This is a genomic window from Microbacterium sp. NPDC079176 (assembly GCF_040686675.1).
Lineage (GTDB): Bacteria > Actinomycetota > Actinomycetes > Actinomycetales > Microbacteriaceae > Microbacterium.
In genome coordinates this window covers 500,955-557,468 of record NZ_JBFBLM010000003.1, presented here as the reverse complement: position 1 = coordinate 557,468, position 56,514 = coordinate 500,955, and the positions used below count along the sequence as shown (strand labels likewise).

General features: G+C 68.2%; 55 protein-coding genes (2 of these 55 running past the window's edge). 28 read left to right on the top strand and 27 right to left on the bottom strand.

Translation table 11 applies throughout. The annotated features are described in order from the left end of the window. From AB0P11_RS10105 to murI, 5 genes are all read right to left on the bottom strand, one after another. A protein-coding gene (locus tag AB0P11_RS10105; RefSeq protein WP_053096956.1) for a cation diffusion facilitator family transporter crosses the window boundary here: on the bottom strand, positions 1 to 826 show its 5' portion. It extends 95 nt beyond the left edge of the window; 826 of the gene's 921 nt are visible here — the first part of the coding sequence; the start codon lies at positions 824 to 826; its stop codon lies beyond the left edge, outside the window. Between the two features lie 85 nt (positions 827 to 911). Further along, the gene (locus AB0P11_RS10100; protein WP_285364260.1) at positions 912 to 1,487 is read right to left on the bottom strand and encodes a dihydrofolate reductase family protein; all 576 of its coding nucleotides are present in this window, start codon (positions 1,485 to 1,487) and stop codon (positions 912 to 914) included. Positions 1,488 to 1,543: 56 nt separating this feature from the next. After that, positions 1,544 to 2,137, bottom strand: coding sequence for an RdgB/HAM1 family non-canonical purine NTP pyrophosphatase (gene rdgB, locus AB0P11_RS10095; RefSeq protein WP_363521642.1), 594 nt, complete (start codon positions 2,135 to 2,137; stop codon positions 1,544 to 1,546). Further along, positions 2,137 to 2,871, bottom strand: a complete 735-nt coding sequence (rph, locus tag AB0P11_RS10090) for a ribonuclease PH (protein WP_363521639.1) — start codon at positions 2,869 to 2,871, stop codon at positions 2,137 to 2,139. The genes rdgB and rph overlap by 1 nt, the downstream gene beginning before the upstream one ends. Positions 2,872 to 2,916: 45 nt before the next feature. Then, positions 2,917 to 3,750 (bottom strand): glutamate racemase, encoded by an 834-nt coding sequence (murI, locus tag AB0P11_RS10085; protein WP_053096961.1) that lies wholly within the window; start codon positions 3,748 to 3,750, stop codon positions 2,917 to 2,919. Positions 3,751 to 3,825: 75 nt separating this feature from the next. On the opposite strand from murI, the gene AB0P11_RS10080 reads away from it, so the two are divergent. Next, positions 3,826 to 5,151 (top strand): nicotinate phosphoribosyltransferase, encoded by a 1,326-nt coding sequence (locus tag AB0P11_RS10080; RefSeq protein WP_363521637.1) that lies wholly within the window; start codon positions 3,826 to 3,828, stop codon positions 5,149 to 5,151. 20 nt (positions 5,152 to 5,171) lie between these two features. Here the strand turns inward: AB0P11_RS10080 and AB0P11_RS10075 are convergent, their stop codons facing one another. Genes AB0P11_RS10075 through AB0P11_RS10065 form a run of 3 tightly spaced genes read right to left on the bottom strand, consistent with a single transcriptional unit; the run spans position 5,172 to position 8,750 of the window. Further along, positions 5,172 to 5,438: a DUF3039 domain-containing protein gene (locus tag AB0P11_RS10075; RefSeq protein WP_053096965.1), complete on the bottom strand. Its 267-nt coding sequence runs from the start codon at positions 5,436 to 5,438 to the stop codon at positions 5,172 to 5,174. A 40-nt stretch (positions 5,439 to 5,478) separates the two neighbouring features. Further along, positions 5,479 to 7,044, bottom strand: a complete 1,566-nt coding sequence (locus AB0P11_RS10070) for a hypothetical protein (RefSeq protein WP_053096967.1) — start codon at positions 7,042 to 7,044, stop codon at positions 5,479 to 5,481. Then, positions 7,020 to 8,750, bottom strand: a complete 1,731-nt coding sequence (locus tag AB0P11_RS10065; RefSeq protein WP_363521634.1) for an ATP-binding cassette domain-containing protein — start codon at positions 8,748 to 8,750, stop codon at positions 7,020 to 7,022. The genes AB0P11_RS10070 and AB0P11_RS10065 overlap by 25 nt, the downstream gene beginning before the upstream one ends. Before the next feature lie 251 nt (positions 8,751 to 9,001). Here AB0P11_RS10065 and AB0P11_RS10060 point away from each other — a divergent pair, with 251 nt between their 5' ends. The 4 genes from AB0P11_RS10060 to AB0P11_RS10045 all read left to right on the top strand — a co-directional run bounded on the left by AB0P11_RS10060 (position 9,002) and on the right by AB0P11_RS10045 (position 12,677). Continuing rightward, positions 9,002 to 9,694, top strand: coding sequence for a phosphocholine cytidylyltransferase family protein (locus AB0P11_RS10060; protein ID WP_053096968.1), 693 nt, complete (start codon positions 9,002 to 9,004; stop codon positions 9,692 to 9,694). Positions 9,695 to 9,774: 80 nt separating this feature from the next. Continuing rightward, complete coding sequence (locus AB0P11_RS10055; RefSeq protein ID WP_056280098.1) at positions 9,775 to 10,749, top strand: hypothetical protein; 975 nt, start codon at positions 9,775 to 9,777, stop codon at positions 10,747 to 10,749. A gap of 99 nt (positions 10,750 to 10,848) precedes the next feature. Continuing rightward, a complete protein-coding gene (locus AB0P11_RS10050) occupies positions 10,849 to 12,447 on the top strand; it encodes an acyl-CoA carboxylase subunit beta (RefSeq protein WP_053096973.1) in 1,599 nt (532 codons plus the stop codon). Next, positions 12,444 to 12,677: an acyl-CoA carboxylase subunit epsilon gene (locus AB0P11_RS10045; RefSeq protein WP_308418038.1), complete on the top strand. Its 234-nt coding sequence runs from the start codon at positions 12,444 to 12,446 to the stop codon at positions 12,675 to 12,677. Before AB0P11_RS10050 ends, AB0P11_RS10045 begins: the two co-directional genes overlap by 4 nt. A 198-nt stretch (positions 12,678 to 12,875) precedes the next feature. Here the strand turns inward: AB0P11_RS10045 and AB0P11_RS10040 are convergent, their stop codons facing one another. The 5 genes from AB0P11_RS10040 to AB0P11_RS10020 all read right to left on the bottom strand — a co-directional run bounded on the left by AB0P11_RS10040 (position 12,876) and on the right by AB0P11_RS10020 (position 18,532). After that, the gene (locus AB0P11_RS10040; protein ID WP_053096975.1) at positions 12,876 to 14,075 is read right to left on the bottom strand and encodes an ROK family transcriptional regulator; all 1,200 of its coding nucleotides are present in this window, start codon (positions 14,073 to 14,075) and stop codon (positions 12,876 to 12,878) included. A 298-nt stretch (positions 14,076 to 14,373) separates the two neighbouring features. After that, complete coding sequence (locus AB0P11_RS10035) at positions 14,374 to 15,384, bottom strand: hypothetical protein (protein ID WP_363521628.1); 1,011 nt, start codon at positions 15,382 to 15,384, stop codon at positions 14,374 to 14,376. Beyond that, positions 15,381 to 16,610, bottom strand: coding sequence for an ATP-binding protein (locus AB0P11_RS10030; protein ID WP_363521625.1), 1,230 nt, complete (start codon positions 16,608 to 16,610; stop codon positions 15,381 to 15,383). Before AB0P11_RS10030 ends, AB0P11_RS10035 begins: the two co-directional genes overlap by 4 nt. Then, a complete protein-coding gene (locus AB0P11_RS10025; RefSeq protein WP_363521622.1) occupies positions 16,600 to 17,262 on the bottom strand; it encodes a response regulator transcription factor in 663 nt (220 codons plus the stop codon). The genes AB0P11_RS10030 and AB0P11_RS10025 overlap by 11 nt, the downstream gene beginning before the upstream one ends. A gap of 40 nt (positions 17,263 to 17,302) precedes the next feature. Next, positions 17,303 to 18,532 carry a TRAM domain-containing protein gene (locus AB0P11_RS10020; protein ID WP_363521619.1) on the bottom strand — a complete coding sequence of 410 codons (1,230 nt, stop codon included), beginning with the start codon at positions 18,530 to 18,532 and terminating at the stop codon, positions 17,303 to 17,305. Positions 18,533 to 18,555: 23 nt separating this feature from the next. Here AB0P11_RS10020 and AB0P11_RS10015 point away from each other — a divergent pair, with 23 nt between their 5' ends. Both AB0P11_RS10015 and AB0P11_RS10010 read left to right on the top strand, forming a co-directional pair. Then, a complete protein-coding gene (locus AB0P11_RS10015; RefSeq protein ID WP_053099183.1) occupies positions 18,556 to 19,194 on the top strand; it encodes a nucleoside triphosphate pyrophosphatase in 639 nt (212 codons plus the stop codon). Between the two features lie 78 nt (positions 19,195 to 19,272). Then, positions 19,273 to 21,039, top strand: coding sequence for a biotin carboxylase N-terminal domain-containing protein (locus tag AB0P11_RS10010; RefSeq protein ID WP_056280083.1), 1,767 nt, complete (start codon positions 19,273 to 19,275; stop codon positions 21,037 to 21,039). Positions 21,040 to 21,111: 72 nt separating this feature from the next. Here the strand turns inward: AB0P11_RS10010 and AB0P11_RS10005 are convergent, their stop codons facing one another. Beyond that, positions 21,112 to 22,566 (bottom strand): NAD(P)H-quinone dehydrogenase, encoded by a 1,455-nt coding sequence (locus AB0P11_RS10005; RefSeq protein ID WP_363521615.1) that lies wholly within the window; start codon positions 22,564 to 22,566, stop codon positions 21,112 to 21,114. Between the two features lie 48 nt (positions 22,567 to 22,614). Here AB0P11_RS10005 and AB0P11_RS10000 point away from each other — a divergent pair, with 48 nt between their 5' ends. Genes AB0P11_RS10000 through AB0P11_RS09990 form a run of 3 tightly spaced genes read left to right on the top strand, consistent with a single transcriptional unit; the run spans position 22,615 to position 25,384 of the window. Next, positions 22,615 to 23,448: a purine-nucleoside phosphorylase gene (locus AB0P11_RS10000; RefSeq protein ID WP_053096984.1), complete on the top strand. Its 834-nt coding sequence runs from the start codon at positions 22,615 to 22,617 to the stop codon at positions 23,446 to 23,448. Further along, positions 23,445 to 25,115 carry a phospho-sugar mutase gene (locus AB0P11_RS09995; RefSeq protein WP_295101903.1) on the top strand — a complete coding sequence of 557 codons (1,671 nt, stop codon included), beginning with the start codon at positions 23,445 to 23,447 and terminating at the stop codon, positions 25,113 to 25,115. The genes AB0P11_RS10000 and AB0P11_RS09995 overlap by 4 nt, the downstream gene beginning before the upstream one ends. A gap of 5 nt (positions 25,116 to 25,120) precedes the next feature. After that, on the top strand, positions 25,121 to 25,384 hold the full coding sequence (locus AB0P11_RS09990; protein WP_072591532.1) for an HPr family phosphocarrier protein: 264 nt from the start codon (positions 25,121 to 25,123) through the stop codon (positions 25,382 to 25,384). An 8-nt stretch (positions 25,385 to 25,392) separates the two neighbouring features. On the opposite strand, the gene AB0P11_RS09985 is transcribed toward AB0P11_RS09990, so the two are convergent. Continuing rightward, a complete protein-coding gene (locus AB0P11_RS09985) occupies positions 25,393 to 27,315 on the bottom strand; it encodes a PRD domain-containing protein (RefSeq protein ID WP_363521610.1) in 1,923 nt (640 codons plus the stop codon). Positions 27,316 to 27,480: 165 nt separating this feature from the next. Here AB0P11_RS09985 and AB0P11_RS09980 point away from each other — a divergent pair, with 165 nt between their 5' ends. The 8 genes from AB0P11_RS09980 (at position 27,481) to AB0P11_RS09945 (ending at position 35,210) form a co-directional block, all read left to right on the top strand. Beyond that, positions 27,481 to 27,798: a hypothetical protein gene (locus tag AB0P11_RS09980; protein ID WP_053096993.1), complete on the top strand. Its 318-nt coding sequence runs from the start codon at positions 27,481 to 27,483 to the stop codon at positions 27,796 to 27,798. Further along, positions 27,795 to 28,076, top strand: coding sequence for an HPr family phosphocarrier protein (locus AB0P11_RS09975; RefSeq protein WP_053096995.1), 282 nt, complete (start codon positions 27,795 to 27,797; stop codon positions 28,074 to 28,076). The genes AB0P11_RS09980 and AB0P11_RS09975 overlap by 4 nt, the downstream gene beginning before the upstream one ends. Then, positions 28,073 to 29,758, top strand: a complete 1,686-nt coding sequence (ptsP, locus tag AB0P11_RS09970) for a phosphoenolpyruvate--protein phosphotransferase (protein WP_363521606.1) — start codon at positions 28,073 to 28,075, stop codon at positions 29,756 to 29,758. Before AB0P11_RS09975 ends, ptsP begins: the two co-directional genes overlap by 4 nt. Next, complete coding sequence (locus AB0P11_RS09965) at positions 29,755 to 31,389, top strand: PTS mannitol transporter subunit IICB (protein WP_053096997.1); 1,635 nt, start codon at positions 29,755 to 29,757, stop codon at positions 31,387 to 31,389. Before ptsP ends, AB0P11_RS09965 begins: the two co-directional genes overlap by 4 nt. Positions 31,390 to 31,456: 67 nt before the next feature. Further along, positions 31,457 to 31,888 carry a PTS sugar transporter subunit IIA gene (locus tag AB0P11_RS09960; protein WP_056280066.1) on the top strand — a complete coding sequence of 144 codons (432 nt, stop codon included), beginning with the start codon at positions 31,457 to 31,459 and terminating at the stop codon, positions 31,886 to 31,888. After that, entirely contained in the window at positions 31,888 to 33,045 is a 1,158-nt protein-coding gene (locus AB0P11_RS09955; protein ID WP_056280064.1) for a mannitol-1-phosphate 5-dehydrogenase, read from the top strand. The genes AB0P11_RS09960 and AB0P11_RS09955 overlap by 1 nt, the downstream gene beginning before the upstream one ends. A gap of 85 nt (positions 33,046 to 33,130) precedes the next feature. Beyond that, the gene (locus AB0P11_RS09950) at positions 33,131 to 34,450 is read left to right on the top strand and encodes an NAD(P)/FAD-dependent oxidoreductase (RefSeq protein WP_056280063.1); all 1,320 of its coding nucleotides are present in this window, start codon (positions 33,131 to 33,133) and stop codon (positions 34,448 to 34,450) included. Between the two features lie 10 nt (positions 34,451 to 34,460). Beyond that, on the top strand, positions 34,461 to 35,210 hold the full coding sequence (locus tag AB0P11_RS09945) for an alpha/beta hydrolase (RefSeq protein WP_363521600.1): 750 nt from the start codon (positions 34,461 to 34,463) through the stop codon (positions 35,208 to 35,210). Positions 35,211 to 35,229: 19 nt separating this feature from the next. Here the strand turns inward: AB0P11_RS09945 and AB0P11_RS09940 are convergent, their stop codons facing one another. The 10 genes from AB0P11_RS09940 to AB0P11_RS09895 form a co-directional block, all read right to left on the bottom strand. After that, on the bottom strand, positions 35,230 to 36,087 hold the full coding sequence (locus AB0P11_RS09940) for a carbohydrate kinase family protein (protein ID WP_363521597.1): 858 nt from the start codon (positions 36,085 to 36,087) through the stop codon (positions 35,230 to 35,232). A 29-nt stretch (positions 36,088 to 36,116) separates the two neighbouring features. Further along, a complete protein-coding gene (locus AB0P11_RS09935) occupies positions 36,117 to 37,220 on the bottom strand; it encodes a polysaccharide deacetylase family protein (RefSeq protein ID WP_363521594.1) in 1,104 nt (367 codons plus the stop codon). 3 nt (positions 37,221 to 37,223) lie between these two features. Further along, a complete protein-coding gene (locus AB0P11_RS09930) occupies positions 37,224 to 38,339 on the bottom strand; it encodes an adenosine deaminase (RefSeq protein WP_363521591.1) in 1,116 nt (371 codons plus the stop codon). A 52-nt stretch (positions 38,340 to 38,391) separates the two neighbouring features. Further along, a complete protein-coding gene (locus AB0P11_RS09925) occupies positions 38,392 to 39,684 on the bottom strand; it encodes a thymidine phosphorylase (RefSeq protein WP_056280056.1) in 1,293 nt (430 codons plus the stop codon). Continuing rightward, positions 39,681 to 40,079, bottom strand: coding sequence for a cytidine deaminase (locus AB0P11_RS09920; RefSeq protein ID WP_042536471.1), 399 nt, complete (start codon positions 40,077 to 40,079; stop codon positions 39,681 to 39,683). Before AB0P11_RS09920 ends, AB0P11_RS09925 begins: the two co-directional genes overlap by 4 nt. Positions 40,080 to 40,086: 7 nt before the next feature. Beyond that, positions 40,087 to 41,373 carry an ABC transporter permease gene (locus tag AB0P11_RS09915; protein ID WP_053097015.1) on the bottom strand — a complete coding sequence of 429 codons (1,287 nt, stop codon included), beginning with the start codon at positions 41,371 to 41,373 and terminating at the stop codon, positions 40,087 to 40,089. Next, positions 41,370 to 42,689 (bottom strand): ABC transporter permease, encoded by a 1,320-nt coding sequence (locus AB0P11_RS09910; protein ID WP_053097017.1) that lies wholly within the window; start codon positions 42,687 to 42,689, stop codon positions 41,370 to 41,372. The genes AB0P11_RS09915 and AB0P11_RS09910 overlap by 4 nt, the downstream gene beginning before the upstream one ends. Further along, positions 42,686 to 44,200, bottom strand: a complete 1,515-nt coding sequence (locus AB0P11_RS09905; protein WP_053097019.1) for an ABC transporter ATP-binding protein — start codon at positions 44,198 to 44,200, stop codon at positions 42,686 to 42,688. Before AB0P11_RS09905 ends, AB0P11_RS09910 begins: the two co-directional genes overlap by 4 nt. A gap of 161 nt (positions 44,201 to 44,361) precedes the next feature. After that, a complete protein-coding gene (locus tag AB0P11_RS09900; protein WP_053097021.1) occupies positions 44,362 to 45,474 on the bottom strand; it encodes a BMP family ABC transporter substrate-binding protein in 1,113 nt (370 codons plus the stop codon). Positions 45,475 to 45,621: 147 nt separating this feature from the next. Further along, positions 45,622 to 46,737: a mannose-1-phosphate guanylyltransferase gene (locus AB0P11_RS09895; RefSeq protein ID WP_053097023.1), complete on the bottom strand. Its 1,116-nt coding sequence runs from the start codon at positions 46,735 to 46,737 to the stop codon at positions 45,622 to 45,624. 179 nt (positions 46,738 to 46,916) lie between these two features. Here AB0P11_RS09895 and sdhC point away from each other — a divergent pair, with 179 nt between their 5' ends. From sdhC to AB0P11_RS09855, 8 genes are all read left to right on the top strand, one after another. After that, positions 46,917 to 47,351, top strand: a complete 435-nt coding sequence (gene sdhC, locus AB0P11_RS09890; protein WP_072591539.1) for a succinate dehydrogenase, cytochrome b556 subunit — start codon at positions 46,917 to 46,919, stop codon at positions 47,349 to 47,351. After that, positions 47,351 to 47,794, top strand: a complete 444-nt coding sequence (locus tag AB0P11_RS09885; RefSeq protein WP_053097025.1) for a succinate dehydrogenase hydrophobic membrane anchor subunit — start codon at positions 47,351 to 47,353, stop codon at positions 47,792 to 47,794. The genes sdhC and AB0P11_RS09885 overlap by 1 nt, the downstream gene beginning before the upstream one ends. A gap of 19 nt (positions 47,795 to 47,813) precedes the next feature. Next, entirely contained in the window at positions 47,814 to 49,640 is a 1,827-nt protein-coding gene (sdhA, locus tag AB0P11_RS09880) for a succinate dehydrogenase flavoprotein subunit (RefSeq protein WP_053097027.1), read from the top strand. 2 nt (positions 49,641 to 49,642) lie between these two features. Further along, on the top strand, positions 49,643 to 50,410 hold the full coding sequence (locus AB0P11_RS09875; RefSeq protein WP_053097029.1) for a succinate dehydrogenase iron-sulfur subunit: 768 nt from the start codon (positions 49,643 to 49,645) through the stop codon (positions 50,408 to 50,410). Between the two features lie 77 nt (positions 50,411 to 50,487). After that, positions 50,488 to 51,690 carry a YihY/virulence factor BrkB family protein gene (locus AB0P11_RS09870; RefSeq protein WP_363521582.1) on the top strand — a complete coding sequence of 401 codons (1,203 nt, stop codon included), beginning with the start codon at positions 50,488 to 50,490 and terminating at the stop codon, positions 51,688 to 51,690. Positions 51,691 to 51,699: 9 nt separating this feature from the next. After that, complete coding sequence (locus AB0P11_RS09865; RefSeq protein WP_053097033.1) at positions 51,700 to 52,542, top strand: exodeoxyribonuclease III; 843 nt, start codon at positions 51,700 to 51,702, stop codon at positions 52,540 to 52,542. 77 nt (positions 52,543 to 52,619) lie between these two features. Further along, complete coding sequence (trpS, locus tag AB0P11_RS09860) at positions 52,620 to 53,624, top strand: tryptophan--tRNA ligase (protein WP_072591541.1); 1,005 nt, start codon at positions 52,620 to 52,622, stop codon at positions 53,622 to 53,624. A gap of 24 nt (positions 53,625 to 53,648) precedes the next feature. Continuing rightward, positions 53,649 to 54,317 carry a hypothetical protein gene (locus AB0P11_RS09855; RefSeq protein WP_222839457.1) on the top strand — a complete coding sequence of 223 codons (669 nt, stop codon included), beginning with the start codon at positions 53,649 to 53,651 and terminating at the stop codon, positions 54,315 to 54,317. Between the two features lie 35 nt (positions 54,318 to 54,352). On the opposite strand, the gene pth is transcribed toward AB0P11_RS09855, so the two are convergent. Together pth and AB0P11_RS09845 are read right to left on the bottom strand one after the other, a co-directional pair. Beyond that, complete coding sequence (gene pth, locus AB0P11_RS09850) at positions 54,353 to 54,934, bottom strand: aminoacyl-tRNA hydrolase (RefSeq protein WP_072591542.1); 582 nt, start codon at positions 54,932 to 54,934, stop codon at positions 54,353 to 54,355. Positions 54,935 to 55,054: 120 nt separating this feature from the next. Then, a complete protein-coding gene (locus AB0P11_RS09845) occupies positions 55,055 to 55,663 on the bottom strand; it encodes a 50S ribosomal protein L25/general stress protein Ctc (protein WP_363521577.1) in 609 nt (202 codons plus the stop codon). 222 nt (positions 55,664 to 55,885) lie between these two features. Here AB0P11_RS09845 and AB0P11_RS09840 point away from each other — a divergent pair, with 222 nt between their 5' ends. Further along, positions 55,886 to 56,011, top strand: coding sequence for a hypothetical protein (locus AB0P11_RS09840; protein ID WP_256381367.1), 126 nt, complete (start codon positions 55,886 to 55,888; stop codon positions 56,009 to 56,011). 97 nt (positions 56,012 to 56,108) lie between these two features. Continuing rightward, a protein-coding gene (gene gndA, locus AB0P11_RS09835) for an NADP-dependent phosphogluconate dehydrogenase (RefSeq protein WP_053097041.1) crosses the window boundary here: on the top strand, positions 56,109 to 56,514 show its start. Its footprint extends 1,043 nt past the window's final position; 406 of the gene's 1,449 nt are visible here — the first part of the coding sequence; its start codon is at positions 56,109 to 56,111; its stop codon lies beyond the right edge, outside the window.

The window sequence follows — 56,514 nt, the reverse complement described above, 5'->3', positions numbered from 1 at the left end:
GGTCGCTCAGCAGCTTCGCCGAACGTCCATCGGCGAGGAGAGCCGGGTCGACGCTGACGTGCGCACTGAACACCGGAGCACCGCGAGTGAGCTGCCAGACGTGCACGTCATGCACGCCGACGACTCCGTCGTAGTCGAGGAGGTGCTGTCGGATCTCGCTGACCGCAGTGCCCTGGGGCGCTGATTCGGAGAGCACCGAGAACACCTCGCGGAGCAGCGCGATGGCTCGCGGGATGATGAGCACGGCGATCATGATCGACGCGAGCGCGTCGGCGGGCATCCATCCGGTCGTGACGATCACGATCGCTGCGATGATCACCATCGCCGACCCGATCAGGTCGCCCATCACCTCGAGGTAGGCGCCGCGGACGTTCATGCTGGTGCGCTGCGCGCGGCTCAGCAGCCACATCGAGATGGCGTTCGCGACAAGGCCCACGACGGCGACGATGAGCATCAGCCCGCCGACCACCTCGGTCTCCCCCGGGTTGATCAGACGACCGATGGCCTCCACCCCCACCCACCCGGCGAGGAGGATCAGGATGATCGCGTTGATGAGCGCCCCGAACACCTCGGCGCGCTGGTATCCGAACGTGCGGCGGTCGTCGGCAGGTCGGGCGGCGACGGCCGCCGCGATGAGCGCGATCACCAGAGCCGAGGCGTCTGTGAACATGTGAGCCGCATCCGCCAGCAGCGCGAGAGAACCGGTCAGCAGTGCACCCACGATCTGCACGACCATGATCGTCGCGGTCAGTGTCAGCGAGATCGCCAGAAGACGGCGATGGTTCGCGGAGCGGATGCCGCCCGCGGCGGGCGCATGATCGTGCATGTCTCCAGGCTAGACCGGCTCGCACACCCGCCGGCGGGTCTCAGCCCAGTCGGGAATGGTGATGATTCTCAGTAACCGCGGGCCGTCAGCGCTGGCGAGAGTACTCGAGCACGACGCACCCGTTGTCGAACGAGCGCACCTGGTCGAGACGGAACTGGGTCGGGGCGAAGGGGTGGCTCGCCATCGGGATGCCGGACCCCGCGATCGTCGGGTACTTCTTGACGATGAGGCGATCGATCTCGTCGAGGAGCACCCCGGCGAGCCCGGCCCCACCCGCGAGGTAGATGCCGAGGCCGGGTTCCGCCTTGAGCGCGCGGACCCGCGCGACAGGATCGGTGCGCACGATCTCGACGTTGGCTTCGCCCGGATCGTCCAGCGAGCGACTGAACACGACGGTCCGCAACTGCGAGTACGGGTCTGTGATGCCGACTTGCAGTGCGGGTTCGTAGGTCCGACGCCCCATCACGACGGTGTCGAAGCGGGTGACCGCTGCGCTTGCGCCGCCCCGCGCCGCGCGCACATGCGCAGGCTGGATGTCGGGGAGTTCCGTGCCGAGAGCGTCGGCGAACGCAGCGGTCACGGGGAAGAAATCGACCTCGTCGTCCGGGCCGGCGATGAATCCGTCGAGCGTGACGCCGACGTAGTAGGTGAGTTCTCGCATGTCGTCAGAGTAACCACTACGCATGAAGTACGTCAACCGTAGTGAATACCGCCGACTCAGAGAGCGGCGAGCAACGGCAGCAGTTCCGCGAACGCGCGCGCACGGTGCGACTGCGCCTGCTTCTCGCCGGCAGCGAAATCGCCGACCGTGCGCTCCGCCCCCTCGGGCTGTCCGTCCGGGACGAAGATGGGGTCGTAACCGAATCCGCCGCCTCCGGATGCTTCGCGCGCGAGACGTCCCGGCCAGTTCCCGACGACCACGTGCTCGGCTCCGTCCGGAGTTACGAGCGCGATCGTCGAGTTGAAGTGAGCAGCGCGGTGAGGATCCGCGATGTCGCGCAGCTGGTCGAGCAGCAGCTCGAGGTTCGCCGCGGCATCCTTCTTCTGCCCCGCCCAATAGGCCGAGAAGACACCGGGCGACCCGCCCAGCACGTCGACGCAGATGCCGGAGTCGTCGGCGAGCGCCGCGAGTCCCGTGTGCGCCGACGCGGCGCGAGCCTTGATCAGCGCGTTCTCCGCGAACGTGACGCCGTCCTCGACGGGCTCCGGTCCGTCATACGCGATGATCTCGAGATCAGGGCGAGCGGATGCCACGATCTGTTGGAACTCCGCGACCTTGTGCGGATTGTGCGTGGCGAGGACGACCTTCATCAGCCCGCGAGCGCCTTCAGCTGGTGATCCTTCAGGTCGGCGCAGCCCGCGACGCCCAGGTCGAGCAGGGCGTCGAGCTCGCGCTTGTCGAACGGCGCTCCTTCAGCCGTGCCCTGCACCTCGACGAAGAGCCCGCGGCCCGTGACCACGATGTTCATGTCGGTCTCGGCGCGGACGTCCTCGACATATGCCAGATCCAGCATGGGCTCGCCGTCGATGATCCCGACCGAGATCGCAGCCACGGAGTCGAGCAACGGCGTCGCGTTCTTGCCGATGAACTTCTTCTCGCGCCCCCACTCGATCGCATCTGCGAGGGCGACGTACGCTCCGGTGATCGCGGCGGTGCGGGTGCCTCCGTCGGCCTCCAGCACGTCGCAGTCGATCACGATCGTGTTCTCACCCAGCGCCTTGGTGTCGACCACTGCGCGCAGAGCACGGCCGATCAGCCGCGAGATCTCGTGCGTGCGCCCGCCGATGCGCCCCTTGACGCTCTCCCGGTCGTTGCGGCTGTTGGTCGCACGGGGCAGCATCGAGTACTCCGCCGTCACCCACCCCTTGCCCTTGCCGGTCAGCCAGCGAGGAACGCCATTCGTGAATGATGCCGTGCACAGCACCTTGGTTCCGCCGAAGCTGATCAGAGCCGAGCCCTCGGCGTGGCTGCTCCACCCGCGCTCGATCGTGATCTCGCGGAGCTGGTCGGTGGAACGGCCGTCGGCGCGGACGATGCTGGTCATGGGATTCCTTCGGTGGAGGCGGATGAAGCGGATGCTGCGGTCGGGCTACTGTCCGGGGACAGGCTCCGGAAGCGTGATGACACCGGTCTGCACGAGCTGCACGTCGCGCACCTCCCGGCCCATCAGGCGGTTGGCGAGGGCGGTGAACTCGGTCGTCGAGTCCCCCGTCGCCTCGTAGACGTACGTGGCCGTGGCGTCGGGAGACGCGAGAAGATCGCCTCGCACGAGCTGGCGATAGACATCCCCGGCGGTCTCGTCATCACTCGAGACGAGGGTCACCCCCTCCCCCATCACGTAGCTGATCGCGCCACGCAGGAAGGGGTAATGGGTGCAGCCGAGAACGAGTGTGTCGACATCCGCCTCGCGGAGCGGCGCGAGGTACTCCTCGGCGGTGGCGAGCACTTCAGGCGTGCCGGTGATGCCCCCCTCGACGAACTCGACGAAGCGCGGGCACGCCGCGGTGAAGACCTCGAGCCGTTCGTTCACCTCGAGCATGTCCTGGTAGGCGCGGGAGCCGATCGTCCCCACGGTGCCGATGACCCCGACGCGGCCGTTGCGAGTCGTCGACACGGCTCGTCGGACTGCCGGGCCGATCACCTCGACGACCGGAATGTCGTAGCGCTCTCTGGCGTCGCGCAGCATGGCCGCCGATGCCGTGTTGCAGGCGATCACGAGCATCTTGACGCCCTGGTCGACCAGAGAATCGAGCACTTCGAGGCTATACCGCCGCACGTCCGCGATCGGCTTGGGACCATAGGGCGAGTGAGCCGTGTCGCCGATGTAGACGAACGATTCCCGGGGCAGCTGGGCTCGGATGGCCCGGGCCACCGTGAGTCCGCCGACACCGGAGTCGAAGATTCCGATCGGGGCGTCGTTCATGACTACCCAGCCTACCCGCGTGCGGCGCGCGTCACGCTCAGCGACCCGGACGGCTCCCCTCACTAAGCTGAGCGGATGACGACGTCCACGGCGCTTCTGACCGATCGTTACGAACTGACCATGCTCGCCGCCGCACTGCGCGACGGCACCGCATCACGGCCGAGCGTGTTCGAACTGTTCTCACGCAGGTTGTCGGGAGGACGACGTTTCGGAGTCGTCGCCGGTACCGGTCGGCTCCTCACGCTGCTGCGACAGTTCCGCTTCGAGGATGACGAACTGCGATTCCTGCGTGACAACCAGGTGGTGGATGCCGAGTCCCTGACGTACCTCGAGAACTACCGCTTCACCGGCTCCATCCGTGGCTACCGCGAGGGCGAGCTGTACTTCCCCGGCTCCCCCATCCTCACGGTCGAGGGCAGCTTCGCCGACGCTGTCGTGCTCGAGACCCTGGCTCTCAGCGTGCTCAACCACGACTCCGCCGTCGCCACCGCCGCCTCCCGCATGAGCATCGCGGCGGGCGAGCGTCCGCTGGCCGAGATGGGCTCTCGGCGTGCCGCAGAGCAGTCCGCCGTCGCAGCCGCGCGCGCGGCCTACATCGCCGGTTTCCGGGCCACGAGCAACCTCGAGGCCGGACGACGCTGGGGTATCCCCACCATGGGCACGGCCGCGCACTCCTGGACCCTGCTGCACGAGACCGAAGAGGAGGCGTTCCGCTCGCAGATCGACTCCCTGGGAACCGACACCACACTGCTCGTCGACACCTACAACATCCGCGCCGGAGTCGAGACGGCCATCCGCGTCGCAGGTACGGGACTCGGCGGCGTGCGGATCGACTCGGGTGACCTGCCGATCGTCGCCGCCGAGGTGCGGGCGCAGCTCGACGAGCTCGGTGCGACCGGGACACGCATCACGGTCACGAGCGATCTCGACGAGTATGCGATCGCCGCGCTGGCCGCGTCGCCCGTCGACGCTTACGGCGTGGGCACGTCGGTGGTCACGGGATCGGGATACCCCACCGCGAGCATGGTCTACAAGCTCGTGGCGCGACAGGACTCGGACGGCGCATGGATCGGCGTCGCGAAGGCGTCGACCGACAAGGCATCCCACGGCGGGCGCAAAGCAGCGTTCCGCACCCTCGTCGACGGGGTGGCGGAGGCAGAGACCGTCGTTGTCTCCGACGGATTCGAGGAACTCGACACCCCGGCCGAGCATTCGGACGGGCGGGCGCTGCAGACGACCTTCGTCGAGAACGGCGAGATCGACGACTCGTTCGAAGGACCCGAGGGAACGGCCTCCGCCCGAGCGCACCATCTGCGGGTGCGGGAGGAGCTTCCGGTCAGAGCGCTCGCCCTGAGCAAGTCCGACCCGGCGATCCCCACCGTCTACGTCGACGCGAGCTGACGCGGCCGAGGCGGGTCAGTTCAGCCGACCATCGATTCGTAGATCTCCTTGCACGTGGGGCAGATCGGGAACTTCTCCGGATCACGGCCCGGCGTCCACTTCTTGCCGCACAGCGCACGCACCGGCTTACCGGTGATCGCCGATTCGAGGATCTTGTCCTTCTTGACGTAATGGGAGAAGCGCTCGTGGTCGCCCGGCTCGACATTCTCCTCGCGGAGGAGTTCTTCCAGTTCGCGATCAAGCGTTGCCACGCCGCCCTGATCGGGGCTGTCCAGCGGAGTACTCATGCCGAGAGTCTAGCCTCGGACGCACCCGGTTGGGCGGTCGTCACGCGGTCTCGACGAACTCCATCAGTCGCTCGCCCTCATGCTCGAAGATCCGCCCGCCGACGCCGACACCGATAGCGAAGAGCGCCACCCCTGTCGCGAGTCCGGCCCAGAACGTCGCGGGGGCGAACTGCGATCCCTCGAGCATCGTGAGCACGAGCAGCCAGATGGTCGGCACGCTCACGAGGATCGCTCCGAGGAACGCCGCAGCAGGACCGTACGCGCCACGCGACGTCGGCCGCTGAGGCTGCTGGAACGGGCTGTCTCCGGGACGCGACACGGCGTACGGCGCGATGACAGAGACGATGCTCGAGAAGCCGAGCGCCGACAGCAGCAGGCTGGCCCCGAGGCCGGTGAGGGGCAGAAGGAGACGCCAGTCATCGATCCAGAGCATCGTGAGAGGCACAGCGATCGCGAGCACGGGAACGGCCACGAGCATCACCGGGACGAGTCGGCCCAGACGATCGGGGATGCCGCGCACGCCGCTCGCCACGTGCGTCCACAGTGCGGTGGAGTCGTAGGCGACATCGTTGTGCGGCAGCCAGCCGAAGAACAGGGCCATCACCGGAACGGGCACGAGAGCGGCGATCTCGAGCGGCACGCCCGCGACGAGGAGTGGCAGGACGGACAGCACGCCGGCGATCGGGACCACGATGAGATTCATGATGTAGCGGCGGTCACGCAGCCAGTAGACGAGGCTGCGAGACGCGATCGCACCGAAGGCGTTCGACGGAAGCAGGCCGAACCAGCCGAGACCGGAGCGCTCGCGAGAGGCCACAGGACGCTCGGTGGTGGTGAGCAGTCTGCGAACCAGCCACGACCACACCGCCCAGAGCACCACCGCGGTGAGGAGGGCCACGATCCCGCTGATCCAGTTGCCGGCATCGTCATCCGTCGCGAACGAGAACAGGAACCTCGACGATGCGGCGAAAGGGGTGAACCCGATCGTCGCCGTCAGTGCCCCCACTGCGGCGGGGACCTGCCCGTCCCACTTGAGCGAGGCGAGGAACACGGCCACGGGGAATGCGATCACGATCACGGCCAGCGCGAAGAGGGCGGTGAGCTCGCGCGATCGACGCTCCGGCAGCAGCAACGCGTTCACCGCCATGCCGATACGCGCCGCAAGCACCGTCGAGAACAGGCAGACGACGCTCATCAGCACCGCGATGAACCACGGCGCTCCGAGCCTGATCGCCACGATGCACACGCTGATGTTCACAGCGATGAGAGCCAGGCTGGGAACGCTGACCAGTGAGGCGAGCGCGAGGATCCATGGCATCTGCCGCTCGTCGACCCCGAACACGGCGAATCTGCGGGGATCCAGCTGATCCACGGCACCCACGAGGATGGGACCCACCAGGAATCCCAGGAGCAGTGCCGCGCTGCCGAGGACGATGACCGTGCGCGCGACAGCGACGGGTGCGTCGTCGAGGCTGAGGATCGCCGCGCAGACCACACCCGTGAGAATCGCCACGACGGCGAGCATGATGAGCGTCCGTACCCGACGTTCGCCGCGGAGCGATCCGATCAGGAGCGCGGCTCTCAGTCGGAGAACGTGTGCAGCCACTCGAGCCCCTCCACCTCGCCGATGCCACCGGACAGCTCGACGAACCGCGCTTCGAGCGTCTGGCCTGCGCGGACCTCGTCGATGGTGCCCTCGGCGAGCACTTCTCCCCCGACGATGATCGCGACGCGCGAGCAGACCCGCTCGACGAGATCCATCCCGTGGCTCGAGAGCACCACCGTTCCGCCGTGCGCGACATAGGCGCGCAGGATGTCGAGGATGACCGCGGAGGACACCGGATCGACGGCCTCGAACGGCTCATCGAGCACCAGGACCCTCGGCGAGTGGATCATGGCTCCCGCGAGCATGATCTTCTTGGTCATACCGGCCGAATAGTCGGAGACGACGCGATTGAGCGCCTCTCCGAGATCGAATGCGCGCGCGAGATCGGCGACGCGCTTCTCGATGACCGCCGAGGCGAGCCCCCGCAGGAGCCCGTAGTAGTAGAGCAGCTGCCGCCCGGTGAGTCGATCGAACGTGCGGAGCCGGTCGGGCAGCACACCCATCATGCGTTTCGCGGCAAGAGGCTTCGCCGACTGATCGATGCCGCAGATCACGATGTCGCCTGCATCGGCGCGCAGCAGCCCGGCGACGATCGACAGGGTCGTCGTCTTGCCGGCGCCGTTGGGACCGACGATGCCGTAGAACGAACCTGCAGGCACCGTCAGGTCGATGCCGTTGACCGCGGTGTGATCCCCGAAGTTCTTGACGAGGCCCCGAATGCGGATGGCCTCCGCACCGGAGGCCGCCTCGACTCCGGTGACAGCCTCCTCGGTCGCGTCCGCATCGGACACCGGCTCGGAGATCTCGGATGTCGTGCTCTCGTCGGCGGATTCCGTTTCTGCAGACGCGGTGGCGTCGGCGACGTCCGCCGTCGCGTCGTCGACCGGCGTGGCGTCGTCGACCGGCGTGGCGTCGTCGACCGGCGTCGCGTCGACAACCGGTGCGGCGTCGTTCATAGGGGTCTCCTCCGCCGACGCGGGCAGATCTGTCTTCGCCCCCTCGGCTGCAGCCTCAGGCTCGTCTCCCTGAACGTGGGCAGGAGCCGGCATCTCGATCTCGATCGCCGCTTCGCTCTCGACCTGAGCGTCCGCCTCTGCCTCGGCCTCGGCCTTGGCCTTGGCCGCAGCCTTCGCGGCAGCTGTCTTCGCCGCAGCGGACTTCGCGGCCGCGGCCTTGGCCGCCGTGGTCTTCGCCGCGGAAGTGCGTGCTGCGGACTTCGCCGACGCGCTCTTCTCCACCGCAGCCTTGGCGGCGACCGTCTTCGCCGCGGCCGCCCTGGCTGCCGGAGTGGATCCCTGCGCGGCTGAGGTCTTCGCAGCAGCGGTCTTCGCCGCAGCCGTCTTCGCGGCGGTGGTCCTCGCAGCGGTGGTCTTGGCAGCAGCGGATCGCGCCGATGACGTCTTCGCCCCAGCCGCGCGGGCGGTCGTGTCGCGGGTCGCGTTCTTGGCGGCAGTCGTGCGAGCGGCGGTGGTCTTCTTCGATGCCGCCGATCGCGGAGCGCCGCTCTCGGTGGTCCGGTCGATCTTCAGCGCCGGTTCTGCGACCACCTCGACGGTGACCGCGGCCTTGTCCGCCGCAGCTTTGGAGGGAACGCGGGCTCCACTCGTCTTCTTGGCAGGCGTCGTGCGAGCGGAAGTCTTCTTCGGGGCGGCGGGCGTGGCGTCGACCGCCTGAGCAGCGGGATCGTCGGGGGAAGAAGCAGTCACCGTCCTACGGTATCAACGGGGGCAGGATTTCTTCGGGTCACCGCAACATTTCGCCGACCTGGTGAACCCGTTGGACATTTCACTCAGGATCTGGACGAATCTGAGTGTTGGGTGTGTACTGGATCACGAATTGGCCACAGCGATGTCAACCCCCGCGGGTTCTCAGGCGGGATCGCTAGCATGGCTCTCGGCACGACGAAGTGTCCGGTCGGTGAACCGACCATGAACACATACTTCATTTAGGAGCACTCGTGACTCTTCAGACCGTCATCCTCGCAGCAGGCATGGGCTCACGCCTCGGCCGCGCGCTGCCGAAGCCGCTCACGGAGTTGAGCGACGGCCGCACGATCATGCGCCAGCAGCACGACAACATCCGCGCCGCCTTCGGATCGGACGCCCGCATCACCGCCGTCGTCGGGTACCGCGCAGAGACCATCATCGAGGCGTTCCCGAACGTCAATTACGTGCACAACGAGCGCTACGACGAGACCAACACGTCGAAGAGCCTGTTGCGCGCTCTCGGCGCCACCGGCAAGTCGGGCGTGCTCTGGATGAACGGCGACGTGGTGTTCGACCCGATGATCCTGGGCCGCGCTGCGGCCTACATCGAGCGCGACCAGTCCTTCGTCACGGTGAACACCTCCAAAGTCAGCGACGAGGAGGTGAAGTACACGGTCACGGCCGAGGGCTTCATCAACGAGCTGTCGAAGACCGTCAAGGGCGGTCTCGGTGAGGCTGTGGGCATCAACTACATCTCCTCCGCAGACAAGAAGGCGTTCATGCGCCAGTTGCAGCGCGTCGAAGACCAGGACTACTTCGAGCGCGGCCTCGAGCTCGCGATCGCCGAAGACGGCCTGCTCCTCGAGCCGATGGACGTCTCCGATCTCTACGCGGTCGAGGTCGACTTCGCCGAGGACCTCGAGCGGGCGAACCTGTTCGTCTGATCGCCTTCCACGAAAGCCCGGCCCCGTCAAGGGAGCCGGGCTTTCGGCTTTTTCGCGGCCTGGCTTCCTAGGATCGATCCATGGCCCCCAAGGTGCACAAGATCCACTCCCTCCCCGACGACGCCGCGTGGGACAGGGGGGTGCCGCCCGTCGGCTCGGCCGAGCATCCGCTGATGGTCCGCGGGCTGGACCGCGTTCTCGCGATCCAGCGCCCGCTCGTGCTGGCGCACATCCGCAGCATCCGCCTGCGCAACCCGCACGCTTCGCCCGAGCAGATCATCCGCATCCTCGAGCGGCGCTATCTCGCGGCGGTGACCACGGGCGGCGCGGCGGTCGGAGCGACCGCCGTCGTGCCGGGGATCGGCACCGGCATCACGCTCGCCCTCTCCGGAGTCGAGACGGTGGGCTTCGTCGAATCGACGGCGCTCTTCGCGCAGTCCGTCGCAGAGGTCCATGGCATCGCGGTGTCGAACCCCGACCGGGCCCGCGCGCTGGTGATGACCCTCATGCTCGGCAAGGAGGGCGTGGCCCTCGTCGGACAGCTGGCAGGCGAGGCCACCGGCCGCGGCGGCTCGAGGTCGTCGTACTGGGGCGAGATGGTGACGAAGTCGTTGCCGCGCGCTGCCGTCGGCCCCCTCGTGGATCGACTGAAGAGCATGTTCGTGAAGCAGTTCGCGGCGAAGGGCGGTGCCTCGTTCATCGGGAAGGCACTGCCGTTCGGCGTCGGCGCGGCCGTCGGAGGCGCGGGCAACCACATTCTCGGACGCCGCGTGCTGACGACGTCGCACCACGCATTCGGAGCGGCACCTCTGGACATGCCGCTCGAGCTGGAGCCCGTCGCCGGCGCAGAGAAGATGGAGCTGCGGATGCTGCACGGTGCCCAGTTCGTCGGGGGCGCCGTGGCCGGAGCGGCCGGATCGGCGGTCCGCGGCGTCGGCTGGGCGGGACGGAAGATCGCGTCGGTCGGACGTGGCCGCAACAAGGACGTCGGCGAGATCGAGCAGGCCGGCACCCACGACCTGCCGGGCACGCTCGGTGCCGAACACCGCGAGTGACGGCCGCCCTCGGGACACGTGGGGTTCACGAGAGCCGCCAAAGGATCTGACGACCCGTTGTAGCGAGCATCCAACGGACGGGGCCACCGCGACGATAGGGTGGAATCCGTGACGGACAAGCCCGAACTCTCGACCACCGCCGGCAGAATCGCAGACCTCCGCGCTCGCTACAACGAAGCTGTTGTCGACGCCGAGAAGGTCGCGCAGGAGAAGCAGCACGCCAAGGGCAAGATGACCGCCCGCGAGCGCATCGAACTGCTCGTCGACCCCGGAAGCTTCGTCGAATTCGACGAGTACGTGCGCCATCGCACCACCGCGTTCGGCATGGATCGCAACCGGCCCTACGGCGATTCCGTCGTGACGGGTGTGGGCACGATCCACGGCCGCACGGTCGCGGTGTACTCGCAGGACTTCACCACGTTCGGCGGATCTCTCGGCGAGGTCTCCGGCGACAAGATCATCAAGATCATGGAGTTCGCGCTGTCGGGCGGTATGCCGATCATCGGCATCCTCGACTCCGGTGGAGCCCGGATCCAGGAGGGCGTGCTCGCCCTCAGCAAGTACGGCGAGATCTTCCGCCTGAACACTCGGTCGTCGGGGGTCATCCCGCAGATCTCGATCATCATGGGCCCGGCCGCCGGTGGAGCCGTCTACGGCCCCGCTCTGACGGACTTCGTGATCATGGTCGACAAGACCAGCCAGATGTTCGTGACCGGCCCGGACGTCATCAAGACGGTCACCGGCGAGGACGTCGGCATGGAGGAGCTCGGAGGAGCCCTCACGCACAACACTCGCTCGGGTGTCGCCCACTACCTCGCCGAGGACGAGGACGACGCGATCGACTACGCCCGCACGCTCCTCGGCTTCCTCCCCGACAACAACATGGCGGAGATCCCCGCGTACGAGAGCGGCTTCGAGTGGGAGACCACGGATGCCGATCGCTCTCTGAACACGATCATCCCCGACTCCCCCAATCAGCCGTACGACATCCACACGGTCATCGAGCACGTCGTCGACGCGGGAGACTTCATCGAGGTCCAGCCGCTTTTCGCGCCGAACATCGTGATCGGCTTCGGCCGGGTCGAAGGGCGCTCGGTCGGGATCATCGCCAACCAGCCGTCCCAGATGGCCGGAACGCTCAACATCGAGGCGGGTGAGAAGGCCAGCCGATTCGTGCGGTTCTGCGACGCGTTCTCGATCCCTATCGTCACGCTCGTCGACGTGCCCGGGTATCTCCCCGGTACCGATCAGGAGTGGACCGGCGTGATCCGCCGCGGCGCCAAGCTCATCTACGCCTACGCGGAAGCGACCGTGCCGCTGGTCACGGTCATCCTGCGCAAGGCCTACGGCGGCGCCTACATCGTGATGGGGTCGAAGCAGCTGGGCGCCGATGTCAACCTCGCCTGGCCGACGGCGGAGATCGCCGTGATGGGCGGCCAGGGTGCGGTCAACATCCTCTACCGCGGCGAGATCAAGCGTGCCGAAGAGGCCGGCGAGGACGTCGCCGCCGTGCGCACGCGGCTCGCGAACGAGTACACCTACAGCGTGACCTCGCCGTTCCTCGCCGCCGAACGCGGCGAGATCGACGGCATCATCGAACCGGCGAACACCCGAGTCTCGATCGCCAAGGCGCTCCGAGCCCTCCGCGGGAAGCGCGCCGAGCTGCCCCCCAAGAAGCACGGGAACATCCCGCTGTGACCGAGCCCGCGACGTCGGACGAGCGCCAGCTCCCGACGATGGAGATCACCCGGGGCGTTGCGACCGAGGAGGAGCTCGCCGCTCTCATCGCCGTGGTGAGCGACGCCTACTCGCAGGAGGCGGCGGATGCCGTGGCCGAGGAGCCTCGCGTATCGGCGTGGGCCCGCACCCAGCGACCGCTGCGACGCGCACTGCGACGAGACATCCCGTGGGGCCGCTTCGCACGCTGACGCCCTCGTATCGGAGAGTCTGCGAGACCCGGAGCCCCCCAGCTACCGGGCCACGCAGACGACCCTCCGATTGATGCGGGGCCGTCGCCCCTGGCACCTGTAAACCCCAGACGGCGCATCTCTTCGATAATACATCGACTGGAGTAATCACTGAGGGCGCTTCAACCGATATACCAGTATGCGAATTGATGGCTCCGTTCAATCCTCGAGGTAGAGGTCGGATGCTCGAGGCGTGAGCACCGCGTCGAGCACGACGCAGGCGGCCCCCACGGCACCGACATCCTCTCCCACCACCGCGCTGTCGACGCGCAAGGCCCGAACCGACCTCGTCGCACTGCGACGGTTCAGCTGCTCCGGGATCTCGCGCAGATAGACCTCGGACAGAGGGGCGCAGAACGGCCCGCCGAGCACCACACGATCGACATCGAGGATGTTCGTGAGCACCGAGATCAGCACTGCGAGATGTTCGGCAGAGCGACGCAGAACGCCCAGTGCGCGGATCTCGCCCGCGGAAGCGAGCTCGCACAGGCGGGCGAACCGCTCCTCCACTCCGCGCGCACCTCCGTCGTCCGGCTCATCGCGGAACACCCCGGCCGCCTCCGCCTGCTCGACGATCGCCTGCGGGGTGCATACCACTTCGACGCATCCTCGCGAGCCGCACGCGCAGGGCGGCCCGTCTGGGTCGACCATGATGTGGCCGATCTCGCCGAAGTTGTGGGTGCTGCCTGTGACCACGACCCCCTCACGCGCTGCGGCGGCCCCGAGCCCCGTGCCGAGGTAGACGAACAGGAACGAGTCCTCGGCTGTCGCGGAGCCGGTCCACAGCTCCCCCACTGCGGCGGCAGTGGTGTCCTTCTCCAGCGTGACTTCGAAGCCCGTCGCTTCTGCGAGAACGGAACGCAGCGGCACCCGATGCCATCCGTCGAGCTTCGGGGGGTCCACCACCGTGCCCTTCGCCGCGTCGAGCGGCCCGGGGGCAGCGACGCCGACCCCGGCGACGAGCGCGCGATCGATGCCGGCCTCGTCGACGAGGCCATCGATCGTCTGCGCCATCGTCTCGACGATGCGGTGCGGGTCCCGGTCGTGCGTGCGCACGACTCGTCGTGCGATCACCGCACCGGACATGTTCAGCAGCACGAAGGTGATTACCGACGGGTCGAGATGCACCCCCACCGAGAAACGACTCTCCGCGACCAGGCGCAGCGTGACTCGCGGCTTGCCGGGCCCGTTGATGGTCCGCCCTGCTTCGGTGATCAGCCCCTCGTCGAGAAGGCGACGGGTGATGTTCGTGATCGTCTGCGCCGAGAGGCCGGTCGCATCGACGAGCTCGATCCGGCTGAGTCCCTCTCCGGACCGGCGGATGGCCTCGAGGATGACGGACTGGTTGAAGTCACCCATGCGGGGGAGATTGGTTCCGCGACGCATTCCCATGCCTCATCATCTCGCACCGGCGTCGATTCCGTGTCCCCCAAAATACCTACAGACAACGACTTGACTAACCATGAGACTGAGTAAGACGCTTCGCGTTCGGCTGGTCTCTCTGTCCCAGGGTAGATAGACGCAGACCGGCCACCAGCGGACGGTTTTCGGGTAACTGGTCCGCATGGCGAGGGGCTGGCGGATTCGCCGCCCCTCGCCCACTCTGTCTGACCTCGACTCTGACCCCCTCCCCCGGCCAGAGCCGAGGACAGGGGCCTCACTGGCGTGGAGCGTCTCTCGGGATCTCGTGCCACACGTCGACGGCATCGTCGTCGCTCTGCCCGCCGGCGCTGGCCCGGCCGACCACCGTCACGGCCGTGTGAGCATCCCTGGCCGCTCGGATGATCCACCGCTCCGCATCCGCATCGCGCAGCACCCGGGCGAGCTCGTCGCGGATCATCGCGCGTCGTCCCTCATCGACGTCGTCCAAGCCGCCCTCGTCGAAGACGGTGACGACGGCACCGCGGCGACGCGCGTCCTCGATCGCATCCCGCACCGCATCGTTGAGCAGATCGGCTCCCCGGAGCTCGTCGCGCAGGCGACCTTCCGCCAGACGCGCCTGCAGACGCTCCTCCTCGCTCAGCGCGCCACGCGATGCGACGGTGCGACTGAGCACCGGCCCCGCGACCGCCAGCGCGAACTGCGTGCGCAGACGACGTTCCTTCTGGCGCACCTGCTGGGTCGCGTGCCAGGCGGACACCGCCTGCTGGATGCCGGCGAGGCGCTCGGTGTCGCGGACGGCTCTGTCCCAGAAGATCACCAGGAGGTGAGCGATCGCGACCCACACGAGCGAGCCCACCAGGCCGAGGGACAGCGCCACGAAGACACCCAGGTACACCGATGATGTGGCGACGAGGACGAGCACCACCAGCCAGCCGATCACGAAGCGGCGCCGGACGATGCACACCACGCCCATCAGACCGAGAGCACCGATGTACCAGGTGGCGAACGGTGCCGTGCGCGTCAGCGGATCGAGTGACAGCGTCACGAGAACCGGAATGAGGACGCTCGAGACCAGCGTCAGCAGCGCCGCCCAGAGCGGCATCCGCACCGAGATCGCCGAGTCCCAGAGGATCGCGACGTTGACGACGACGAGGTACAGCGCGATCGCCGCGACCATCAGCAGCGGCGCGGAGGGCTGCTCGATCCACCACACCCCTCTCGCGGCGAAGTACATCGCGAAGCCCACCGCGAGTGACGTCGCGACACTGCGCACCGTGCGATTCATGGCCGCTCCCAGCCCAGCGTCACGGTGGTGCCGCACTCTCTCGAATCGATCTCGGCGGTGCCCGCCACCCCGGCCATCCGTGCGAAGATCGACGCTCTGATCCCGAGGCGGTCGGCGCCGATCGCCCCGAGATCGAATCCTGGGCCGGTATCCGTGATCGTCACCGTGATCCCCTCGTCACCGCGGCCCTCGACGAGGATGTGCAGCCCGCGCCCACCCGCATGGGTGACCGCGTTGCCGAGCGCCTGTCTGGCGGCGAGCACGAGTGCTCTCGCCGCGCGCCCGGGGATCAGGCCGATCCCTCCCCGTTCCTCGACGATCGCATCCGCCCCGAGCTCGGACAGGGCACGACGGAGCTCGACGACGATCTGAGCGGCGCCCACCGGTTCGTCGCTGCCCTCCTGGGCCACCGCGGCCTCGGTGTTCGCCAGGCGGGTGAGAGCCTCCCGGGCCATCCCCACGGCGAGGTCCTGCGCCCGATCGCCTTCGGCCCGTTCCGCGGCGATCAGCGCTGCGAGGACGCTGTCGTGCATGAGCGCCGACATCGCCGCACGCTCCTCCTCGGCTGCGGCGGCTGCCGCTGCGCCCGCGTACGACGCGACGGCTCGGGCCCGGGCCTCATCGACACCCGCGGCGACCGAGCGGAACATCCATCCCAACGCGATGATGACGCATCCGAGGATCAGGGTGAACGACACGTCGAACGCCGTCGTCACCCAGAAGTCTCGCGAGAAATCGCCTTCGACGAGGCGGACATAGCCGTAGACGAACGGCAGGCACACCGCCCAGACGAACTGCAGCCACAGAGGGAAGGCGAGCATCGCAGCCACGACGCCCACGTTGACGAGGAAGAAGATCCACGGCTGGTCGGCGGCTCTGCCCACAGGGTCGACCAGACTCGGCCAGGCGGCGAGCGCGAGTGTGTACACGATGGCGAACGCGCCAGACGCGGTCTTGACGCCACGTCCGATGACGCACGCGACGAGCATGACGATCAGCGGCACGAAGACCACGAGCAGCATCGTGATGCGCGCGGCATCCGATCCCGTCGTCGTGACCCCCGCGATCAGTGCCTGTGCGCCGAGAACACCCGATCCGATCGCGACGACCGTGGCGAGGATGCGCTCCATGCGTTTGCCGGTGAAGCGCTCGAACTCGGTCTCCACGCTGCCGGGCGAAGGGATCTTGCTCCATGCCTCCCGGATGCTGAGCGGGTCAGCGGCCACTCGGCGCCCCGTCTGCGGCGACGATCCCATCCTCCATCGCTCGCCGCAGAAGGTCGACCTTCGTCGGGGCCGGTCGTCCGACCTCCACGTACTTGACCCGGATCCGGGTGATGTTCTCCTTGGCGGTCGAGTACGCGACGCCGAGGCGCTCGGCCACGGCCTTCAGCGGCAGGCCGGTGGCATACAGCCGGAGCACCTCCCGCTCGCGTGTCGACAGCTGGGCGTCCGCGAAGTCGCGATCCCCGTCGACAGCGCTCGCCCACTCGACGTTGTTGAGGGCTTCGCCCTGCGCGACGGTGCGGATGGCGTCGAGCACGTCGTCCAGCGCAGAGGATTTGCTCACGACGCCGGCGGCACCGGCAGCGAGCGCCTCGCGCACAGCCGCCGGTCGATCGGCGACGCTGTGGATCACGACGCTCGCGCCGTCGGCGACGAGAGACCGGACGTTCTCGGTCACCGTGGTGCCGTCTCCCAGGGTGAGGTCGAGCACCACCACGTCGGCAGGCTGCGACGACGTCGCCGACCTCCACTCGAGGTAGGACACGACGGTGCTGCCGGAGAAGACGACGGTCTGCTCTCCGTCACGAGCGCACGCCGCCTCGAGACCGAGGCGGACGGATTCGTGATCGTCGATGAGTGCGACCCTGCTCATCCGCCCAGCCTACTGAGTACTCAGCCCCCGCAGATCACGATCACCGGGTGAGCAGCGCGACGACCTCGAAGTGATGCGAGTGCGGGAACAGGTCGAAACCGCGCAGCGTCCCCACGTTCCACCCGTGTTCGCGGAAGGTTCCGAGGTCCCGCGCCAACGCCACAGGGTCGCACGCGACGTAGGCGATCGCCTCGGGGGCGAGAGAGTTCAGTGCATCGACCACCGCGCGTCCGGCACCGGCACGCGGCGGATCGAGTACGACCGCTCCTGCTCGCGTGTCGGAGGGGAGACCGGCGAGATAGCGGTCGACCCGTGCTGTGACGGCGTTCACGGCGAGGGGCGCGAGGTTCTGCTGCGCGTGAGTCGTCGCCCGCCTGCTGGACTCGACGGTGACGATGTCGGTGCCACCGAGGTCTGCGAGCGATGCGGCGAAGAGCCCGACTCCTCCGTAGAGGTCGAAGTGCGTCGCCTCCGGATCGACGTGCCCGTCGAGGATGCCGTAGACGGCGCCGTCGAGCACCGATGCGGCTCGCGGGTGCACCTGCCAGAATCCACCGGCGTCGACCTGGAACCGGCGATCGCCCACCTGCTCGTAGACGACTTCGGGCGCCGGGCGGCGGTGCTGCCCCCTGGCCGGTCGCTCGTCGAGGCGATCTCGTCGGATGACCCGCACCTGGCCGTCGCCCGGTTCGACCAGGTCGACGCTGCCCGCCTCGCCGCCCGCGAGACGGAGGGCCGCCTGTGCGACCGCCGGACGCGCGAGCGGGTGGGAGCTGACCGGGATCACCCGGTGACTGCGAGCGGCGTAGGGACCGACGCGCCCCTGGTCGTCGACGTGCAGGGTCACCCGGGAGCGCCAGCCGGTTCCGTCGGTCGAGTCCACGGCCTCGATCTCGGGAGCCTCGAGACCGGGTCCGGCGAAACGATCGAGCGCCTCGGTGAGCACCTGACGCTTGAGCACGCGCTGATGCGCGAGATCGATGTGCCCCAGGTCGGCGCCCCCCGGCCGGTTCTCGGGCGCGCGGGAGACGTCGGCCTCCGCCCAGATGTGGGGGCGACGATGCGGCGAGGCGTCCAGGACCTCGACCGTCTCGGCACGCCAGAAGCTCTTGGACTCACCCGTGGAGTCCTCGGTGAGCCGCGCTCGGACCCGCTCACCGGGGATGGCGTCGGAGACGAAGACGACCCGGCCTTCGTGTCGGGCGATGAACGTGCCGCCGTGCGCGATGCCGGTGATGTCCAGATCGAGCAGGACTGGGGAGGAAGTCATCCTTCGAGGATACGGTGGTGAACATGCGCGTCTGCCTGGCCTCCACCTCTCCCGCCCGCCTCATGCTGCTGCGTCAGGCGGGTATCGAGCCTCTGACCCAGTCGCCGGGAGTGGATGAGGATGCGGTCGCCGCCGCTGCCGCGGCCGAACGGGGCGCGGAGCTGACTCCGGCGGACCTCGTGCTCCTGCTCGCTCGGGCGAAGGCGGCGGACGTCGCGCAGCGCCTCTCTGCGGACGGCGAGTTCGACGGCATCGTGATCGGCGGAGACTCGATGTTCGAACTCGGCGGGCGCGTGTACGGCAAGCCCTACACGCCCGAGGAGGCGACCAGACGCTGGCAGGAGATGCGCGGGGCCACCGGCATCCTGCACTCGGGGCACTCGGTCTTCCGTGTCTCGCCGGGCACCGACCCGGTCGAGGCCACCGCCACGGCCGAGGCTTCGGTGACCTTCGCCGATGACGTCACGGATGCCGAGATCGCCGCCTACGTCGCCTCGGGTGAGCCCCTGCTCGTCGCCGGCGCGTTCACGGTCGACAGTCTGGGCGGCGCCTTCATCACCCGCGTCGACGGCGACCCGTCGACGGTGGTCGGGATGTCGCTGTCGACCGTGCGCCGCCTCGCCGCCGATCTCGGCGTCACGTGGACCGACCTCTGGTCGTAGAGTCTCGTCGACGTTTCTGCCTCTTTCTTGTGGAGAGTCGTCAAAGCGAACGGGAGCCTTCTCGCTAGGCTGGCAAGCATGCCTGATATCGCCAAGGTGCTCATCGCCAACCGCGGCGAGATCGCCGTCCGCATCATCCGTGCCGCTCGCGACTCGGGGATCGCCTCCGTCGCCGTGTACGCCGACCAGGACCGCGACGCTCTGCACACCCGCCTCGCCGACGAGGCCTATGCCCTCGGCGGCGCCACGAGCGCCGAGACCTACCTGCAGATCGAGAAGATCCTCTCGGTCGCCCGCCGCGCCGGCGCCGACGCCGTGCACCCCGGATACGGCTTCCTCGCCGAGAACGCCGAATTCGCCCGCGCCGTCATCGGTGCGGGGATGACCTGGATCGGGCCTTCCCCCGACGCCATCGAGGCGCTCGGCGACAAGGTCACCGCCCGCCACGTCGCCGAGAAGGTCGGCGCGCCGCTCGCTCCCGGAACGCCGGGACCCGTCTCCGGGGCCGACGAGGTCGTCGCCTTCGCGAAGGAGTTCGGTCTGCCGATCGCGATCAAAGCCGCGTACGGCGGCGGCGGTCGCGGCCTGAAGGTCGCCCGCGAGCTCGACGAGGTCGCGGAGCTCTTCGAATCCGCCACCCGCGAGGCGGTCACCGCCTTCGGCCGCGGCGAGTGCTTCGTCGAGAAGTACCTCGACAAGCCGCGGCACGTCGAGACCCAGTGCCTGGCGGATGCCGAGGGCAACGTCGTCGTCATCTCGACGCGCGACTGCTCGCTGCAGCGCCGCCACCAGAAGCTCGTCGAGGAGGCACCCGCGCCGTTCCTCACGGACGAGCAGAACGACCTGCTCTATTCCGCGTCGAAGGCCATCCTCAAGGAGGTCGGCTACGTGGGCGCAGGCACCTGCGAGTTCCTGATCGGCGCCGACGGCACCGTCTCGTTCCTCGAGGTCAACACCCGTCTGCAGGTCGAGCACCCCGTCTCCGAGGAGGTCACCGGCATCGACCTGGTGCGCGAGCAGTTCCGCATCGCCGCCGGCGGCACGATCGACTACGACGACCCGAAGCCGACCGGACACTCGATCGAGTTCCGCATCAACGGCGAGGACCCCGGTCGAGGGTTCCTCCCGCAGCCGGGTCCGATCCACGTCTTCAAGACCTTCGGCGGACCCGGCATCCGCCTCGACTCCGGCGTCACCGCGGGCGACTCGGTCTCGGGCGCCTTCGACTCGCTTCTCGCGAAGATCATCGTCACCGGCAAGGACCGCGCCGAGGCCCTGGAGCGCTCGCGCCGCGCCCTCGAGGAGTTCGAGGTCGCAGGTCTGCCCACCGTGCTCCCGTTCCACCGCAAGGTCGTGAACGACCCCGCGTTCACCGCGGAGAACGGCGAGTTCGGCATCTTCACCCGCTGGATCGAGACCGAGTTCGAGAACGACATCCCCGCCTGGGACGGCGAGCTCGAGTCGCCCTCCGCCGGCGAGAACCGGCACACCGTCGTGGTCGAGGTCGGCGGCAAGCGCCTCGAGGTCAGCCTTCCCGATCGCGTCGCGGTGGCGGCCGGCACGGCAGGACGACCGGCCGCGGTTCCGCCGTCCCGCCGCAGCCACGCGACCTCGGTCAGCGCCGGCGCATCGGGAGACGCCGTCAAGTCGCCGATGCAGGCCACCGTCGTCAAGGTCGCCGTCGAAGAGGGGCAGCAGGTCGTCAAGGGCGATCTGGTCGTCGTCCTCGAGGCGATGAAGATGGAGCAGCCGCTGCAGGCTCACAAGGACGGCACGATCGGCAACATCGGCGCCGTCGCCGGTGCGACGGTCTCGGCCGGACACCAGCTGCTCACGATCAGCTGACCGCCCTCGCACACGAGAAAGGCGCCCCGCTGCTGCGGGGCGCCTTTCTCGTCTGATCCGCGCCGGGGCGATCTACGAGATGTTCGCGTTGACGAGGTGCATCGCCCTGCTCGCGTCGGTGATGCTGCTCGACAGCGACGGGTATGCCGCGAAGACGCGGGAGACCTGGTCGACCGTCAGACGACGCTCCACGGCGACCGCGATCGGGTAGATCAGCTCGGAGGCCTTGGGCGCGACGATCACGCCGCCGATCACGGTGCCGGATCCCTTGCGTGCGATCAGCTTCACGAAACCGTCCTTGATGCCCATCATCTTGGCCCGAGGGTTCGCGGCGAGGGGCAGCTTGTAGACGAGGCCGTCCGCGACGCCGTCTTCGACGTCCTTCTCGGAATAGCCGACCGTGGCGATCTCGGGCGCCGTGAAGATGTTGGAGGTGATCTTTATCAGCTCCAGAGGGATCACGATGTCGCCCAGCGCGTGGAACACGGCCGTGCGGCCCTGCATCGACGCGACGGAGGCGAGTGGGAAGAAGTTCGTGCAGTCGCCGACGGCGTAGACGTTGGGCACAGAGGTGCGCGCGACGCGGTTGACCCGCACGTGCCCGGTCTCGTCGAGCTCGACTCCCGCGTCTTCGAGACCGATGCCAGCGGTGTTCGGGATCGAGCCGACCGCCATGAGGCAGTGGCTCCCCTCGACCGTGCGTCCGTCGGACAGCGTCGCACGCACGCCGTCCTCGATGACCTCGACCTTCTCGGCGCGGGCCTTGGAGAGCACCGTCATCCCCCCGCGCTTGAAGACCTTCTCGAGCACGTGCGCGGCATCCTGGTCCTCACCCGGCAGCACCTGCTCGCGGCTGGAGATCAGCGTGACCTTGGCGCCGAGGTTCATGTAGGCGGACGCGAACTCGGCGCCCGTCACACCGGAGCCGACCACGATCAGGTGCTCGGGAAGCGCCTTCATGTCGTACAGCTGCGTCCACGTGAGGATCCGCTTGCCGTCGGGCTTGGCCGAATCCAGCTCGCGCGGCGACGCGCCCACCGCCACGATGATCGTGTCGGCCTCGACGCGGTCGAAGTCGGTGCCCTTCTGCCCGGTCGAGACCACGATCGCCGTCGGTCCCTCCAGACGTCCGTGGCCGGACAGGATGCGCACGCCGGCCTCGAGCAGCGTCGTGCGCATGTCCTCGGACTGCTGGCCCGCGAGCGCGATCAGACGTTTGTTCACCGCGGCGAGGTTGATGGCGATCTCGGGCTTGAGCGGCTTGCCGTGCTCGCCCTTGGCGTAGAACTGCACTCCGAGGTCGGAGGCCTCCGAGATCGCGACCGCGGCATCCGCCGTGGCGATCAGGCTCTTCGAGGGGACGACATCGGTGAGCACTGCCGCTCCGCCCACGCCCACACGCTCGACCAGGGTCACCTCGGCTCCGAGCTGAGCGGCCGCGAGGGCCGCCTCATAACCGCCGGGACCGCCGCCGAGGACGGCGACGCGCTGTGTGCGCTCAAAAGGGGTGGAAGACATGATCTCCATTCTTCCGCAATCCTGGCCCCGGAGCCTGCACCTTCCTAGAGTGGATCCATGTCTGAAACACACAGCAACCCCCTCGACGACCCGAATGCGAACCCGTTCGAGGTCGCAGCCGACGCAGCCGCCGACATCGCGCGCCTGACCGGAGTCGAGAAGCACGACATCGCCCTGACCCTCGGCAGCGGCTGGGGCAAGGCCGCCGACATCATCGGCGAGACCACGGCGACCATCCCCGCCACCGAGGTCACCGGCTTCTCGAAGCCCGCTCTCGAGGGCCACGTGGGCACCCTGCGCAGCATCCGCACTCCCGATGGCAAGAACGTCCTCGTCATCGGTGCTCGCACCCACTACTACGAGGGCCACGGCGTGCGCCGTGTCGTGCACTCGGTGCGCACCGCCGCGGCCACGGGCGCCAAGATCATGGTGCTGACGAACGGCGCCGGCGGAGTGCGCGAGACCTGGACCCCCGGCCAGCCCGTGCTGATCAGCGACCACATCAATCTCACGGCCGACTCCCCTCTCGAGGGCGCGACCTTCATCGACCTCACCGACCTCTATTCGACACGTCTGCGCGACATCGCCCGGAGCGTCGACCCCACGCTCGACGAGGGCGTGTACACGCAGTTCCGAGGCCCGCATTACGAGACGCCGGCCGAGGTGCAGATGGCCAAGCACATCGGCGGACACATCGTGGGAATGTCGACAGCGCTCGAGGCGATCGCCGCTCGCGAGGCCGGTATGGAGATCCTCGGGTTCTCGCTCATCACCAACCTCGCCGCCGGCATCCAGAAGACGCCGCTCAGCCACGCTGAGGTCATCGAGGCCGGTCGAGAGGCCGAACCGGTCATCTCGGCGCTGCTGGCCCGAGTGGTCGAGGCGCTGTGAACGACGAGCGTCTCGCGCAGGCGCGCGCGTGGATGAGACAGGACCCCGATCACGAGACCCGCGACGAGCTGGCCGTGGTCATCACGCGGGCAGCCGATGGCGACGAGTCGGCCGCCGCCGACCTCGATGATCGCTTCAGCACCCGACTCGCGTTCGGCACCGCCGGTCTCCGCGGAGCCCTGGGGGCCGGCAGCAACCGCATGAACCGCGTGCTCGTCGCGCAGGCGGCCGCCGGGTTCGCTTCGTACCTGCGCGAGAAGTCGCACGGCCGCACGCCGACCGTGGTGATCGGCTATGACGGACGCCGCAACTCCCGCGTGTTCGCGACCGACTCCGCCGAGCTGTTCGCCGGAGCAGGGCTGCGCGCGATCCTGCTGCCGAGACTGCTGCCCACGCCCGTGCTCGCGTTCGCGGTGCGTCACCTGGGCGCGGATGCCGGTGTCATGGTGACCGCGTCGCACAACCCGCCGAACGACAACGGATACAAGGTCTATCTGGGCGGCGCCGATCAGGGCTCGCAGATCGTCGCACCCGCCGATGCCGAGATCGCCGCGCACATCCAGCGGGTCGCCGATGCGGACGACGTCACGTCGTTGCCTCGCTCCACCGACTATGAGACGGCCGGCGAAGCCGTGGTCGACGCGTACGTCGCCGCGACAGCGGCGGTCGCTCCCGCACCAGCCGGCGCGTCCGATCTGCGCTGGGTCTACACCGCTATGCACGGGGTCGGCTGGGAGACGCTGTCGAAGATCGTCGCGGCCGCCGGATACCCTCAGCCGATGGTCGTCGGAGAGCAGCTCGAACCCGACGCGACGTTCCGCACCGTCTCGTTCCCCAACCCGGAGGAGCCGGGGGCGATGGACCTGTCCTTCGCCCGGGCCCGCCGCGTGCAGGCGGACTTCATCATCGCCAATGATCCGGATGCCGACCGACTCGCCGTGGCGATCCCGGACGCGTCGTCGGAGGGCGGATGGCGGCGACTCACCGGCAACGAGGTCGGGCTCCTCCTGGGCGCTCGCGCCGCCAGGGCCGCCGAGGGCACGCCGGGTGCATCGCTCGCGTGCTCCCTGGTCTCATCGCCCGGCCTCGGCGCCGTCGCCGCCCATCACGGGCTCGACTTCCACGAGACGCTCACGGGCTTCAAATGGATCTCCCGCGCCCCCGGCATCGTCTTCGGCTTCGAGGAGGCACTCGGCTACCTCGTGAATCCCGAGACCGTGCGCGACAAGGACGGCATCTCGGCGACCGTGGCGATCCTCGGACTCGCCGCCGAGGCGCACGAGCGCGGACGCTCTCTCGCCGACCTGTTGTCCGAGCTCGGTGACACGTACGGTCACTTCGCCAGCGGTCAGGTGTCGGTCCGCGTGCAGGACCTCTCGGTCATCGGCACCGTGATGCTCTCGCTGCGCACGCTGCCGCCGACGCACTTCGGCAGCCACTCGATCGCCTCCGTGGAGGATCTGCTGCACGCCGACGCAGGGCAGCCCTCGGGCGACGTGCTGCGGTATCGACTCACGGACGGCTCGCGCATCATCGTCCGTCCGAGCGGCACCGAGCCGAAGCTCAAGGTCTACATCGACGCGGCCGCGGACTCCGCAGAGCGCGCCACCGCGACCGTCGCCGAGCTCGAGGCCGCGGTGCGCCTGCTCCTGGAAGAACGCTCGTAGGCCGCATGCCGAGAAGACATGTCGTGATCAGCGCGCACAACGGGGTGCACGCGCGCCCCGTCGCCGAGCTCGTGCGGCTCGTGCAGGCGCATTCGCACGCGGTGACCCTGCGGACGTCGTCGGGCGCGGTCGTGGACCTCAGCAGCGTTCTCGCGCTGATGGACCTCGCGCTCGCGCCCGGCGATGCCGTGGTGCTCGAGACGGCGGACTCGGCCGGCGCCGACGCCGTGCTCGACACCCTCGCCGGCGTCCTCGACCCTCGGGGCTGACCCGGCGGTCACCCGTCGATGACGGCGACGAGCTCGTCGAGGAACGCCTCGAAGGTGGTGCCCCGGCGGAGGATTCGCTGCACGCTCTCCCGTTCGCTGAACACCTCGACGAGCTGCTCGAACACCGTCTGGAACGCGGCGCGGTCGCTCTCGCTGAAGGCGGCGAGAGCGACCACCTGCACGCGGCCCTCACCCCACGCTGCCGACCCGTCCGTCACGCCGATCGCGATCGCGGTGCGCGTGGCGGTCATCTGGAGCGCGTGCGGCACCGCGAGCGCGTCTGTGAACGCCGTCGACGACATCCGTTCGCGGAGGATGGTGTTCTCGACGTAGTCGTCGCCGATCAGCCCCGCATCCACGAGGAGACCGCCCAGTCGCCGGATGATCGCCTCCTCCCCCGCATCGGGCAGCGGATAGACGAAGGCGTCGGCATCGAAGTATCGTGCGAGCTCGCCACGGAGCCTGGTGAGGCGTCGGCCCCGCCGGACGCGTGCCGCGGCCTGCTGGATCCGGTCGACATCGGCATCCGTGAGGAACGGCTGGATGCGGACGAAGCGATCGCCGGCAGCGCCCGGCTCGATCGTGCTGAGCACCAGGTCGGTGTCGAACGACGCCCAGTCCGGGTCGACCTTGGTGATGACGCTGGTCACCTCGATCGCGGACCCGAGCGAGCGGTCGACGCTCGATCGGAGCAGCTCGTGCAGCTCGTAATACCCCGGGCACACGATGGTCGCGGTGAGGATCGACTCGGCTTTGCGGCTGCGCTCGAGTCGTCCGCCGACGTGCATCGCGATGTAGGCGATCTCGTCGTCGTGGATCGGCGTGCCGAGGCGATCGTGCAGTCCGCTGGCGATCGAGACCGCGACCTCGAAGATCATCGGATACGAGGTCTTGAGCGAGCGGGTGAGCGGATTGCGGGTCAGCGCGCTCTCCTCGGCGCGACGCATCAGGTTCTGCACGTGCAGGGCGAGGCGCAGCACGAAGGTCTCGTCGACCAGGTCGACTTGGAAATCCTCCGCCGCCCTCGCGATCTCCGCACGCACGGCCGCCTCGACACCCGGGTCCACGCCGCTGCGGGCGACATCGCCCGCAGCGTCCTCCCCCGGAGCCACGATGCGCGTGAGGACGAGGGACGCGAGATGCCCGCTGTCCCCGTCGCCCAGCGCGACCGAGAAGTGCTGCTGGGCGAGCCGGGCGATCACAGCCCCGACCCGCGGGATCTCCTCCCGCGCACCGGCAGGACCGGCTTCGAGCGCGTGGCCGGCCGCAACCCTCTCGGCGGCGATCGCGATGTGCAGAAGGACATCGGAGATCGCGAGCTCGTTGACGTAGTAGCCCTGTTCTCCGAGTTCGCGCACGAGCTCGGACTTGAAAGGCCCGACGGCGTCGGCGGCGATGACTCCTCCGGCGAGCGCTCGGCGGAACGTCTCGGGGTGGAACGACGCGGCATCCATCTCGTCATGTGCGAGTCGCGACAGCAGACGACGCTGTGCCGCCTCGTTGCCTCGCAGTCGCACGATCTCGCGGTCTCTCTCGAGTGCGAGATCGGTGCCGTCGAGCAGTGTGCGGACGCGGGCGAGGTCCGCCTCGAGAGTGGCTTCGCTCACATGGAGCGCACTGGCCGTGGCGAAGACGTCGACCCCTTCCGGCACATCGAGCAGGGTGCGGACGAGACCGTGCAGTCGGTCACGCGGGGCGGAGTCGCCGCTCTGCCGCGCGCGCAGTGCGTCGCGAGCCCCCGACCCGGCACGGTATCCCGCCGGGCCCGATTCGACGGCATCCGCTCCACCGGTTCTCGCGTTCAGCGCGGCGACGTACGAGCGGATGCTGCGCGGGGTGACCCCGAGCTGATCGGCGAGACTGGCGGCCGTCACCCACTCGCCCTGACGGAGCAGGGACGACAGGAGCTGATCCTGACGCTGTCGCGACATGATGCTCCCTCCTCCGTGCCGACCGCACTGTCCTGACGTGACTTCCATGATGTCAGCAAGCGGGGGGCGGTGCTCCGAAACCGAGGTTCCGCAGGGGCGGAAAGGAACCTGTTGGCGAGCACACCCCCCTTGTTCCCAGACTGTTCTCAGGAAAGGTGAGCATCGATGAAGATCCTCGTGGTGTGCGGCGCTGGCGCGTCGAGCACGTTCGTCGCGCAACGACTCCGCCGGGCGGCTTCCGAAGCCGGCCTCGACTGGGACGCCGCAGCCGGCATGGAGCAGTCCGTCGCCGGCAGCGACCACGACCTCATCCTCATCGGCCCTCATCTCGCCGATCGCCTCGAGGCGATCCGCCAGGCGGCGCCCGCTCAGGTGGCCGTGCTCCCCGACGACGTCTTCGCCGATCGGGACGGCACCCGCACGCTGGCACTCGCACAGTCGATCGTCTCCAGCGCCAGGAACACCCCGAAAGGAACATCATGACCGTCTCTCGCACCGTCCGCATCGGCTCATCCCATGGACTCCACGCCCGTCCGGCGAAGCTGTTCGCACAGGCGGCGAAGGACTCGGGGATTCCCGTGACCATCGCGAAGGACTCGGGGAAGGCGGTCAACGCGGCCAGCATCCTCGGCGTGATCGCACTGGCGATCGAGCACGGCGACTACGTCACGCTGACGGCCGACGGCGACAGCGCGGAAGGCGTGCTCGACACGCTCACCGAGCTGCTCACGACCGACCATGATCAGGATGCCGGAGTATGAGCGAACTGCGTGGAGTCGGCATCGGTCTCGGAGTCGCCCAGGGCGTCGTCGTCCGGATGACCGAGGCGCTGCCCGCCCCGGAGAACACCCCCAGCGGTCAGGGAGCCGACACGGAGCGCACACGTGTCCGCGAGGCCGTGACGGCCGTCGCACAGGAGCTGACTGCCCGCGGCGAGGCCGCCGGCGGCTCGGCCCAGGAGGTGCTCGAGGCGCAGGCGATGATCGCCGAGGACCCGACGCTGCAGGACGAGGTCGACGCACGCATCGACGACGGCGCGACGGCCGAATGGGCCGTGCATGACGCGTTCGCCGGTTTCCGGGCGACGCTCGAGGCGGTCGGGGGCTACCTCGGCGAGCGCGCCGCCGATCTCGACGACATCGCGCAGCGGGTGCTCGCCCGGCTTCGCGGCGTGGATGCGCCAGGGGTCCCCGACCCCGGGCATCCCTTCGTCCTCGTCGCTCGCGACCTCGCCCCGGCCGACACCGCGCTGCTGAACCTCGATCAGGTGCTCGCCCTCGTCACCTTCGACGGCGGACCCACCTCGCACACCGCGATCCTCGCCCGCGAGAAGGGCATCGTCGCGATCGTCGGAGCGGCATCAGCCTCGGAGCTCGCGACCGGCAGCCCGGTCATCGTCGACGCCGCAGCCGGAATCGTCACCGTCGATCCGACCGACGACGAGAAGGCGCGCGCCGAGCAGCGCGCCGCCGCCCGCCGCTCGGCGGATGCCGCACCACTCACTCCCGGCGCCCTCGCCGACGGCACGCCGATCCCGCTGCTGGCGAACCTGGGGAAGCCTGCAGACGCATCCGATGCCGTCGAACGCGGGGCCGAGGGCGTCGGGCTGTTCCGCACCGAGTTCCTGTTCCTCTCGTCGGCGCAGGCGCCGACGGTGCAGCAGCAGCGAGAGTCCTATCGGGAGCTGCTCGCGGCCTTCCCCGGCAAGAAGGTCGTCGTGAGGATGCTGGATGCCGGCGCCGACAAGCCGCTGGCGTTCCTCAACGACGCGCACGAGGAGAACCCGGCCCTGGGCCTGCGGGGGCTGCGTGCTCTGCGGGCGAGCGAGGACATCCTGCGCGAGCAGCTGACGGCCCTCGCCGAAGCGGATGCCGCGACCGCGTCGGACCTCTGGGTCATGGCGCCGATGGTGGCGACCGTCGAGGAGACGCAGTACTTCACCTCGCTCGCCCGGGAGTACGGCCTGAAGACCGCCGGTGTCATGGTCGAGATTCCGTCCAGCGCGCTGCTCGCCGACCGGATCCTCGCGCACGCCGACTTCGCCTCGATCGGTACGAACGACCTCACGCAGTACACGATGGCCGCCGACCGTCTGCTCGGCTCCGTCGCGGCGTTCCAGGATCCGTGGCACCCCGCCGTGCTCCGTCTCATCCGCGAGGTCGGCGCGGCAGGTGCCCGACTCGGCAAGCCGGTCGGGATCTGCGGTGAGGCCGCCGCCGATCCGATGCTCGCCGTCGTGCTCGTCGGGCTCGGCGCGACGAGCCTCTCCATGGCCCCGTCCGCCCTGGCGGACGTGCGTCACACCCTGTCGCAGCACACTCTCGACGAAGCCCGCAACTTCGCCGAACTCGCACTGGCGGCGGACGACGCCGCCGGTGCTCGCCTCGCCGTGGCTGACGCCGCGGCACCCCTCCCCCCTCACCAGAAAGAGACGACATCATGACGACGACGTCACCCGCCGCCACGAAGGCAGGCGGCCTCCGAACGGGCGTGCAGCGCTTCGGCACGTTCCTCTCGGGCATGATCATGCCCAACATCGCCGCGTTCATCGCGTGGGGATTCATCACGATGCTCTTCATCCCGGCCGGATTCTTCGGGTCCGAGAGCCCGTTCGGCTGGCACTGGGCCGGTGTCGCCGAGACCATCGGCGGCGGCGGCGATTCCGCAGTGGTCGGCTGGCAGGGCGCCATGACCGCGGTGGCCGAAGGCGCCGACGGCAACATCTTCGCGTACGTGGGCCTCGTCGGACCGATGGTCACGTACCTGCTGCCGCTCCTCATCGCCAACACCGCGGGCCGCATGGTCTACGGCGAGCGCGGTGGAGTCGTCGCGACGATCGCGACGATGGGTGTCATCGTCGGCACCAACATCCCGATGTTCCTCGGCGCGATGATCATGGGGCCGCTCGCGGCCTGGATCACCAAGCAGATGGACCGGATGTGGGACGGCAAGATCCGCCCCGGCTTCGAGATGCTGGTGAACAACTTCTCGGCCGGCATCCTGGGCATGATCCTCGCGATCGTGGGATTCTTCGCCTTCGGTCCCGTGATGCTCGGCATCAGCGCGGTTCTCGGCGGTGCCGTCGACTGGCTGGTCGCGCTGAACCTGCTGCCCCTCGTGTCGATCATCGTGGAGCCCGCGAAGGTGCTGTTCCTGAACAACGCCATCAACCACGGCGTGTTCACTCCGCTCGGCATCGAGCAGGCGGCCGAGACCGGCAAGTCGATCCTCTTCCTGATCGAGGCGAACCCCGGTCCGGGCCTCGGTCTGCTGCTCGCGTTCTCGTTCTTCGGCGTCGGTGCGGCCAAGGCGTCTGCGCCCGGAGCGGCGATCATCCAGTTCTTCGGCGGCATCCACGAGATCTACTTCCCGTACGCGCTGAGCAAGCCGACCACCATCCTCGCCCTGATCGCGGGTGGCGCGGCCGGCGTCACGACCAACATGGTGCTCGGAGGCGGCCTGGCGTTCCCGGCGGCCCCCGGCAGCATCATCGCCGTGACCGCGGCCGCCGTCGGCCCCGGCGTCCCGAACCTGCTCGTGGTCTACCTCTCGGTGATCATCGCTGCGGTCGTCACGTTCCTCATCACCGGCGTCATCCTGCGGGCCTCCCGCAAGCGCGACCTCGAGGCCGAGGGCGACAGCTTCGGCGACGCGATCGCACAGACCGAGGCGAACAAGGGCAAGTCGTCCGCCGCGATGGACGCCCTTCGCGCCTCGTCGGGTACGGGAGCAGCCGGAGCAGCCGCTGCGGCTGGCACGGGCGTCGCCACGGACCGTCGCATCGAGAACATCGTGTTCGCCTGCGACGCCGGAATGGGATCGTCGGCCATGGGCGCGAGCGTGCTGCGCAACAAGTTCAAGAAGGCAGGGGTCGAGGGCGTCACCGTCACGAACCAGGCCATCGCGAACCTCGACGGCAGCGCCGACCTGGTCATCACCCAGCAGCAGCTGACCGACCGGGCGAAGGCGCAGTCGCCGAACTCGGTGCACGTGTCCGTCGACAACTTCATGAACTCTCCGAAGTACGAAGAGGTCGTCGAGATGGTGCGCGAACAGCGCGACACCGACGCGTGACAGACCAGGCGGGGCGGGTGCTGCGGCATCCGCCCCGCCTCCACATACTCAGAAAGAAGGAATCACCATGAGCGTTCTCACCCTCGATCAGGTCCGCATCCACTCCGGAAGCAGCACGCAGGAGGAAGCCCTCCAGGAGGCGACCGACATTCTCGTCGCGGCAGGCGCCGTCACCCCCGCCTATGTCGACGCGATGCGTCAGCGCGAGCAGACGGTCTCGACCTACATGGGCAACGGTCTGGCGATTCCGCACGGCACGAACGACGCCAAGGATGCGATCCTCGGATCCGCGCTGTCTGTCGTCCGCTACGACGGCGGAGTCGACTGGGACGGGGAGGCCGCGACGTTCGTCGTCGGCATCGCCGGCCGTGGCGACGAGCACCTCGAGATCCTCTCGCAGATCGCGATCCTGTTCTCCGATGAGGACGACGTCGCGAAGCTCAACGCGGCGCAGACGCCCGACGAGCTGTACGCCCTGCTCTCGGCGGTGAACGACTGATGAAGGCCGTGCACTTCGGCGCGGGCAACATCGGCCGCGGATTCGTGGGGCTGCTCCTGCACGAGGGTGGATACGAGGTCGTGTTCTCCGATGTCGCCGACGCTCTCGTCGACGCCATCAACGCCGTCGATTCGTACACGGTGCACGAGGCCGGACCCGGCGGCACCGACCACGTGGTGACCGGCTTCCGGGCGGTCAACAGCAGGACCGATCCGGATGCCGTGGCCGACGAGGTCGCGACCGCCGATGTGGTCACGACGGCGGTCGGACCGACCGTGCTGCGCTTCGTCGCCCCCACGATCGTCGCGGGCCTCGCCCTGCGCCCTGCCGGAGCCGCTCCCCTGCAGGTCATGGCCTGCGAGAACGCGATCGGGGCGACGGACACCCTCCGGGCGGAGATCGAGAAGGCGGCGGGCGCGGACGCCGAGGAGCTGCTGTCGCGTGCGGTGTTCGCGAACACCGCCGTCGACCGCATCGTCCCCGGTCAGCCCGCAGACGGCGGCGTCGACGTCACGGTCGAGCCGTACTTCGAGTGGGCGATCGAATCCCAGGCCTTCGGCGGCGCGCTGCCGAACATTCCCGGCGCTCATTTCGTCGACGATCTCGCCCCGTACATCGAGCGCAAGCTCTTCACGGTGAACACCGGCCACGCCGCGACGGCGTACTTCGGCGCACGGGCCGGCATCGAGCGCATCTCCGACGCCCTGGCCGACCCCGACATCGTCGCACGCGTCTCGGCCGCTCTCGAGGAGACCTCCGCGGTGCTGGTCGCCGAACACGGGCTCGACCCGGCCGAACTGGCCGCGTACCGAGCGACGATCCTCGAGCGGTTCCGCAATCCGGCGCTCGTCGACACCGTGCAGCGGGTCGGCCGTCAGCCGTTGCGCAAGATCTCCCGACACGAGCGCTTCATCGGACCGGCGGCGATGGCTGCCGAGAGAGGGCTCTCCACGATCGCGCTGGTCGGCGCGGTCACCGCAGCGCTCGAGTTCGAGGATCCCGATGATGAGCAGGCGGTCGAGCTGCAGCAGCTCCTGCGCACGGAGGATGCGCTGGCGTTCACCTCGTCCGCAACGGGGCTCGACCCCGAGCATCCGCTGTTCCCGGCGGTCCGCGACGCAGTCGTCTCCCGTCAGACAGCACTGAACGCCTCCTGACGACGTCGCACGCCGTGTTCTGCGCCCTCTGCCGATACGATCGGCGGAGGGCGCAGTGGCGAGCACAGCGAGGTGCGGGAGCAGCATGAACAGATACGCCGTCATCGGTGCAGGTCCGTCGGGCCTCGCCGCCGCTCGGGCGCTGACGAAGCGCGGCGTCGGGATCGACGGGTACGAGGCCTCGACCGGTGTGGGCGGCCTGTGGGACATCGACAACCCCCGCAGCACGATGTACGAGTCCGCGCATCTGATCTCCTCGCGCACGACGACCGAGTTCGCCGAGTACCCCATGCGTTCGACCGTCGACTACCCCGACCATCGGACGCTGCGACAGTACTTCGAGGACTATGCCGAGCACTTCGGTCTCACCGGGCTCTTCCGGTTCGAGACGACCGTCACGCGACTCGAGCCGCGGGACGACGGCTGGGATCTCACGAGCTCGGGGCCCGACGGCGAAGAGACCCGGTGGTACGCCGGCGTCGTGCTCGCGAACGGCACGCTCGCCGAACCGAACGTGCCGACCTTCGTCGGAGAGTTCAACGGCGAGATCATGCACACGAGCGAGTACAGGTCGGCCGCACAGCTCACCGGCCGGCGTGTGCTGCTGATCGGGGCGGGGAACTCGGGGTGCGACATCGCGGTGGATGCCGTGCACCACGCCTCCTCGGTCGACATGAGCGTCCGCCGCGGCTATTACTTCGTCCCGCGCTATCTGTTCGGCAGGCCGAGCGACACCCTGAATCAGGGCCGTCCCCTGCCCGCGCGCGTCAAGCAGGCGGTCGACAGCCGGGTGCTCCGGGCGTTCACCGGCGACCCTGCGCGCTTCGGTTTCCCGAAGCCCGACTACCGCATCTACGAGGCTCATCCGATCGTCAACACGATGATCCTCAATCACCTCGGGCAGGGGGACCTGCGTATCCGCCCCGATGTGGAGCGCCTCGACGGCACGACCGTGCGCTTCCGGGACGGGACGTCCGACGACTACGATCTGCTCCTGCTCGCGACCGGATACCGGCTCGACTACCCGTTCGTCGACCCACAGCACCTGCACTGGAGCGGCGCGGCACCACGGCTGTTCCTCCACGTCTTCCCCGCATCGTTCAACGGTCTCTTCGTGATGGGCATGATCGAGGCGTCCGGCATCGGCTGGCAGGGGCGGTACGAGCAGGCGGAGCTGCTGGCCGCATACCTGGACGCGGCGGAGAACGATCCGCCTCGGGCGGTGCGATTCCGCGATCGGGTGACCTCCGAGCCGTGGCCCGATCTGACCGGCGGCTACCGATACCTGCGCCTCGACCGCATGGCCTACTACGTGAACAAGGACGCATATCGGGGTGCGGTGCGACGCGAGCGATCAGCGCTCGAGCGGCCCCTCCCCGAGCACGCTCACATCCGCACCCCGTAACGTGAGGCGAGTGCAGAAGAAGCGTGGTCGTCGTGTCCTGAAAGTGATCCTCTGGGGAGTCGTCGGCGTCCTCGTGATCGGCATCGTCGGAATACTCGCCTGGAGCCAGATCGGCGTCATGTCGGCCGAGAAGGATCCGCTCGCCAGCGTCGAGGACAACTCCGCCATCCATGTCGAGGACACCGAGCAGGGGATCGTGCTCGCCCCGGCCGACGGCGAATCAGACCTCGGCCTGGTGTTCGTGCCCGGTGCGAAGGTCGATCCGTGGGCGTACGCACCGATCCTGCAGAGCCTCGCCGAAGAGGGCGTCACGGTGGTGATCACCCGCCCGTGGCTGAACCTCGCGTTCTTCGATCTGCGCGGTCTCGACTCCTTCACCTCTGCGGCCCCCGACATCGATGACTGGGCGGTCGGCGGACACTCGCTGGGCGGCGTGCGCGCGTGCCAGCTCGCCGCGGATGCCGAGGCACTCGTGCTGTTCGGCTCCTACTGCGCGACGGACGTGTCGGACACCGATCTCGCCGTTCTCAGCATCTCGGGCAGCGAGGACGGACTGTCGACGCCCGAGAAGATCGCCGACGCTCGTGACCTGCTGCCGGCCGACGCCGAGATGGTCGAGATCGAGGGAGCGTCGCACGCGTCGTTCGGCGACTACGGGCCCCAGGCCGGTGACGGCGAGCCGACGATCTCGAGCGACGAGATGCACGCACAGGTCTCTGAGATCCTCGATGCCTTCATGGCGGACGTCGCCGCGCGCTGAGCAGCGTCGACTGCTCCGCTCAGCCGATGACGGGGTCGAGCAGCGGATGCAGGTGCCGTGTGCCCAGCACGGATGCCGCCGCGCGTGAGCCCGCAGCGAGGGCGTCCGGAACGCAGGCCCCCGAGAGCCGGGCATCGAGGACGCCGGCCAGGAACGCGTCGCCCGCGCCATTGGTGTCGACGACATCGACCGGCACGGCTGCGACACGGTGTTCGGTGCCGTCTGCGTCGATCGCGACCGCCCCGTCGGCGCCCAGGGTGCACACGGCGAGCGAGGCGCCGCCAGCGACGCATGACCGGAGGAAGCGCACCGGATCGACCAGACGGTCGGCGTTGCAGAACACGGCCTGCGCTGCAGCGAGGAAGGGCCGGTGGAACTCGGATTCGCCGTCGTAGTCGTGCACGTCGACCCAGATCGGGCGCCCGGTCGCGACGGCCGCGGGGAGGAGTCGTAGCGGCTCGGCCGCGAGGTCGAGCACGATCACCTCAGCGCCGCTCATCGCGGTGTGCAGAGCTGAGTCATCTCTCCCGTCCGTCGCCGAGGGGGACGCGAGATACAGCGAGACTCGCTTGCCCTCGCGGGTCATGAGGTTCAGATGGCGCTCGGTGGCGTCGCCCGTTCCCCACCGCGCACGCACACCGGCATGTGCGAGCGCATCGCGCACGCGGTGTCCCGGTTCATCCGCCGCGGTGAGGGCGTACAGCAGAGCGGAGCGCCCGAGCGAGGCGAGTGTGAGGGCCTTCCCCGCGCTCGTGCCGCCGACGGTCTCCCAGGTCTCCTCGGCGAACTGCATGTGCGGCACCGGCTCAGGCAATCGATCGAGCACGACGATCGAGTTCCACGATGCCGGTCCGGCTATGAAGACGGTGGCGGTCATGAGTACATCCTGCCGTCCGAGACCCCGGTTCAGCCGATCCGCTTGATGAGCGAGTCCAACCCCATGCCGTAGTCGATCCGCACGACGGGCAGGGCGAGCTTGTCCGTGCCGATCTCGACATACCCGGGCTCGATGGTCCGCGCCATCTCGAACCCGGCCTGAGCGACGCCCTGCTTCGACGTGTCGTCGAAGTGACCGAACGGATACGCGATCACCTCGCGCACCCCGAGCACGTCGGCGGATGCGTTCAGATCGGCGGCGATCTCGTCCGCCGTCCAGTTCACCATCCGGCCCTTGCCGTTGTCGCCGGCCTGATGCATGTCGTGCGTGTGAGATCTGCGAAGGACGTACATCGACGGCGCGGGGTCCTGGCGGTCGGCGGTGATCATGAACGAGGTCGACAGCAGCCCGTGCGCATCGATCACCGGAACCGCGAGGTCGAACCAACTCTGGTCGGCGTCGTCGTCGGTGATGATCACCGAACGAGCAGGCAGCGACAGTCGACCGTCGATGAACGCGCTGAGCTCATCCCAGGTCGGCAGGTAGAAGCCCGTCGTCGCGATGTGGTTCATCTGCGCCTCGAAGTCGCCGATGTACGCGTAGTTGCCGCGGAGCCAGCCGGTCTCGCCCTCGGGGTTCGAGGTGAACTGGTGGTACATCAGGATCGGGACCTGCACGTCCGCCGCGGCATTCGCCTCGGGCGTCGTCCACGCCGCGAAGAGCTCGATCTGCTGATCGACGCACACGACGGGGTCGGCTCCGTTGATCCGCGCGGCGACCGTGCCCCCGGCGGCATCCGCTGCGGTCGAGTACCAGCCGGCGAACACCCGACCGTCCTGCGCCGGTATCGGAAGCGCCACGTACAGTGCATCCTGCCGCTGCAGCATCGGTTCCTGCGGCGCACCGTCGCCGATGAAGCTCACCGCGCACGCGAGCGGGTCGCCGGCATCCGCGACGAGCTGCTGCGCGGGTGTCAGCGGACGCTCGATGGCGTCGCCGCCCGCTCGCGGCACGAGCACCTCGGGCACTCGGGTCGACCATGAGAAGGCCGCGATTGCACCGCCGACGACGATGACGACGGCGCTGACGATCACTGCGACGCCGATACGGCGTCGCTTCCCCCCGGAAGCCATGATCTAGATGTCGAATCCGTCGGCGATCATCTCGACAAGCTCCTCGCGCTCCTCGACGGGCAGAAAGGCTCCGGCCGCCGCGTTGAACTGGAAGGTCTCGAGATCGTCGAGATCGTACTCGAACGCCTCGACCAGGAGCGACAGCTCCCGTGTGAGCGAGGTCGCGCTCATGGTGCGGTTGTCGACGTTGACCGTCACGGCGAAGCCGAGCTGGTAGAGCAGGTCGAAGGGATGGTCGGCGAGCGTGTTGCCCCACGACGCGATCGCGCCGGTCTGCAGGTTCGAGGACGGGGACAGCTCGAGCGGGATCTCTCGGTCTCGCACCCAGCGGGCGAGGTCGCCGAACTGGACCTGCACCTCGTCGCCCTCCTGCGTGATGACCTGCAGGTCCTCGGCGATGCGCACGCCGTGGCCGAGTCGCAGCGCTCGCCCGTCGATGAGCGCCGAGCGGATCGAGTCCGGCCCGGCAGCCTCCCCCGCGTGGACGGTCACGGGGAAGAAGTTCTCCGCGAGGTAGTCGAAGGCGGCGCGATGGTTCGACGCCGGGAATCCGTCCTCGGGACCGGCGATGTCGAAGCCGACGACCCCTCGTCCGCGGAAGCCGACGGCGAGCTCGGCGATCTCGCGCGAGCGGTCTGTGTGGCGCATGGCGGTGATCAGCTGACCGACGCGGATGCTGTGGCCCTCGCGATCCGCGGCGTCCTCACCCTCCTCGATCCCCTGCTGCACAGCCTCGACGGTCTGCTCGAGGGTGAGCCCACGCGTGAGATGCTGCTCGGGCGCCCAGCGCACCTCGCCGTAGATCACGCCGTCGTGCGCGAGATCCTGCACGAACTCGCGAGCGACACGGGTCAGGCCCTCCTGCGTCTGCATCACAGCCGTGGTCAGATCGAAGGTCTTGAGGTACTCCACCAGCGACCCCGAGTCGCCCTGCTTCGCGATCCACCTGCCGAGAGCGGCCGGCTTCGATTCGGGAACCTCGAGCCCGATCACATCCGCCAGCTCGATGATCGTCGAGGGTCGCACCGCGCCGTCGAGATGGTCGTGCAGCGACACCTTGGGAAGGCTGCGCAGGGATGCCCCCTGGATGGTGACATCGCCGTTCGCGTCGATCGACATGGGGATTCCTCTCGGTCGCGGATTCGCTCTGTTCAGGCTAGCGGTCGGCGGATCAGGCCGTGATGCGCTCCCGCACGATCGGCCCTGCGGCCGGAGCCTCGTCGCCGATCGCCCAGGACCCCTCGAGCGCCTCGAGAGCGCGGGGGAACCGAGCCTCGTCGGCTGCCGAGAGCGTGAACAAGGGCTGTCCGGCCGCTACTCGATCACCGGGCTTGGCGTGCAGGTCGATCCCGGCCTCGAAGATCACCGGATCCTCAGCCCGCGCGCGCCCCGCACCGAGACGCCACGCCGCGATGCCGAACGGCAGCGCGTCCATCTGCGACACCACGCCGTCGCGGGGAGCCGTGACCACATGGGTCTCGCGGGCCGTGGGCAGCGGTGCGTCGGGGTCGCCGCCCTGAGCGCGGATCATGGCCTTCCACCCGTCCATCGCGCGTCCGTCGTCGAGAGCGGCCTCCACGTCGGCATCCGGCTGTCCTGCGAGCGAGAGCATCTCGCGCGCCAGGGCGATCGTCAGTTCGCGGACGTCGGCGGGTCCTCCTCCGGCGAGCACCTCGACGGACTCGCGAACCTCGTTCGCGTTGCCGATCGCGCGACCGAGCGGCACGTTCATGTCCGTGAGGAGGGCGGTGGTGGCGACGCCGGAGTCCGTGCCGAGTGCGACCATGGTGCGCGCGAGCTCGCGTGCCCGGTCGATGTCCTGCATGAACGCACCGGAGCCGAACTTCACGTCGAGCACGAGAGCGTCGGTGCCCTCGGCGATCTTCTTCGACATGATGCTCGAGGCGATCAGCGGGATCGCCTCGACGGTGCCGGTGACGTCGCGCAGCGCGTAGAGCTTCTTGTCGGCGGGCGCGAGGCCTGAGCCTGCCGCGCAGATCACGGCGCCCACATCTCCCTGCATCTGGGCGAACATCTCCTCGTTGCTGAGCGCGGCGCGCCAGCCGGGGATCGACTCGAGCTTGTCGAGCGTTCCGCCGGTGTGGCCGAGACCGCGACCGGAGAGCTGCGGGACCGCCACCCCGAAGACCGCGACGAGCGGAGCGAGCGGAAGAGTGATCTTGTCGCCGACGCCGCCCGTGGAGTGCTTGTCGACCGTCTTCTTGCCGAGGGTCGCGAAGCTCATCCGCTCCCCCGACGCGATCATCGCGTCGGTCAGCACGCGGATCTCGTCGCGCTCCATGCCGCGCTGGAAGATCGCCATCGCGAACGACGCCATCTGTGCGTCCGAGACGTAGCCGCGGGTGTAGGCGTCGACCATCCAGCGCAGCGCCTTCTCGGGCACCGCACCGCCGTCGCGCTTGGCACGGATCACATCGACGGCGTCGAAGGGCTCAACGCTCATCGGGCGTCCTCCAGGTCTCGGGGGCCGAAGGCGTCCGGCAGTACTTCGTCGATGGTCCGGATGCCGGAGACGGTCTCCAGCAGCATTCCGGGCATCGCGTGTTCGTAGAGCAGCTGACGGCAGCGGCCGCACGGCATGATGGTCTGCCCGTCGTTGTTGACGCACACGAAGGCGACGAGCTGGCCGCCGCCCGACATGTGCAGGTCGCCCACCAGCGCGCACTCGGCGCACAGCGTCACCCCGTACGAGGCGTTCTCGACGTTGCAGCCGGCCACGATGCGGCCGTCGCCGACGAGCGCGGCGGCTCCGACGCGGTAGCGGGAGTACGGCGCATAGGCCTTGGTCATCGCGTCGGTCGCAACCTGACGGAGCTCGTCCCAGTCGATGTCTGTCATGTCTCTCCTAGGACTTGATGTACGGCTTGCCGCTGGCTGCCGGACCGCGGATCTGACCGGCGAAGCCGGCGACCGCGAGCAGCGTCACGACATACGGGAGCATCAGCATGAACTCGCCGGGGATGGGGGTCTTGAGGATCGACAGCAGGTTCTGCAGGTTCGTGGCGAAGCCGAACAGCAGCGCCGCGAGCGTCGCGCGGATCGGATCCCACCGGCCGAAGATCACCGCGGCGAGGGCGATGAAGCCGAGGCCGGCGGTCATGTCCTTGCCGAACTGCGGCACCGAGACCAGCGTGAAGTACGCTCCACCGATTCCGGCGATCGCGCCCGCGAGCAGCACATTCCAGAACCGGGTCGCATTGACCTTGATACCGACCGTGTCCGCGGCCTGCGGGTGCTCGCCGACCGCACGGACGCGGAGTCCCCACTTCGTGCGGTAGAGCCCCCAGGCGACGATCGCGACGGTGATGAACATCAGGTACACGATGAAGGTCTGATTGAAGAGCACCGGGCCGATGATGGGGATGTCGCTCAGCAGCGGGATCTCGATGCGGCTGAAGCGCACCGGCGTGTTGAGGGCGGCCTCGTTCGGCGCGAGCAGTGCGCCGTAGAGGAATCCGGTGAGGCCGCTGACGAGCACGTTGAGCACGACTCCGACGATGACCTGCTCGACGAGGTACTTGATCGCGAATGCGGCCAGCACCGCGGCGACGAGCACGCCGCCCAGCATCGCTCCGAGGAGTCCGATGAACGGGCTGCCCGTGACGCTCGAGAGCAGAGCGGCCGCGAACGCTCCGAGCAGGAGCTGACCCTCGATCGCGACGTTGACCACACCCGCGCGCTCGCCGATGACGCCGCCGAGCGCGCCGAACACGAGCGGGACGGAGAGCGAGACGGCTCCGAAGAGCAGGCTGCTGACGGGCACGAGTCCACCCGCGCCCGCCCAGACGAGGAACCCGAAGACGGCGAGCACGCTGAACGCGATCACCAGCCAGATCGACGGCTTGCGATACGACCACGCCCGAAGGAACGCGAGCACCGACAGCAGCGCGAGGATCACGATCACGACCCAGCTGGTCGGCCCGGTCGGCAGAGCGATATCGGGCAGTGCGAACGGCGACGACGGGTCGTTCAGCCGGAAGCTGCTGGTGCCGCTGCGAGGCACGAGCAGGAAGAGGAGCGCCAGCAGCACCGTGGCTGCGGCGAGGACGATCGGCGCCTTCAGGTGCCGCTCGCGCACGGTGGCGAGCTGCACGGTTCCGTCGGCGGCTTCGCTCTGGACGAGGGAGGTCATGCGGTCACCGCCTTCTTCGCGGCTTTGGCTCTCGCCTTGGCCGCCTTCTCCGCGTCGGTCTTGGGAAGGAAGAACACCGTGCGCAGCAGCGGCGGCGCGGCGATGAACAGCACGACGAGCGACTGCACGACGAGCACGATGTCGACCGGGATGTCCTGAGCCTGCATCGAGAACGAGCCTGCCTTCAGTGCGCCGAACAGGATGCCGGCCGCGAACGTGCCCCAGGCGCGACTGCGGCCGAGCAGTGCGACCGTGATGGCGTCGAAGCCGATGCCGGCGTCGATCGTCTCGGTGATGCCGGTCGTGACGGCGCCCTGCACCTGGTTCATGCCCGCGAGACCGGCGAGACCACCGGCGAGGAGCATGGCGTAGACGTAGACGCGCTGGACGCTGATGCCTGCCGCACGCGCGGCGTGCGGGTTCTCGCCCACGGCGCGCATCCGCATGCCGAGGGAGGAGCGCTCGATCAGCCACCAGACGAACAGGGTCGCGATGATGACGATCACGAATCCGAGGTCGAGCAGAGGGAACTGCGGGCCGAGGAGCGAGGGGAACTGCGCGCTCTCAGGAGTGGCATAGCCGAGCGCCTGGTTCGTTCCGGGCTTCTGGAGCAGTCCGGGGGTGCGGATCATCCACAGCAGCAGGTAGTACGCCACATAGTTGAGCATGATCGTGAGGATGACCTCGTGGGCGCCCGTGCGTGCCTTCAGCAGACCGGCGATCGCCCCCCACAGCGCACCACCGGCGATGCCGGCGATCAGCGTCACGGGGATGTGCAGCCAGAACGGCAGGTCGAGCTGGAACGTGAGGAGTCCTGCCGCGGCGACGCCGATCAGCATCTGGCCGCGGGCACCGATGTTGAACAGACCGACGCGGAACGCGAGGGCGACACCGAGACCGGCGGCGATCAGCGGCGCGGCGAATCCGAGAGTATTGGTCAGCGGACGGATCTGAGCGGCGAAGTCCGCACCTCGTGCGTTGAAGATCGCTCCGCGGAACAGCGCCTCATAGCCGTTGTAGACGGCGTTCCATGCGGCGGCGATCGTGTCGGTCGGACGCGAGAAGAAGTACCCGGAGGCCTCGATCACGTCTTCGTTGGTGAAGGCGATCAGGATGCCGCCGACCACCAGCGCGAGGAAGATCGCGAGGATCGTCGTGACGGCGCTGCCGCGGAGCATCTCCTTGAGGATCACGTTGCCGCGCGGCGGCGGCGGGACGTCACCCGTGTCGCGCTGCGTCGTGGTCGTGTTCAGCGAGAGCTGGTCGCCGGACACGTCGCCCGCCGGTCCACTCCCCTGTGGCGTGATACCGCTCATGCGGCCACCTCTCCCTCGGCGGCGCCCGCCATCATCAGTCCCAGCGTCTCGCGCGGGGTGTCGCCGGGAACGATCCCGACGATGGTGCCTCTGTACATGACCGCGATGCGGTCGGCGAGAGCCGCGACCTCATCGAGCTCGGTCGAGACGACGACCACGGGGATTCCCGCATCCCTGGTCTCGATGATCCGCTTGTGGATGAACTCGATGGAGCCGACATCGACTCCGCGGGTCGGCTGCGCAGCCACGAGCAGCTTCAGCTCGCGACTCATCTCGCGGGCGATCACGACCTTCTGCTGGTTTCCGCCCGAGAGCGTGCCGGCCGGCGTGTGCGGTCCCTGGGTCCGGATGTCGTACTCGCTGATCCGCGCGCGGGCGAAGTCGTCCAGCGCGGCACGGCGGATGGTCCCACCACGGCTGAAGTCGGCGTCGCCCGTGCGGTCGAGGATCAGGTTCTCCGCCACCGAGAACCCGGCCACGAGCCCGTCCTCCGTGCGGTCCTCCGGAACGAAGCCGACACCGGCGTCGAGGATGCCCCGTACGCTCTTGCCGACCAGTTCCGCGCCGCCGAGGGTGATCGATCCCTCGACCCTCGCCGCGAGGCCGACGATGGCCTCGACCAGCTCGGTCTGACCGTTGCCCTGCACGCCGGCGACGGCGAGCACCTCGCCGGGTCGCACGGAGAAGTCGACGCCGTCGACGACGATCGCTCCCGCGGCGGTGAGCACCCGGAGCCCCGAGACCTCGAGGCCGCCTTCGCCGAGCCGCGGCGGATCCTTGTGCACCGTCAGCTCGACGGCGCGTCCGACCATGAGGGAGGCGAGCTCCGCGTTGGTCGCGGACGGCGACGCCTCGCCGACGATCTTGCCGAGGCGGACGATCGTGATGGTGTCGGCGACCTCGCGCACCTCGCGGAGCTTGTGGGTGATGAAGACGATGGCCGTGCCCTCGTCGCGGAGCTGACGCATGATGCCCATCAGCTCGTCGGTCTCCTGCGGCGTGAGCACGGCGGTGGGCTCGTCGAAGACCAGGACCTTCGCGTCGCGCGAGAGCGCCTTAATGATCTCGACCCGCTGCTGCACGCCGACGGGCAGATCGCCCACGATCGCGTCGGGGTCGATGTCGAAGCCGAAGCGGGCGGCGACGGCGCGGACGTGCTCACGCGCCTTCGTGATGTCGAGGGTGCCGAGTCCCTTGGTCTGCTCGTGGCCGAGCATCACGTTCTCGGCGACCGTGAAGACGGGGACGAGCATGAAGTGCTGGTGCACCATTCCGATGCCGGCGTTCATGGCGTCGCCGGGGCCTCGGAACCGCTGGACGACGTCGTCCAGGAGGATCTCGCCCTCGTCGGCCTGATAGAGGCCGTAGAGCACGTTCATCAGGGTGGACTTGCCTGCGCCGTTCTCACCGAGCAGCGCATGGATCTGACCCGGTTCGACCACCAGGTCGATGTGGTCGTTGGCCACCAGGGTTCCGAACCGCTTGGTGATACCGCGAAGTTCGAGCTTCATATCTGCACCTTATCCAGAAGTGTCATCCAGAGGAGTCCGAAGAATCTCCGGCGCATCGCACGGGGATCACCCGGATGCACCGTGAACAGTCGTCATGGTCCGTCCACGGCGCGGGGCGAGTGGCCACGTGCACCACTCGCCCCGCGCTGGAACTCGATGAATTACGGGGAGTTCGGGGACTCCACCGTGATGTCGCCGGCGATGATCTGCTCCTGCAGAGCCGAGATCTCGTCGAGCAGTCCGTCGGGCAGGTCACCCTCGAAGGAACCGAAGCCCGAGAGCTTCACACCCTCGTTCTCGAGCGTGCCGACGTAGGGAGCCGGGTCGAAGTCGCCCTCGGACGCGGCGATCGTCGCATCCTCGACCGCGACGTCGATGGCCTTCATGATCGAGAAGAGGGTGACGTCCGCCACGCTCTCATCGGCGACGGCGAGGTCGCTGTCGACACCGACGAGGAGCGTGTCCTTGCCGCTGTCCGCGATAGCGGCCGCAGCGCTCTGGTAGATCGGTCCGCCGACGGGAAGGATGACGTCGACGCCCTGGTCGAGCACGCCCTGAGCGGTCTGCTTGGCCGTGTCGTTGGCGTCGAAGCCACCGGTGAACGAGCCCTTCTGCGTGGCGGTGTCCCAGCCGAAGACCTCGACGGCGCCCGACTTGTCCTCGTTGTACTTCTCGACACCGAGCTGGAAGCCGTCCATGAACACGGCGACCGACGGGATCTGCATTCCGCCGAAGGTGCCGACCTTGTTCACGCCGGACTCAGCCGACCAGCCGGCAGCGGCGTATCCGCCGAGGTAGGCGGCCTGAGCGGTGTCGAAGACGAGGGGCTTGATGTTCGGGGCATCGGTGGTGCCGTCGAAGTCGTTGTCCGCGTAGTCATCGATGATCGCGTAGTTGATCTCGGGGTTCGCCAGCGCCGACTCGACGGTCGCGGCCGACAGCTTGAAGCCGACGGCGACGATGAGCGAGCAGCCTTCCGAGACGGCGGTCTCGAGGTTGGGCGCGTAGTCGTTGTCGTTGGCCGACTCGAACTCGAGCGGCTTGACGCCGAGCTCGTCAGCGGCACGGTCCATGCCCTCCTTGGCGGACTGGTTGAACGACTTGTCGTTCCAGCCGCCCGCGTCCGAGACGAGGCAGGGAAGGAAGTCGGACTCAGCCTCGCCGCCGCCGGTGCCGCCCGATTCGGTCGGAGCCTGGCCGCAGCCGGCGAGTGCGAAGACGACGCCAGCGGCGATGGTTGCGCCGAGCAGCTTCTTGGTGGTGGAGATGGTCAACTCATGCCTCCTGAACGGTGCCGCGGCCCTCGCGGATCGCTCAAAGTTACCTAGTGTTTCGACTTTTGCGCACGTGCGAGGGCGAGGCGCTGACGAATGGTTACAAACCTGAAACCAAGACAGCCGATGAGCGGCGGCCCCTGCTCATCAGAGCACGTCGCCCCGTCCGGTCAGCTTCAGGGACTCCACCACGCCCTTCACGCGCTGCGCGTGCTGCACCGTCGTCACGAGCAGAGCGTCCGGTGTGTCGACCACGACGATGTCCTGCACGCCCACGAGGCTGATCACCCTCGATGTCTGACTGACCAGGATGCCGCTGGCCGCGTCGGAGAGCACCCTGGCGTTCGGGCCGAGCACGGCCAGGTCGTTCTTGCGCCCGTTCGTGATGAGCTTGGTGAGGGAGGCGAAGTCCCCGACGTCGTCCCAGTCGAAGTGTCCAGGTACGACTGCGAGGCGTCCGCGACGTGCCGCCGGCTCGGCCACCGCATAGTCGATCGCGATCTTCTTCAGTCCCGGCCAGATGCGATCGACCGCAGACCCCCGACGATCGCGATCGTCCCAGGCTTCGGCGAGTTCGATCAGGCCGGCGTGGAGTTCCGGCTCGTTGGCCGCGAGTTCGTCGAGGAGGACGCTCGCCTTCGCGATGAACATGCCCGCGTTCCAGAGGTAGCCGCGATCCGCGATGTACGCCTGAGCCGTGGCGAGGTCGGGCTTCTCCACGAAGCTCTCGACGAGGGCTGCCTCGCGCGCGCCGTCGACGACCAGCTCCGGCCCCTTCTTGATGTAGCCGAAGCCGACGGCCGGCTCGGTCGGCGAGATGCCGATCGTGCAGATGTACCCCTCGCGCGCGACCTCCACGGCGTCGCGCACCGCGAACTCGAACACCCGCGTGCCGCGGATCACATGGTCGGCGCTGAAAGATCCGATGATGACGTCGGGATCACGGCGGTGCAGGATCGCCGCGGCGAGGCCGATCGCAGCGGCGGACTCCCGCGGCTCGGACTCGAGGAAGACGTTCAGATCCGGTATTCCGGGCAGTTCGGCCTCTACCGCCGCCCGGTGAGCCCGGCCGGTGACGACGGCGATGCGATCGGCGCCGGCCAGTGGCTCGAGCCGGTCCCAGGTGTCCCGGAGCAGCGAGTGCCCCGAGCCGGTCAGGTCGTGCAGGAATTTCGGCGCGTCCGCGCGGGACAGAGGCCACAGCCTGCTGCCGATGCCGCCAGCGGGAATGACGGCGTAGAAGTCCTCGATAGGTTCGCTCACAGAGTCAGGGTATCCCGACGAAACCTCTCGACATCGAGACACTTAGGCTCGCCTTCGTCGCCCGCACCCGTCACACGGGAATAGGATGGTGTCCGATCGGCCGTGCCTGACGACAGCAGGCTCACGCTTGGAAGACGCATCGCACGCGACCGAGTCACATCGATCCAGGGAGGACGACCGTGTCCACAAGCGCTCGCTTGACACCGTCGATTTCGGAAACCACTTCCAAGACGCCGCGCGGCACCCTCTACCGGGGTCGCGAGGGCATGTGGTCGTGGGTGCTTCACCGCATCACCGGAGTCGCCATCTTCTTCTTCCTGTTGGTGCATGTGCTCGACACTGCACTCATCAGGGTGTCGCCCGAGGCCTACAACGCGGTCATCGGAACCTACAAGAACCCGATCATGGCCCTCGGCGAGGTCGTGCTGGTCGCAGGCATCGTGTTCCACGCGATGAACGGCCTCCGCATCATCGCCGTCGACTTCTGGTCGAAGGGCGCGAAGTACCAGCGTCAGCTGTTCTGGGGCGTGCTCCTCGTCTGGGGCATCATCATGGCCGGCTTCGTGCCGCGTCACCTGATGCTCGCGTTCGCCGGCTTCGGAGGAGGACACTGATGGCCGCTCAGACCGTCGCCGCGCCCATCCGCCGTCAGCGCGGCTTCAACCTCGAGAAGTGGGGCTGGGTGTTCATGCGCGCCTCGGGCGTCGTGCTCGTCGTGCTGATCTTCGGCCACCTCTTCATCAACCTGATGGTCGGCGAGGGCATCCATGCCCTCGACTTCGCGTTCATCGCGGGCAAGTTCGCCACGCCGTTCTGGCAGTGGTGGGACGTCCTGATGCTGTGGCTGGCACTGATCCACGGCGCCAACGGCATGCGCACGATCGTCAACGACTACGTGACGAACAACACCGCTCGCAAGGCGCTGACCTGGGCCCTCGGCCTGGCCGCGGCGCTGCTCATCATCCTCGGCACCCTGGTCGTCTTCACCTTCGACCCGTGCCTCGGCGTGACCGAGTCGAGCACACTGTGGGAACAGTGCCAGACGCTGGGCAAGTAGAAGAGAAGGCATACGAGAAGTGACTACCGAGACCCAGGATTCCGTCGTGCGCGACGGCGTGCATTACCACCAGTTCGACATCGTCATCGTGGGCGCCGGCGGCGCCGGCATGCGAGCGGCCATCGAGGCCGGCTCCGGCGCGAAGACCGCGGTCATCTCCAAGCTCTACCCCACTCGCTCGCACACGGGTGCGGCGCAGGGTGGCATGGCGGCGGCGCTGGCCAACGTCGAGGAGGACAGCTGGGAGTGGCACACCTTCGACACGGTCAAGGGCGGCGACTACCTGGTCGACCAGGATGCGGCGGAGATCCTCGCCAAGGAGGCGATCGACGCGGTCATCGACCTCGAGAACATGGGTCTCCCCTTCAACCGCACGCCCGAGGGCAAGATCGATCAGCGTCGATTCGGCGGCCACACCGCCGAGCACGGCAAGACCCCGGTGCGCCGGGCCTGCTACGCCGCTGACCGCACCGGCCACATGATCCTGCAGACGCTCTTCCAGAACTGCGTCAAGCTCGGCATCAACTTCTTCAACGAGTTCTACGTGCTCGATCTGCTCACGGTAAAGGATGCCGACGGCAAGACCCAGGTCTCAGGCGTCGTCGCCTACGACCTCTCGACGGGCGAGCTGCACGTGTTCCAGGCCAAGGCCGTGATCTTCGCGACCGGCGGCTTCGGCAAGATCTTCAAGACGACCTCCAACGCCCACACCCTGACGGGTGACGGAGTCGGCATCGTCTGGCGCAAGGGCCTCCCCCTCGAGGACCTCGAGTTCTTCCAGTTCCACCCGACAGGTCTCGCCGGCCTCGGCATCCTCCTCACCGAGGGAGCGCGAGGCGAGGGCGCGATCCTGCGCAACGCATCGGGCGAGCGCTTCATGGAGCGCTACGCTCCGACCATCAAGGACCTCGCGCCTCGTGACATCGTCGCGCGCTGCATGGTCCAGGAGGTCGCGGAGGGCCGCGGTGCCGGCCCGCACAAGGACTACGTGCTGCTCGACTGCACCCACCTCGGCGCAGAGGTCCTCGAGACCAAGCTGCCCGACATCACCGAGTTCGCACGCACGTACCTCGGCGTCGACCCGGTCGTGGAGCCGGTTCCGGTCATGCCGACCGCGCACTACGCGATGGGCGGCATCCCCACCAACAACGCCGCCGAGGTGCTCGCCGACAACACCACCGTCGTGCCCGGCCTCTACGCGGCCGGCGAATGCGCGTGCGTCTCGGTGCACGGCGCCAACCGGCTCGGAACCAACTCGCTGCTCGACATCAACGTGTTCGGCAAGCGCGCAGGACGCAACGCGGTGGAGTACGTCAAGACCGCCGAGTTCGTGCCGCTGCCCGAGAACCCCGCGGCATTCGTCTCCGACATGCTCGAGGGCCTGCGCAACAACCAGGGAACCGAGCGCATCGCCGTCCTGCGCAAGGCGCTCCAGGACGAGATGGACAAGGGCGCGCAGGTGTTCCGCACGCACGACTCGCTCGAGCACGTCCTCGGCGTGATCGCCGAGCTGCGCGATCGCTACAAGAACGTGCACGTCGACGACAAGGGCAAGCGGTTCAACACCGACCTGCTCGAGGCTGTCGAGCTCGGCTTCCTCCTCGACATCGCGGAGGTCGTCGTCTACGCGGCCCAGAACCGTGAGGAGAGCCGTGGCGGCCACATGCGCGACGACTTCCCCACGCGTGACGACGAGAAGTACATGCAGCACACGATGGCCTACCTGACGGGTGACCCGCACTCCTCCACTCCGAGCGATCACATCAAGCTCGACTGGAAGCCGGTCGTCTTCACGAAGAACGAGCAGGGCGAGTTGAACTACCCGCCGATGGAGAGGAAGTACTGAGCATGTCGAACGCCATCGCCGAAGCTCCCGCGGACACGACGGAGGAGACGGGCATCCAGTCCTTCATCGTCACGTTCAACATCCGCCGGTTCGATCCGGAGATCGACTCCGAGCCGCACTGGGTCGACTACGACGTGGAGCTCTACTCCACGGACCGCGTCCTCGACGCACTGCACAAGATCAAGTGGGAGGTCGACGGGTCGCTGACGTTCCGGCGCTCGTGCGCCCACGGCATCTGCGGCTCCGACGCCATGCGCATCAACGGCCGTAACCGCCTCGCCTGCAAGACGCTGATCAAGGATCTCGACATCTCGAAGCCGATCTACGTCGAGGCGATCAAGGGTCTGCCTCTCGAGAAGGACCTCGTCGTCGACATGGAGCCTTTCTTCGCGTCGTACCGCGAGGTGCAGCCGTTCCTCGTCGCGAACTCGGTGCCCGAGAAGGGCAAGGAGCGCGTCCAGAGCATCGCCGATCGCGAGATCTTCGATGACACCACCAAGTGCATCCTGTGCGCCGCATGCACCTCGTCGTGCCCGGTCTTCTGGACCGACGGACAGTACTTCGGACCGGCGGCGATCGTGAACGCGCATCGGTTCATCTTCGACTCCCGCGACGACAACGCTGCGGTCCGTCTCGACATCCTCAACGACAAGGAGGGCGTCTGGCGCTGCCGCACGACCTTCAACTGCTCCGAGGCGTGCCCCCGCGGTATCGAGGTCACGAAGGCCATCGCCGAGGTCAAGCAGGCGGTCCTGCGCGGTCGTCCCTGACACCGTCGCCGACCTGAGAACGGGCGGGCACCCTGATGGGTGCCCGCCCGTTCTCGTCGCTTGGATAGGGTGAGGACGTGTCCGAACACCACGCCGCCCCCGAGCCCGGTCGCCTGGACGCGGCCGTGGAGAGGGCGACCGCTCTGACCCAGCGCACTCTGGGCCTGTTCCCCGTGCGTGTCTGGCGTCATTTCCTGCAGCACAACGGATTCCTTCTCGCTGCCGGGGTGAGCTATCAGGCCCTCTTCGCGATCTTCGCGGCTGTGTACCTCGCCTTCGCCATCATCGGCATGTGGCTCGGTGGCAGCACGGAGGCGGTCGACGGTCTGATCGTCATCATCAACAGCTACGTTCCCAATCTGATCCTCGATCAGGGCGGGGTGTTCACCCCGGATCAGGTGAAGGAGATCGCCGCGAGCACGGCCAGCCTCCTGGGAGTGACAGGTCTCATCGCCCTCGGCACGGTGATCTGGACCGCGATCGGGTGGGTGACCTTCTCACGTCGCGCCACGAGGGACATTTTCGGCCTCCCCCCGGACACTCGCAGTTACGTGATCCTCAAGGCTCGGGATCTTCTCGCCGCGCTGATCTTCGGCGTCTCGCTCATCGTGGGGTCGATCCTCAGCTCCGCCAGTGCGGCGATGCTGAGCTGGCTCCTGAGCCTCCTCGGCTGGGACTCGGGATCCGACGGGCTGAACCTCAGCATCCGCATCGGCACGGTCATCGTGTCGTTCGTCCTGATGTCCGCCGCTCTGGCCGCGATGGTGCGCTTCCTCACGGGGACGACGCTCCATTGGCGCACGATCTGGCCCGGCGCGATCCTCGGCGGCGCCGCGATGACGGTGCTGCAGTACGGTGCAGGGTTCCTCCTCAGCTACACGCCCTCCAACCCGCTTCTGGCCACGTTCGCGATCTTCATCGGCCTGCTGCTGTGGTTCCGGGTGAACGGGGTGGTGATGCTCGTGGCATCGTCATGGATCGCCGTCGCCGCCCAGGACCGGGATCTGCCGCTGCTGGCTCAGTCGGAGGCCGAGCGTCGGATCGTCGAGCATGAGACCCTGCTCATGGCCGCCCGCATCCGCGTCCGCGACGCGCACGCGGCACGCGACACCGCACCCTGGTACGGCGTATGGGGTGCGCGTCGAGCCGTGCAGGCGGCGGAGCGGGAACTGGCGGAGCTGGAGGCGTCCGCGCCCCCGCCCGTCGACACCGCGTCGCCACTCGCGCAGCGGCTGCTGGCCGAGCTGCAGCGGACACGCGATGTCGGTGGCGCTCGTTAGGCTGGAACCATGCCTCATCTGCGAATCGCCACGGTCAATGTCAACGGGATCCGAGCGGCGGCTCGCAATGGCATGAGCGCGTGGCTCGACGCGGCAGACGTCGACGTCCTCACTCTGCAGGAGGTCCGCGGCCAGGACGAGCATCTCGAAGCGGCCTTGCCCGGATGGACGTTCGTGCACGACGAGGCGACCGCCAAGGGTCGCGCCGGCGTGGCCATCGCCAGCCGGCTGCCGGCTCTCGCCTCGCGCACCGACTTCGGCGATGCCGACTTCGACTCGAAGGGTCGCTGGATCGAAGCGGACTTCCTCATCGGCGACCGCCCTCTCACGGTCGTGAGCGCTTACGTGCACAGCGGCGAGGCCGACACTCCGAAGCAGGAGGAGAAGTGGAAGTTCCTCGACGCGTTCGGTGCCCGACTGGCCGAGCTCGGCGCGGACGACGGGGCACTCGCGCTCGTCACCGGGGACCTGAACGTGGGCCACCGCGAACTCGACATCAAGAACTGGCGCGGCAACCGCAAGAAGGCGGGATTCCTGCCCCGTGAGCGGGCGTACTTCGACAGATTCCTCGGAGCGGCGGGTGAGACCGTCGAGGGCGTCGACGGCTCGACCGGCACCGGTCTCGGCTGGGTCGACGTGGGCCGGGTGTTCCACGGCGAGGTCGAGGGGCCGTACACCTGGTGGTCGATGCGCGGGCAGGCGTTCGACAACGATTCCGGGTGGCGCATCGACTACCACCTCGCCACTCCGGCTCTCGCCGAACGGGTCACTGCCTATCACGTCGCCCGCGCGGCCGCCTATGACGAGCGCTGGAGCGACCATGCTCCGGTGGTCGTCGATTACACCTACTGAACAGCAGGCGGCGCCCGGGTTCGGACGGACCCGGTTCGCGCGGTCCGGCACGACCGGCGCCGCCTAGGATTGATGTCGTGACGAAACCTCGCCTTTACTCAGGAATGCAGCCCTCCGCCGACTCGCTTCAGATCGGCAATTACATCGGAGCGCTCCTGCAGTGGCGGGATCTGCAGAGCTCGTACGACGCATACTTCTCCGTCGTCGATCTGCATGCGCTCACCGTCGCACAGGATCCCGCCGAGCTGCGCGAGAAGACCCGCCGCACCGCTGCTCAGTACATCGCCGCCGGCATCGAGCCCTCCCTCTCGACGCTCTACGTGCAGTCTCACGTCCGCGCGCACGCCGAGCTGGCCTGGATCCTGTCGACGATCACCGGTTTCGGAGAAGCCGGTCGCATGACGCAGTTCAAGGACAAGTCAGCGCGCTACGGAGCGGATGCCACCAGCGTCGGTCTCTTCACCTACCCGGTTCTGATGGCAGCTGACATCCTGCTGTATCAGACCGATGTCGTGCCGGTCGGCGACGACCAGAAGCAGCACGTCGAGCTGACCCGCGACCTCGCCGAGCGCTTCAATTCCCGTTTCGGGGACACGTTCGTCGTGCCCCGCCCCGTGATCCAGAAGGACACGGCGCGCATCTACGACCTGCAGAACCCGACGTCGAAGATGTCGAAGTCCGCCGAGAGCGATGCGGGAGTCCTCTGGATGCTCGACGACCCGGCGAAGTCGGCGAAGAAGATCATGCGGGCCGTCACGGACAACGAAGGATCGGTGCGCTTCGACCGCGACACCAAGCCCGGCGTGTCCAACCTGCTGACCATCTACGCCGCGCTGTCGGGACGTCAGGTTCCGGCGATCGAGGATGAGTACGCGGGCCGCGGTTACGGGGACTTCAAGAAGGGACTCGCCGAGGTCGTCGTGAACGAGTTCGAGCCGGTGCGTGCCCGCGCGCTCGAGCTGCTCGACGACCCTGCTGAACTCGATCGGATCCTCGCGCAGAACGCCGCACGTGCGGATGCCGTCGCCGACGCCACTCTCGGAGCGGTCTACGACCGGGTCGGACTGCTTCGTCGCGTCTGACCTGGCCAGCCATAGGATGGGGGCGTGACTGATCCGCAGCAGCCCCCGTCCGGTGCCGTCCCCCCTGTGCCTCCCGCGCCCCGATCGGCCGACGAGCAGCAGCACTTCGCTCCGCCCGTGCCGCCAGCGCCCGCTGCGTACTCGTCGACTCCCCCGGCGCCGCCCGCATACCAGAGCGCTCCCCCGGCCTATCAGGGTGCTCCGCCCTCGTACCAAGGCGCTCCCGCACCGCAGGCGGCTCCTCCCGGCGCCTATCAGGTTCCGGTCGGAGGCTACGCAGCGCCCGCCGGCGCATACCAGGCACCGGTGATCGCGGAGAAGAAGTCAGGGCTGCTCGGCATCCTGGCTCTGGTCCTGGCGATCGTGGCAGCCGTGGTCACACCGATCGTCGCCGGCATCATGGGCTTCGAGATCGGACGTCGTCTTCCGGGCGGTCTCGACACGACGGCACCGGACTTCCTGTCGATCCTCTCTCCCGCGAGGGACCAAGTCCTGTGGGCGGAGATCTCGTTCTGGACGGGGACCATCCTCGGCATCGCCGCCATCGTCATCGGCATCATCGCCATTCGCAAGAAGCAGGCGCGCGGTGCGGGCATCGCCGCCCTCGTGGTCGCCGTGCTCGGCCCGATCATCTTCTGGGTCGTGCTGCTGGTGACACTGTCGACGGGAACGGCGACCGGCTTCCTGCCGTAGCCGCGGGGCACGCGACGGGTGCACCGCCCCGTGTCTCACCGTGGAGCGTGGTGCTTCTGCTGAGCGGCGAGCAGTCCGTCCTCGACGAGCAGCTCGACCGCGTCCGCCGCGTCGGACACGAGTATGGGCAGGTTCGCGCGCTCGTCTTTGCCGAACGGCGAGAGCACCCAGTCCGCGGGGTCCTGGCGCCCCACCGGTCGACCGATGCCGACCCGCACCCGCGGGAAATCCGGAGTGGTGATGGCACGGGCGATGTCTCGGACGCCGTTGTGCCCGCCGTGGCCTCCGCCGATCTTGAGCTTGACGGTGTCGAACGGGATGTCGAGCTCATCGTGGACGACGATGATCTGCTCCGGCGGCACCGAGTAGAACCGCGCCAGGGCGGCGACCGGCGTCCCGGACACGTTCATGAACGTGTTCGGCTTGGCGAGCACGAGCTTGTCGCCGCCCGGGCGCAGCCAGGTCTCGACGACGCGCGCGCCGCCCTTGTGCTCCCGAAAGTTCTCGCCGCGGCGTGAGGCGAGCTCATCGACGACCATCTGGCCGATGTTGTGACGCGTATCCGCGTATCGGGGGCCGGGGTTGCCGAGTCCCACCACGAGCCAGGTGGATGCCATGTGGTCGTCCTCTCGGAATGCGGGCCCTTCGCGGTGCCCGGGTCAGAATACGACAGAGGGGGCGCGATATGCTCGCGCCCCCTCTGTGTTGCAGTCAGCTGTGCGCTGCGCCTGCGGAGATCACTCCGCGGTGGGAGCCTCCTCGGCGGCAGCCTCGTCGGCGCCGGCCTCGTCCTCTTCGAGCGACTCCTCGGCCGGGATCGAGATCGCGACGACGAGAACCTCGGGGTCGGTCAGCAGCGTCGAGCCCTTGGGGAGCTTGACCTCGGCGGCGGTGATGTGCGTGCCGTCCTCGAGACCCTCGACCGAGACCTCGACGTTCTGCGGAAGATGCGTGGCCTCGGCCTCGATCGACAGCGTGTTCGCGTCCTGGTTGACGATCGTTCCGGGAGCCGACTCTCCGGTGACGACGACGGGAACGTCGATCGTGACCTTCTCGCCCTTGCGGACGACGAGCAGGTCGATGTGCTCGATGATCTGGTGCACCGGGTCGCGCTGGACGTCCTTGACGAGGGCGAGCTGGTCCTTGCCGTCGATGTCGAGCTCGAGCAGAGCGTTCGCACGGCGGATGATCAGCGAGACCTGGTGGCCGGGCAGTGCGACGTGCACCGGGTCGGTGCCGTGGCCGTAGATCACGGCGGGGATCTTGCCTGCGGCGCGCAGACGACGGGCGAAGCCCTTGCCGAAGCTCTCGCGGAGCTCGGCCTTGACCTTGGTGTCTTCAGACATGGGGTTCTCCTTCGGGGCACGCAGCGACAGCTACGCGGTGGTCTTGGAATTGTTCTCGAACGCAGACACGTGAGGAAAGCCACCGGCTTGCTTCGCCGCGTCGATAACGGATGCCAGCGCACGCGCAGAAGCATCCCTCGCCGAGGTACTCCTCTCATGGTACCGGATGAGCCGGTAGGCTGAGAACACCGATCCCCTCTCTGCAGAACACGGAGTTCTCTCATGCTCGACGGCGTCTTCTTCTCCCACGCGATCGCCTGGCTCATCGGCGCGATGACCGTGTGCGCCGCAGGCTTCACCTTCGCGGCCCTGTTCTCCCTGGGGCGCTCGGGATACCGCAAGGACTGACCTCCTCGCGTCCGTCACCACCCGTCACACGGGAGCACCACCCCGGACGCCGCGATAATCTGGGAGCATCCCCTTCTTCTCGATCTAGGAGCCATCTGTGCCCGAAGCATCAGCGAACATCGGAGTCGTCGGACTCGCCGTCATGGGTTCGAACCTCGCCCGCAACCTCGCCAGCCGCGAGGGCAACACGGTGGCGATCTTCAACCGCAGCTACGAGAAGACCGCGACGCTCGTCTCCGATCACCCTGAGGCCGGCTTCATCCCCGCCCAGACCTACCAGGAGTTCGCCGACTCGCTGCAGAAGCCGCGCACCGCGATCATCATGGTCAAGGCCGGCGGCCCGACGGACGCCGTGATCGACTCGCTGGTCGAGGTCTTCGAGCCGGGCGACATCATCGTCGACGGCGGCAACGCGTACTTCCCCGACACGATCCGCCGCGAGAAGGCGGTCCGTGAGACCGGAATCAACTTCGTCGGCGCCGGGATCTCGGGCGGCGAGGAGG

Excerpts from the sequence above, each read along its gene's own strand:
- AB0P11_RS10015 (WP_053099183.1), top strand. The coding sequence starts at position 18,556 with ATGCGCGTCTGCCTGGCCTCCACCTCTCCCGCCCGCCTCATGCTGCTG.
- AB0P11_RS09950 (WP_056280063.1), top strand. The coding sequence starts at position 33,131 with ATGAACAGATACGCCGTCATCGGTGCAGGTCCGTCGGGCCTCGCCGCC.
- AB0P11_RS10080 (WP_363521637.1), top strand. The coding sequence starts at position 3,826 with ATGACGACGTCCACGGCGCTTCTGACCGATCGTTACGAACTGACCATG.
- AB0P11_RS10000 (WP_053096984.1), top strand. The coding sequence starts at position 22,615 with ATGTCTGAAACACACAGCAACCCCCTCGACGACCCGAATGCGAACCCG.
- AB0P11_RS09865 (WP_053097033.1), top strand. The coding sequence starts at position 51,700 with ATGCCTCATCTGCGAATCGCCACGGTCAATGTCAACGGGATCCGAGCG.
- AB0P11_RS09965 (WP_053096997.1), top strand. The coding sequence starts at position 29,755 with ATGACGACGACGTCACCCGCCGCCACGAAGGCAGGCGGCCTCCGAACG.
- AB0P11_RS09955 (WP_056280064.1), top strand. The coding sequence starts at position 31,888 with ATGAAGGCCGTGCACTTCGGCGCGGGCAACATCGGCCGCGGATTCGTG.
- AB0P11_RS09875 (WP_053097029.1), top strand. The coding sequence starts at position 49,643 with ATGTCGAACGCCATCGCCGAAGCTCCCGCGGACACGACGGAGGAGACG.
- AB0P11_RS10040 (WP_053096975.1), bottom strand. The coding sequence starts at position 14,075 with ATGGGTGACTTCAACCAGTCCGTCATCCTCGAGGCCATCCGCCGGTCC.
- AB0P11_RS09915 (WP_053097015.1), bottom strand. The coding sequence starts at position 41,373 with ATGACCTCCCTCGTCCAGAGCGAAGCCGCCGACGGAACCGTGCAGCTC.
- pth (WP_072591542.1), bottom strand. The coding sequence starts at position 54,934 with ATGGCATCCACCTGGCTCGTGGTGGGACTCGGCAACCCCGGCCCCCGA.
- AB0P11_RS10100 (WP_285364260.1), bottom strand. The coding sequence starts at position 1,487 with ATGCGAGAACTCACCTACTACGTCGGCGTCACGCTCGACGGATTCATC.
- AB0P11_RS09990 (WP_072591532.1), top strand. The coding sequence starts at position 25,121 with ATGCCGAGAAGACATGTCGTGATCAGCGCGCACAACGGGGTGCACGCG.
- AB0P11_RS09935 (WP_363521594.1), bottom strand. The coding sequence starts at position 37,220 with ATGGCTTCCGGGGGGAAGCGACGCCGTATCGGCGTCGCAGTGATCGTC.
- AB0P11_RS09940 (WP_363521597.1), bottom strand. The coding sequence starts at position 36,087 with ATGACCGCCACCGTCTTCATAGCCGGACCGGCATCGTGGAACTCGATC.
- AB0P11_RS10055 (WP_056280098.1), top strand. The coding sequence starts at position 9,775 with ATGGCCCCCAAGGTGCACAAGATCCACTCCCTCCCCGACGACGCCGCG.
- AB0P11_RS09920 (WP_042536471.1), bottom strand. The coding sequence starts at position 40,079 with ATGACAGACATCGACTGGGACGAGCTCCGTCAGGTTGCGACCGACGCG.
- AB0P11_RS09975 (WP_053096995.1), top strand. The coding sequence starts at position 27,795 with ATGACCGTCTCTCGCACCGTCCGCATCGGCTCATCCCATGGACTCCAC.
- AB0P11_RS09885 (WP_053097025.1), top strand. The coding sequence starts at position 47,351 with ATGGCCGCTCAGACCGTCGCCGCGCCCATCCGCCGTCAGCGCGGCTTC.
- AB0P11_RS09985 (WP_363521610.1), bottom strand. The coding sequence starts at position 27,315 with ATGTCGCGACAGCGTCAGGATCAGCTCCTGTCGTCCCTGCTCCGTCAG.
- AB0P11_RS09980 (WP_053096993.1), top strand. The coding sequence starts at position 27,481 with ATGAAGATCCTCGTGGTGTGCGGCGCTGGCGCGTCGAGCACGTTCGTC.
- AB0P11_RS10025 (WP_363521622.1), bottom strand. The coding sequence starts at position 17,262 with ATGAGCAGGGTCGCACTCATCGACGATCACGAATCCGTCCGCCTCGGT.
- AB0P11_RS09845 (WP_363521577.1), bottom strand. The coding sequence starts at position 55,663 with ATGTCTGAAGACACCAAGGTCAAGGCCGAGCTCCGCGAGAGCTTCGGC.
- AB0P11_RS09960 (WP_056280066.1), top strand. The coding sequence starts at position 31,457 with ATGAGCGTTCTCACCCTCGATCAGGTCCGCATCCACTCCGGAAGCAGC.
- ptsP (WP_363521606.1), top strand. The coding sequence starts at position 28,073 with ATGAGCGAACTGCGTGGAGTCGGCATCGGTCTCGGAGTCGCCCAGGGC.
- AB0P11_RS10035 (WP_363521628.1), bottom strand. The coding sequence starts at position 15,384 with ATGAATCGCACGGTGCGCAGTGTCGCGACGTCACTCGCGGTGGGCTTC.
- AB0P11_RS10005 (WP_363521615.1), bottom strand. The coding sequence starts at position 22,566 with ATGGAGATCATGTCTTCCACCCCTTTTGAGCGCACACAGCGCGTCGCC.
- AB0P11_RS09930 (WP_363521591.1), bottom strand. The coding sequence starts at position 38,339 with ATGTCGATCGACGCGAACGGCGATGTCACCATCCAGGGGGCATCCCTG.
- AB0P11_RS10010 (WP_056280083.1), top strand. The coding sequence starts at position 19,273 with ATGCCTGATATCGCCAAGGTGCTCATCGCCAACCGCGGCGAGATCGCC.
- murI (WP_053096961.1), bottom strand. The coding sequence starts at position 3,750 with ATGAACGACGCCCCGATCGGAATCTTCGACTCCGGTGTCGGCGGACTC.
- AB0P11_RS09910 (WP_053097017.1), bottom strand. The coding sequence starts at position 42,689 with ATGAGCGGTATCACGCCACAGGGGAGTGGACCGGCGGGCGACGTGTCC.
- AB0P11_RS10075 (WP_053096965.1), bottom strand. The coding sequence starts at position 5,438 with ATGAGTACTCCGCTGGACAGCCCCGATCAGGGCGGCGTGGCAACGCTT.
- AB0P11_RS09925 (WP_056280056.1), bottom strand. The coding sequence starts at position 39,684 with ATGAGCGTTGAGCCCTTCGACGCCGTCGATGTGATCCGTGCCAAGCGC.
- AB0P11_RS10020 (WP_363521619.1), bottom strand. The coding sequence starts at position 18,532 with ATGACTTCCTCCCCAGTCCTGCTCGATCTGGACATCACCGGCATCGCG.
- rdgB (WP_363521642.1), bottom strand. The coding sequence starts at position 2,137 with ATGAAGGTCGTCCTCGCCACGCACAATCCGCACAAGGTCGCGGAGTTC.
- rph (WP_363521639.1), bottom strand. The coding sequence starts at position 2,871 with ATGACCAGCATCGTCCGCGCCGACGGCCGTTCCACCGACCAGCTCCGC.
- AB0P11_RS09905 (WP_053097019.1), bottom strand. The coding sequence starts at position 44,200 with ATGAAGCTCGAACTTCGCGGTATCACCAAGCGGTTCGGAACCCTGGTG.
- AB0P11_RS09840 (WP_256381367.1), top strand. The coding sequence starts at position 55,886 with ATGCTCGACGGCGTCTTCTTCTCCCACGCGATCGCCTGGCTCATCGGC.